At 62.7% G+C, this 41,142-nt stretch carries 47 protein-coding genes; 20 read left to right on the top strand and 27 right to left on the bottom strand.

Features of this window, described 5'->3' with window-relative positions; translation table 11 throughout:
* Positions 1-127: 127 nt before the first annotated feature.
* Entirely contained in the window at positions 128-1,279 is a 1,152-nt protein-coding gene (locus JHC57_RS08080; RefSeq protein WP_011950467.1) for an IS110 family transposase, read from the bottom strand.
* A gap of 35 nt (positions 1,280-1,314) precedes the next feature.
* On the opposite strand from JHC57_RS08080, the gene JHC57_RS08075 reads away from it, so the two are divergent.
* From JHC57_RS08075 to JHC57_RS08060, 4 genes are all read left to right on the top strand, one after another.
* Entirely contained in the window at positions 1,315-1,437 is a 123-nt protein-coding gene (locus JHC57_RS08075) for a DUF3768 domain-containing protein (protein ID WP_366928534.1), read from the top strand.
* Between the two features lie 96 nt (positions 1,438-1,533).
* Positions 1,534-2,049: a hypothetical protein gene (locus JHC57_RS08070; protein WP_294029497.1), complete on the top strand. Its 516-nt coding sequence runs from the start codon at positions 1,534-1,536 to the stop codon at positions 2,047-2,049.
* A 64-nt stretch (positions 2,050-2,113) separates the two neighbouring features.
* Positions 2,114-2,923 (top strand): hypothetical protein, encoded by an 810-nt coding sequence (locus JHC57_RS08065; RefSeq protein WP_294029496.1) that lies wholly within the window; start codon positions 2,114-2,116, stop codon positions 2,921-2,923.
* 359 nt (positions 2,924-3,282) lie between these two features.
* A complete protein-coding gene (locus tag JHC57_RS08060) occupies positions 3,283-4,182 on the top strand; it encodes a hypothetical protein (RefSeq protein WP_294029495.1) in 900 nt (299 codons plus the stop codon).
* A 26-nt stretch (positions 4,183-4,208) separates the two neighbouring features.
* Here JHC57_RS08060 and JHC57_RS08055 read toward each other — a convergent pair whose 3' ends face one another.
* Positions 4,209-4,409: a helix-turn-helix transcriptional regulator gene (locus tag JHC57_RS08055; protein WP_294029494.1), complete on the bottom strand. Its 201-nt coding sequence runs from the start codon at positions 4,407-4,409 to the stop codon at positions 4,209-4,211.
* A gap of 139 nt (positions 4,410-4,548) precedes the next feature.
* On the opposite strand from JHC57_RS08055, the gene JHC57_RS08050 reads away from it, so the two are divergent.
* From JHC57_RS08050 to JHC57_RS08030, 5 genes are all read left to right on the top strand, one after another.
* The gene (locus tag JHC57_RS08050; protein WP_294029493.1) at positions 4,549-5,034 is read left to right on the top strand and encodes a hypothetical protein; all 486 of its coding nucleotides are present in this window, start codon (positions 4,549-4,551) and stop codon (positions 5,032-5,034) included.
* Between the two features lie 177 nt (positions 5,035-5,211).
* A complete protein-coding gene (locus JHC57_RS08045) occupies positions 5,212-5,526 on the top strand; it encodes a hypothetical protein (RefSeq protein ID WP_294029492.1) in 315 nt (104 codons plus the stop codon).
* Positions 5,527-6,334: 808 nt separating this feature from the next.
* Positions 6,335-6,862: a DUF736 domain-containing protein gene (locus tag JHC57_RS08040; protein ID WP_294029491.1), complete on the top strand. Its 528-nt coding sequence runs from the start codon at positions 6,335-6,337 to the stop codon at positions 6,860-6,862.
* 72 nt (positions 6,863-6,934) lie between these two features.
* Positions 6,935-8,002: a DUF2493 domain-containing protein gene (locus JHC57_RS08035; RefSeq protein ID WP_294029490.1), complete on the top strand. Its 1,068-nt coding sequence runs from the start codon at positions 6,935-6,937 to the stop codon at positions 8,000-8,002.
* Between the two features lie 66 nt (positions 8,003-8,068).
* A complete protein-coding gene (locus JHC57_RS08030) occupies positions 8,069-8,293 on the top strand; it encodes a hypothetical protein (RefSeq protein WP_294029489.1) in 225 nt (74 codons plus the stop codon).
* 136 nt (positions 8,294-8,429) lie between these two features.
* Here JHC57_RS08030 and JHC57_RS08025 read toward each other — a convergent pair whose 3' ends face one another.
* Positions 8,430-8,654: a DUF6437 family protein gene (locus JHC57_RS08025; protein ID WP_294029488.1), complete on the bottom strand. Its 225-nt coding sequence runs from the start codon at positions 8,652-8,654 to the stop codon at positions 8,430-8,432.
* Between the two features lie 444 nt (positions 8,655-9,098).
* Between JHC57_RS08025 and JHC57_RS08020 the strand changes: the two genes are divergently transcribed.
* Genes JHC57_RS08020 through JHC57_RS08005 form a run of 4 tightly spaced genes read left to right on the top strand, consistent with a single transcriptional unit; the run spans position 9,099 to position 15,017 of the window.
* A complete protein-coding gene (locus JHC57_RS08020; RefSeq protein ID WP_294029487.1) occupies positions 9,099-9,392 on the top strand; it encodes a ribbon-helix-helix protein, CopG family in 294 nt (97 codons plus the stop codon).
* Complete coding sequence (locus JHC57_RS08015) at positions 9,379-11,697, top strand: type IV secretion system DNA-binding domain-containing protein (protein ID WP_294029486.1); 2,319 nt, start codon at positions 9,379-9,381, stop codon at positions 11,695-11,697. The genes JHC57_RS08020 and JHC57_RS08015 overlap by 14 nt, the downstream gene beginning before the upstream one ends.
* Positions 11,698-11,700: 3 nt before the next feature.
* Entirely contained in the window at positions 11,701-14,772 is a 3,072-nt protein-coding gene (gene mobF, locus JHC57_RS08010) for a MobF family relaxase (protein WP_294029485.1), read from the top strand.
* 44 nt (positions 14,773-14,816) lie between these two features.
* Entirely contained in the window at positions 14,817-15,017 is a 201-nt protein-coding gene (locus JHC57_RS08005) for a hypothetical protein (protein ID WP_294029484.1), read from the top strand.
* 63 nt (positions 15,018-15,080) lie between these two features.
* Here the strand turns inward: JHC57_RS08005 and JHC57_RS08000 are convergent, their stop codons facing one another.
* Positions 15,081-15,644, bottom strand: coding sequence for a MucR family transcriptional regulator (locus JHC57_RS08000; RefSeq protein ID WP_294029483.1), 564 nt, complete (start codon positions 15,642-15,644; stop codon positions 15,081-15,083).
* Between the two features lie 158 nt (positions 15,645-15,802).
* On the opposite strand from JHC57_RS08000, the gene JHC57_RS07995 reads away from it, so the two are divergent.
* The 5 genes from JHC57_RS07995 (at position 15,803) to arsH (ending at position 18,647) form a co-directional block, all read left to right on the top strand.
* Positions 15,803-16,378: a hypothetical protein gene (locus JHC57_RS07995; RefSeq protein ID WP_294029482.1), complete on the top strand. Its 576-nt coding sequence runs from the start codon at positions 15,803-15,805 to the stop codon at positions 16,376-16,378.
* 81 nt (positions 16,379-16,459) lie between these two features.
* On the top strand, positions 16,460-16,789 hold the full coding sequence (locus JHC57_RS07990) for a metalloregulator ArsR/SmtB family transcription factor (protein ID WP_294029481.1): 330 nt from the start codon (positions 16,460-16,462) through the stop codon (positions 16,787-16,789).
* Positions 16,790-16,801: 12 nt separating this feature from the next.
* A complete protein-coding gene (gene arsC, locus JHC57_RS07985; protein ID WP_294029480.1) occupies positions 16,802-17,236 on the top strand; it encodes an arsenate reductase (glutaredoxin) in 435 nt (144 codons plus the stop codon).
* Positions 17,233-17,901: an MIP/aquaporin family protein gene (locus tag JHC57_RS07980; protein WP_294029479.1), complete on the top strand. Its 669-nt coding sequence runs from the start codon at positions 17,233-17,235 to the stop codon at positions 17,899-17,901. Before arsC ends, JHC57_RS07980 begins: the two co-directional genes overlap by 4 nt.
* Positions 17,898-18,647 (top strand): arsenical resistance protein ArsH, encoded by a 750-nt coding sequence (gene arsH / locus JHC57_RS07975; protein ID WP_294029478.1) that lies wholly within the window; start codon positions 17,898-17,900, stop codon positions 18,645-18,647. Before JHC57_RS07980 ends, arsH begins: the two co-directional genes overlap by 4 nt.
* Positions 18,648-18,832: 185 nt before the next feature.
* On the opposite strand, the gene JHC57_RS07970 is transcribed toward arsH, so the two are convergent.
* From JHC57_RS07970 to JHC57_RS07960, 3 genes are all read right to left on the bottom strand, one after another.
* The gene (locus JHC57_RS07970; protein ID WP_294029477.1) at positions 18,833-19,264 is read right to left on the bottom strand and encodes a type II toxin-antitoxin system VapC family toxin; all 432 of its coding nucleotides are present in this window, start codon (positions 19,262-19,264) and stop codon (positions 18,833-18,835) included.
* Positions 19,261-19,503 (bottom strand): type II toxin-antitoxin system Phd/YefM family antitoxin, encoded by a 243-nt coding sequence (locus JHC57_RS07965; RefSeq protein WP_294029476.1) that lies wholly within the window; start codon positions 19,501-19,503, stop codon positions 19,261-19,263. Before JHC57_RS07965 ends, JHC57_RS07970 begins: the two co-directional genes overlap by 4 nt.
* Positions 19,504-19,696: 193 nt before the next feature.
* The gene (locus JHC57_RS07960) at positions 19,697-20,731 is read right to left on the bottom strand and encodes a hypothetical protein (protein WP_294029475.1); all 1,035 of its coding nucleotides are present in this window, start codon (positions 20,729-20,731) and stop codon (positions 19,697-19,699) included.
* A gap of 151 nt (positions 20,732-20,882) precedes the next feature.
* Between JHC57_RS07960 and JHC57_RS07955 the strand changes: the two genes are divergently transcribed.
* Positions 20,883-21,089, top strand: coding sequence for a hypothetical protein (locus tag JHC57_RS07955; RefSeq protein ID WP_294029474.1), 207 nt, complete (start codon positions 20,883-20,885; stop codon positions 21,087-21,089).
* A 3-nt stretch (positions 21,090-21,092) separates the two neighbouring features.
* Here the strand turns inward: JHC57_RS07955 and JHC57_RS07950 are convergent, their stop codons facing one another.
* The 19 genes from JHC57_RS07950 to JHC57_RS07860 form a co-directional block, all read right to left on the bottom strand.
* Positions 21,093-23,885: a conjugal transfer protein TraG N-terminal domain-containing protein gene (locus JHC57_RS07950; RefSeq protein ID WP_294029473.1), complete on the bottom strand. Its 2,793-nt coding sequence runs from the start codon at positions 23,883-23,885 to the stop codon at positions 21,093-21,095.
* 16 nt (positions 23,886-23,901) lie between these two features.
* The gene (locus tag JHC57_RS07945; protein ID WP_294029499.1) at positions 23,902-25,242 is read right to left on the bottom strand and encodes a conjugal transfer protein TraH; all 1,341 of its coding nucleotides are present in this window, start codon (positions 25,240-25,242) and stop codon (positions 23,902-23,904) included.
* Positions 25,243-25,367: 125 nt separating this feature from the next.
* Positions 25,368-26,177 (bottom strand): conjugal transfer protein TraF, encoded by an 810-nt coding sequence (locus tag JHC57_RS07940; RefSeq protein ID WP_294029472.1) that lies wholly within the window; start codon positions 26,175-26,177, stop codon positions 25,368-25,370.
* 46 nt (positions 26,178-26,223) lie between these two features.
* The gene (locus tag JHC57_RS07935) at positions 26,224-28,098 is read right to left on the bottom strand and encodes a conjugal transfer protein TraN (protein ID WP_294029471.1); all 1,875 of its coding nucleotides are present in this window, start codon (positions 28,096-28,098) and stop codon (positions 26,224-26,226) included.
* A complete protein-coding gene (gene trbC / locus JHC57_RS07930; RefSeq protein WP_294029470.1) occupies positions 28,095-28,850 on the bottom strand; it encodes a type-F conjugative transfer system pilin assembly protein TrbC in 756 nt (251 codons plus the stop codon). Before trbC ends, JHC57_RS07935 begins: the two co-directional genes overlap by 4 nt.
* Complete coding sequence (gene traU / locus JHC57_RS07925) at positions 28,850-29,848, bottom strand: conjugal transfer pilus assembly protein TraU (RefSeq protein WP_294029498.1); 999 nt, start codon at positions 29,846-29,848, stop codon at positions 28,850-28,852. Before traU ends, trbC begins: the two co-directional genes overlap by 1 nt.
* A 20-nt stretch (positions 29,849-29,868) precedes the next feature.
* Entirely contained in the window at positions 29,869-30,144 is a 276-nt protein-coding gene (locus JHC57_RS07920; protein ID WP_294029469.1) for a hypothetical protein, read from the bottom strand.
* Positions 30,144-30,788, bottom strand: coding sequence for a type-F conjugative transfer system protein TraW (gene traW, locus JHC57_RS07915; protein ID WP_294029468.1), 645 nt, complete (start codon positions 30,786-30,788; stop codon positions 30,144-30,146). Before traW ends, JHC57_RS07920 begins: the two co-directional genes overlap by 1 nt.
* Complete coding sequence (locus JHC57_RS07910) at positions 30,785-31,309, bottom strand: S26 family signal peptidase (protein WP_294029467.1); 525 nt, start codon at positions 31,307-31,309, stop codon at positions 30,785-30,787. Before JHC57_RS07910 ends, traW begins: the two co-directional genes overlap by 4 nt.
* The gene (locus JHC57_RS07905; protein WP_294029466.1) at positions 31,290-31,838 is read right to left on the bottom strand and encodes a TrbI F-type domain-containing protein; all 549 of its coding nucleotides are present in this window, start codon (positions 31,836-31,838) and stop codon (positions 31,290-31,292) included. Before JHC57_RS07905 ends, JHC57_RS07910 begins: the two co-directional genes overlap by 20 nt.
* Positions 31,835-32,284, bottom strand: a complete 450-nt coding sequence (locus JHC57_RS07900; protein ID WP_294029465.1) for a hypothetical protein — start codon at positions 32,282-32,284, stop codon at positions 31,835-31,837. The genes JHC57_RS07905 and JHC57_RS07900 overlap by 4 nt, the downstream gene beginning before the upstream one ends.
* Positions 32,285-32,308: 24 nt before the next feature.
* On the bottom strand, positions 32,309-34,888 hold the full coding sequence (traC, locus tag JHC57_RS07895) for a type IV secretion system protein TraC (RefSeq protein WP_294029464.1): 2,580 nt from the start codon (positions 34,886-34,888) through the stop codon (positions 32,309-32,311).
* Positions 34,885-35,553, bottom strand: coding sequence for a TraV family lipoprotein (locus tag JHC57_RS07890; RefSeq protein ID WP_294029463.1), 669 nt, complete (start codon positions 35,551-35,553; stop codon positions 34,885-34,887). Before JHC57_RS07890 ends, traC begins: the two co-directional genes overlap by 4 nt.
* On the bottom strand, positions 35,550-36,422 hold the full coding sequence (locus tag JHC57_RS07885) for a DsbC family protein (protein WP_294029462.1): 873 nt from the start codon (positions 36,420-36,422) through the stop codon (positions 35,550-35,552). The genes JHC57_RS07890 and JHC57_RS07885 overlap by 4 nt, the downstream gene beginning before the upstream one ends.
* Positions 36,409-37,725: a TrbI/VirB10 family protein gene (locus tag JHC57_RS07880; protein WP_294029461.1), complete on the bottom strand. Its 1,317-nt coding sequence runs from the start codon at positions 37,723-37,725 to the stop codon at positions 36,409-36,411. The genes JHC57_RS07885 and JHC57_RS07880 overlap by 14 nt, the downstream gene beginning before the upstream one ends.
* The gene (locus tag JHC57_RS07875) at positions 37,722-38,525 is read right to left on the bottom strand and encodes a type-F conjugative transfer system secretin TraK (RefSeq protein ID WP_294029460.1); all 804 of its coding nucleotides are present in this window, start codon (positions 38,523-38,525) and stop codon (positions 37,722-37,724) included. Before JHC57_RS07875 ends, JHC57_RS07880 begins: the two co-directional genes overlap by 4 nt.
* Entirely contained in the window at positions 38,522-39,091 is a 570-nt protein-coding gene (locus JHC57_RS07870; RefSeq protein ID WP_294029459.1) for a type IV conjugative transfer system protein TraE, read from the bottom strand. The genes JHC57_RS07875 and JHC57_RS07870 overlap by 4 nt, the downstream gene beginning before the upstream one ends.
* 3 nt (positions 39,092-39,094) lie before the next feature.
* On the bottom strand, positions 39,095-39,385 hold the full coding sequence (traL, locus tag JHC57_RS07865; RefSeq protein ID WP_294029458.1) for a type IV conjugative transfer system protein TraL: 291 nt from the start codon (positions 39,383-39,385) through the stop codon (positions 39,095-39,097).
* Between the two features lie 53 nt (positions 39,386-39,438).
* Positions 39,439-39,759, bottom strand: a complete 321-nt coding sequence (locus tag JHC57_RS07860; protein WP_294029457.1) for a TrbC/VirB2 family protein — start codon at positions 39,757-39,759, stop codon at positions 39,439-39,441.
* Positions 39,760-40,122: 363 nt separating this feature from the next.
* On the opposite strand from JHC57_RS07860, the gene JHC57_RS07855 reads away from it, so the two are divergent.
* The gene (locus tag JHC57_RS07855; protein WP_294029456.1) at positions 40,123-40,521 is read left to right on the top strand and encodes a hypothetical protein; all 399 of its coding nucleotides are present in this window, start codon (positions 40,123-40,125) and stop codon (positions 40,519-40,521) included.
* A gap of 322 nt (positions 40,522-40,843) precedes the next feature.
* Here JHC57_RS07855 and JHC57_RS07850 read toward each other — a convergent pair.
* The coding region (locus tag JHC57_RS07850; protein ID WP_294029455.1) for a Tn3 family transposase at positions 40,844-41,142 on the bottom strand (299 nt) is incomplete at its 5' end.

Below are 41,142 nucleotides of genomic sequence, written 5' to 3'. Positions count from 1 at the left end.
TTTACGCTACTCCCGCCTACCGCTCAGACACCCCTTGGTGCATAAGAGCGGCTAGGCGCCATCAATCTTCCCGGTCACGCATCGCACCAACCCGCGTCGCCTTATTGAGCCTGTTGCAACATAGGCATCAGACGGCGCGGAGCTCGGCGCCCTGCGGGACCAGTCCGGTTTCCACGAAGCGCCAAAGCGCGATTAGCAATTTTCGGGCGAGCGCCACAATCCCGACCTTGGCCGCGCGCCCGCCGTTTCCCTTGAAGCGGTTGCGATACCAAACCGCCAACTCGCTGCTTGGCTGATATCGTAGCCAACACCACGCAAGCTCCACCATCAGAACGCGCGTTCCGTGGTTGCCAGCCTTGCTAATGCCCTGATCGCGTGAGACGTCTCCACTCGCGTAGGGCGCGGGGGCCAGCCCAAGAAAAGCAGCGACGTGTCGTCGGCTTTCAAACTTGCGGCAAAACACCTCGGCAACAAGCATCACTGCGCTGTTGGCACCGATGCCCTTGAGTTGCTCGAGACGGATCGCTTTTTCGCGGCACGGAAACGTCGAGGCTTCGTCCAGAACCACATCGGCGCGGTCGCGTTCAATGCTTTTGATCTGTTCATTGAGCAGCTCGAGGCGACCGAAGCACCGCTCAATCTGGCGACGAAGGTTTGGCGGCAGCAGCCGTCCATCGCCGGTACGCATATCGTCGAGTTGCTTTGACCAGTCACCGCCGCTGATCGCTTTGACCGACTGGATGCCTTGTAAGGCCAGTAGTCCCCTAATTCGCGAAATAATCCGGGTGCGCTCGTGCACAAGATCGCCACGCTCGCGCATGACTCGGCGCGCATCTTCCTCATCCGGCGTTGGCACATCCACGACACGACACACGCTTTTGTCACCTGCGAGATAGGCTTTGAGGATACCGATCATGGCTTCGGCGTCGATGCGGTCAGTCTTCACGCGCTTGCCGCGGCGCGATACAAGGAAGCTGGCAGGATCAAGAACGTAAGTATCGATGCCATTTGCCCGCAACAGTCGTGCCAGCCAGAAGCCATCATAGCCGATCTCGAAGCATAGGCGAATGGCGGCGGGCTTACCAATACGCTCGCCCGTCTTGCTTTCGAGATTGCGAAGGTGACCGAGTAGGGCTGCGCTGTCGCCCGCGGGAATCGTACGCAGCGAGATCTTAGCCGCACCTGGCGTAAGCGATGCCACAAGCCAAGTGCGTTTGCTGAGTTCGACGCTGACAATGACAGAGGTCTGAACGCAATAATCCGATGACTGGTTCTCCATGAGACGTTCTCCGCGAAAGTTGACGGTTCAACGGAATAGCCGAAACCGATCTGCATAGGATCTATTATGACCCGAGCCTGCAGTACGGTTCGGAAGATCCGACCGACGCGTCGCGCACCGTGCGCGTCATTACCATCATGCTCTACGGCGAAGACTGAGCACGCCGAGTACTGCGCTGCAACCCCAGACTTCGATCATGCGGGCGGCTCGCGAGTCGACCGTCGTCCGTCAGCCAAATCCGAAGGAAACAAACCATGCCCTACTTTGCGGCAAAACCTTGCGCGCGTGCAGAAGACGCGCCCGGCCTCGTCACCGATATCGCCTCGCTGACGCTCGTGCTCAGCGATGTCGAATACGAGGCCGCAGCCATTCTCACCTTTGATCCCGAAGCTACGCTCGCACCCGGCGCACTGCTGGCGAACGGCTGCGGCGACGGCAGCGTCCATATGGTCGCCGGCAACTGCTTCCCAATCCAAATCTGGCGGCAACTTGCACGTGCCTGCACGCGGTGGACGCCGCACCACGACGACACGGCACGCCTTGCTGAATTTCTCGCCGAGCGAACCGCGATGGCGAACCTCGCCACACAAGCTGAAGATCTGTCTACGCTAGCAACCGATGCAGATCTTCGCACCTGCGCAATCTGCGATGGCGGGCCGGGTAACGACTGCGCCTGCTGGTGCGGGGCGAGGAAATTCGATCCCGCGCCAGCAGGCAGTGCGATCCTAGGCTCGTCTCCCGGCGTCAGCTCGAACGGCTCCGCGCTCTGAGTGTCGCTCCCCGCGATGCGAAGCCCGCGAACCTGGCAACCTCCCACATACAGGAGACACGGCGATGCTTGCCTGTTCCATTCCACCAGTCACCGTTTCGACCGACAAAGGCGAAAGAGAAGCTGGCGCCTCGGTCCCACACGCTTCCGTGCCTTCCTGGGTAGCACTGACGAGTGCCGAACTTTCCCTCGCATTCGCGATCGAGCCCTGCGGAACAGACTCGACGATCGATGCCGTCCGCCGGCTCGCCGAGTGCGAGCCACGCATCGCACGGTACGTCATACCGCTCGCGCAATTCTCGGAAAGCACCTGGCTTCGCGTCGCGCAGAGTCTCATCATCTCGGCTACGACAATCAACCCGACCCGCGGGCTTCACGGCCTGATCCAGCGCCGCGGTCTATATTCGGTAACCTTGCCTGTGGAAGAACGCTTCGTTGCGCTCGACTATCGAGATGTCGGCGCGACCCTCATCCGTGCTCCAGGGTCTCGCAACGAAGCACGCCAGCGCCTGTCCTCACAAACCGGCGACGGCTTCGACTGCTATATACCTGTCACCGAAATCGGTCTCCAGGTGCGCGACCAGCTTCGTGCGAACTCAGCTTTGCCGTTCGCTTCGGTCCTCGATCGCAACGATCTCACGACTGGCGCGCCCAAAGCCCACCTGTGGGCGTGGATTGAGGAACTCAAACTCGCCCTAACCGTCCAAACACCAGAATCGAAAGGGGCGCTCGACATGGCGGGTGCGATCATCTCGTTCTTGCTGGATCGCATAATGGCGCAACCAGACGGTCTCGACCTGCTGCGGCAACATTGTCCGATCCGCGATGTCTTTCTTCGCGCGCTGCGCGCCAACAAGCCCGGCGCAATCACCTAGGCCTGCGCGATCCGCCCATCACGTTTCGCCGTCCTCATTTTCCCCGGTGCAGGCGCACTAAACGTCCCAGCACTCATGGCCTCTCATCGGCGCCGTGCGTGACCCGCTCGGCGCACTCGCGGAAAGGCCTTTGCGCCTTCTCTGTTCCACGCCTTGAAGGTCAAACAGCCGAGCAAGAGGAAGTGGAGGGGGGAAGCGCGGGACCATCCTGAAATCGGAGCATCGTTATGACCGTTCTCACGAACGTCCCCCAACATGCGGCAGCGGCAAGCGCTACGGCGACGCCTCTTCCATCCTCCGCCTGCCCCCAACGACCGCCGGTTGTCGTCGCTTGGGGAGCTGGAGTTGATTCGACCGCAATGATCATCGAAATGCACGCGCGCGGCGACCCGATCGATATGGTCCTCATCGCACAGATGCCGGAGCGCCCGGAGACGCTGGCGTTCATCCCAATCTTCCGAGCATGGATGGATCAGCGCGGTATCCCGAACGAGATGGTCCGCTATCAGCCCAAGCGTTTCAAACACTGGCCGCCCTATCACGACCTCCTCGAAAACTGCCTGACCAATGGCACATTGCCGTCGATCGCATTTGGTTCTGGCCGATGCAGTTTGAAGTGGAAAGTCGCGCCTCAGGACGCTTGGACCAAGGTCTGGCCGCCGGCGCAACGCGCCTGGGCGCGCGGCCAAAAGGTTATGCGCCTAATAGGGTTCGACTGCGGTCGCCGCGACAGCCAGCGCTACGCCCATGCTGAAGGCTACTCCGATGAACATTACACTTATCGCTACCCGCTACGCGAATGGGGATGGGACAGGGACGCCTGCAAGGATCGGATCCGGTCCGCCGGCCTTCCCGTGCCGGTCGCAAGCTCCTGCTTCTTCTGCACCGGCATGAAGCCCGACGAAGTGCGATCACTCCCTGCGGAATATCTACGAATGATCGTGCTTATGGAAGCGCGCGCCCGTCCCCGTCTGCGCACGTGTGAAGGGCTCTGGCGATCGACCACCAAGGGATTGCGGGGCAGCGAAGCAAAGCCCGGTTCGATGACGAGCTTCATCCGCACCGAAGGATTGCTCCCGGTCGAGGAAGTCGATCGCATAGCGCGCGAGACGCCAACGCAGCTTATCGCCTTTCTCGACGCTGCGGCGCAGGTTCCTCTGCAGGAGCGACCGACTATGGGTAGTTGGCTCGATCGCTTCCATGCCGTCCCATGCACGCTGCAGGCACTGGACCCGGCCGATCGAGCCGCATCGGCGTAACGCCGGTCGGTGCAGCACAGCCGTTGCTATTCTTCTTTCTCGCTTCGCAGCAAGTCGGCGGGTTCTATCCCAAGGGCAACCGCGATCTGGCCCAATATAGTCACGCTGGCCGAAACCGCCGCTCGCTCGATCGCGCCGATATATCGCGCACTGATGCCCGCCCGATCGGCAAGCTCCTCCTGCGTCAGTTGTTTGTCATGACGTAACCGACGCAGATTCCTCGCCATGATCTCCTTGAGATCCATGAGCGAAGGGGAAACATCATCGGAATGATCGTTCTAGGAACGATCGTTCCGAATCGTCTTGCACGCATCGATAGGTGTCGCAATTGTCACGGTGATGCGAGGCCATCCTCGGGAGCCGCTCATGAACATTGAACTTCGCGCATTGCAGCTCACTATCGATGCCGACAGCCAGTTGCCACGGTTCGCAGCGCAGATCTGGATCGATGGAGAACAGGCATTCGCGGCCGACAATCATGCCTCCGACGGGGCAATCCGTTTGCGGGCAACCGGGGCACTCGACCAGGCGTTGGTCGACGCAAGGATTGCATGCTCCCACCCCGCCATCTGTACCGACGGCCATCGCATCGCAGCTAGTCTCGAACTCGAGGTTGCCAGACTTGTCGACCATGCGGCGATCATGCAAGAAATTCGCTCACGCCTGCGCCACTCCCTGTTGGTCATCGAGAGCGGCCGCGTCATCGCCTATCCCGTGCAAGGCGAAGAGCGCGGTCAACTTGCATCGGCGGTTCTGAAGCGCTCGCCCAATGCCACGTTTCTCGACCCCTCCGACGAGGACGGGATCAATCGGGCAGCCGCACTCATCCTTGGAGACGACGTTCTCGGGTAGCAGCGCGCACTAACCGCGCCGAAAACGCTCCCCGCCACAAATCGAGCACATCGACGCTAAGATCACACATCGATCAATGCGTAGGAAGAAACCGAACCTGTAAAGACGACCCTGATGCTTTCACGCGACTTGGGTGTCGATTGACTCAGGCGCCGGCATGGAGGAGTTCTCATAAAGATGACCGTCATCTCGATGATCCCACCTGAGGCCCGCACTGCCGTGGACAGGTTGTTCGAACTTGCGTCGAGCGACACCGGCCAAGCTCGGCGCGCCGCGAACTTTCTACTCGCCTGGCATAACGGAGCAGACTGGGGCGGATTCGACATCGCAGACCTCTTCGCAATCGATCGCGCTGTCGCTGCCGACATGGCCACCTTGTTCGCCTTCCTCGGACAACATGGCGGCGCAATCTACCCTGAAGCATTCGGCCACCAGTCCTCAATCGAGCGCATACTCTACCAATGGCGGGATCTGGGCTCCGACGAGGAATAGGCGTCCCACATTTGCTATCGGTGTTGGGCTCGGTTGGATCAGGGCCGCCATTTCCATAGTAAGAGAATGAGTGAAGGGAGGGGCGTCTCCCTACGGGACCGCGCTCTATTCCGCTTGACGCCCACGCCCGCTACGCGGCCGCGGGCACCAAGCTCCACCGAGCCGCGCGGAGCGCGTCTCGGCCCTTCGGGTGACGATCGCTGACGCACGAAGGCCAAAGGCCTTCCTAAGGGAAGCGGTCCCGGCGGGACCGCGCGTTACTTGCCGGGCTGGCCGCGTCGGCACGCCGCGGCCAGCATCGTCCTTCGACCCGGTCGTTCATCGCACCCTGCGCCACCCTCGCCAGTGTCGCCGGCGTATCGGGGGCCGGCCGGGGGAGCAAGGGCTGCCTCCGGCCAAGAAAATCTAAGAGAAAATGGGGGCTGCCGACGTTGTTCGCGGGGCGAGGGCCGGCAGCCCCCATTTTCTCCAAGATTTTCTAAAGGCCGCAGCGCGACGTCCCTTGCTCCCCCGTCCGGCCCCCGACACTTGCGCCCCAGGCGAAGGTGGCTCCGGGCGCGATGAACGACAGCCCTCGCCATGTCTTCGGACGATCAGTCAAGAATTGCTTCGCAATGCGTTTTTCCGTGGGTCGCTGACGCTCCCGGTTCAGGCTCAGGTTCACCATGCACGATGAATTTCTGTCAAGAAAACAATATGATAGACCGATTTCTCCGCCTCTTGTAAAAGGAAGGCGTCGGAAGGGGAGACGCCCCGGACGGCACCAACCCCCCGGCGATGGAAGCGCCGGACATTCGGAGTAAGAGCTATGAATATCGGCAATCTCAAGCGCAACGACGATGGCGTCTTTACCGGCCGTCTCGTTCACCCGGACTTTTCCGTCACCATCTATCTGGCCTCCGTCACGCGCACCAAGGAGCGTTCGCCCGTCTGTGACGTCATGGGCATGAACCCTTCGCGCGAATGGGCAAAGCTCGGCTCGTTGTTCGAGCAGGCGGGACGCGAAACCGGCCTGATTTTCTATCAGGGTTCCATCATCCCTCCCAAGACTGACGGGAAACGCTACTATATCAAGCTTTTCCGGCAAGATGACGGCAGCTTCAATGTGTCGTGGGACGAACCGGCACCCGCGCGCCGCGCCACGATCAACAGCGCCGACATGGGCGAGCACGAACCCGGCCAGCAATCCGATGACGGACTTGGCGAAAGCACCGCGCCCAACGGTGGACTGCCCCCCATCCCGGCGGGCGCTCCCGCAGACCTTGGCAGCGCCAATGACGCCGCCAGCCGTCGCGGCAAGGCCACCAAGGCAAATACGGAGGAAGCCGCCATCTGAAAAGCGATCGGGCCGGAGTGATGGAAGCACTCCGGCCCATTTCGCCCCTGCCAGCCATTCGGAGTCGAACCCATGGCACGAACGAAATCACAATCTTTTAGCAGCTTTACCGACTTCGCAGAAGTCTATGCGAGCCTCACCAGCGCCGACAATTTCGAGCACGGCTTTACCGAAACCATCGTCGAATCGCGCCTGTCAATCGCGGCGGAACCCACCGACGCCGAAATGCCAGACCCCGAACAGGCGCGCCTCTGCATCGAAGAAATCATCTCAGCCATCTTCCGCCTCACCCAAGAGTCGCGGCTGGAAGAATACGCCCAATCCCTCGCATGGGGATTCGTCAATTCCTTCCATGTCGTCGCCGGACGGATCGACCGCGCCGAAGATCAGGCAGCGCAGGAACTTGGCGACCTCGCCCGCGCCTTCGACCCAAGCGAAGTCTATCAAAGTCAGGTCGAGGAACAGCAGCAGCTTTGCCAGTCGCTTGCCGAAGCACGCGCCGCCCTCGAAGCGATGCGCGACCACGCGGGCGAAGTCTACCGCATCGAAACCGGACGGCCCTTCAACACTACGCGCGGCAGCCGCACCAGCGGCCCCCTGTCCGCCTCGCAGATCGAGGCAATCGACTGGCTCAAGGCGCGCGAAGCCGAAAAGCATTTCGAGCACAACCCCAAAGGCGTCAACATCCTCGTCTCCGGCGGACCCTGGGAAGATTGCGACATGGTTTTCCAGCGTCTCGACGCCATCCGCGAACGCTATCCCAATATGGCGCTCCACACCGGCGCGCGCTGGACAGGCATCGAACAGATCGCGAGCGACTGGGCCGCCAACAGGGGTATTCCCATCGTCCTTTGGCGCTTGAAGAAGGATATGGGAAGCCGAGCCGCCTTCTATCGCAACGAACAATGGAACCGCACCAAATTCGCCGAAGCCCTTATCGGCGAAAACACCCATGTGCAGGTGGACCTCGCCCGCAAGCTGCGCGCCCGAAACGTCCCTTTGCATATCCTGCGAAAGAACGAACAGAATGGTGGACAAGGCCCGCGCACCGTTACCGAAACGCGCGCCGAAGGACGGCACTTCACCAGTCGCGACCGCGAACCCCTGATCGTCCCCGATCAACCGCGCCAATGGGCCTGACTGGCCCATGCAACCGGGCGGCCAGCCAAAAGGCTGGCCGCTTCCCCGCCGAAGGAGTTCACCACCATGACTGAAGAAACCTCGACCGGTGATGCCGAGCCGTTCAGCCAGCTGGAGATACTACGCGAACTTCTCCGATCAGCCAGCGATGGCAAACCTCTCAGCCAACAGGAAATGCTGCACGAACTTCTCAGCGACGAATGCCCTCTTACCGTCGAAAATCGCGCGGGAGAGGGTTGGCAGGATGCCGATTGGATCGCACACTTTCGCGACCTGGGCTATGCAATTTGACCCCAGCGGCCGGCTTGGGCCGGCCGCGCTTGGGGCGGGGCTTCCAGCATAGGTTTCGTCTCGGTCGTGCCCGGAATTTTGGGCCGGACGGCTTACGCCGTCCGGCCTTTTCTTTTGCGGAAAAACCCCACCGCGATCAGGCAAGACGCCGCGCAGCTTCCGCAACGCCCAGCGCGGCGATCCGCTGTGCGATCGGGGCGAACTCGGCTCGCGTGATATCGGCCAATCCGGCCTCGACTATCACCGTGCCCAACTCTTCACCCACACGCTGTATGATATCCCGTTCCCGCGCTTCCAGCTTCGCCCGCTCGCTCGCAAGACGCGCCAATGCCTCCAGATTGCTCGGTCCTTTTCGGGCCATGCTCGACTCCTTTCACAGTTTCGACCATTCCCGTTTGCCGTCCGCCACCATAGCGCACGCGACTTCAGGCGCAACGTCGCCATGGTCCCGCTTTGGACGGCCTGCGGCCGCATCGCGCCCCGCCGGAAGCCGGAAACCGCCCCGATCGGCCCGGATCGGGCCACGACCATGCACCACCCGCCCACGCACAGCATTTCTTTGCACACCTTATGCACCAAGGTGCATGGTTAACCCGTTGTTTCGCAACGAAATATTTTCGAAGCCGAGCGCATCCCGACGGGATGCGCAGTGGCCAGCCAACATGATTTGGCTGTTATCCGCCGTTTTTGCGGGATGCAGCGGGATGCGCAAGCCGGGATGCGTTTTCGTTGCCGACAAGCGCTAACACGTCTAGTATGGAGGCCTTCTTGAGATCCCCCCAGCCCCAACCGCAAGGGGGCTGTCGTGCGACATACCTTCGTCCAAACTTCTCTCCGCATCGAGGCGGAGCTGCCAGAGCGCTTCGATCGTATCGCGGCCCAGGAAGGGATTACCCGCGCCGCGGCCATGCGCATGGCCCTGCGCGCCTATGCCGACGCGGCCGAGCAAATCGGCTCGAGCCAACGCCGACTGGCGCACATCGCCGAATATATGCAGATGGCGATCGACGTCATCATCCGCGAGCAATTCCCGGAGTACCGCGACCGGCTGGTCGAGGAAACACCGCGCAGGGTGGAGCGCTATCATGGCGCTTCCTGACAAGCGGATCGACATTCGCAGCGACGGGCGGGCTGTCCCTCTCACGCACCATTCCGCGCGCGGGAAAGTGCAACGCAACTCGGGGAACTTCACACGCGGATCACAGCTCCTCACGCACGAAGTCCTGATGTTCCTCGCGGGCGCCAAACTGCCCTTCCTCGTCTGGTTCCTTGTATTTGCACTCGCCTATTCGCTGATCCTGGCTTTCACCTTAGCAGAGCACGAGATCCAGCTCATTCTCATGAAGATTTACGCGTTTCTGTGGGACTGGGTCGAGTTCGATCCGATGAAGCGGGTGAATCTCGAACTGCCGGACGGCAGCATCCGTTACACGGTGATGGCCATCGTACAGTCCGTACCTCAGGTGGAGGCAGCCTGGGCCAAGGCGCTGCGCGGCATCTTGGGTGCAATCCTGGTCGCTACATTCGCGGCAATCCCGCTTGGAATCTGGTTCGTCGACCTATCCCGTCGGCGGGGCAAGACGATCCTTCAGGAACGCCACGAGCGCGGCGCCATGCTGGTCGACTTCGGCCTCCTTCACGCCGAAGTCGTTGCGCACAATCGGGCGCGCTTTGAAACGGAAGCGCGCGAACTCTTTCCCGATCGGACGCCTGCGGATGTCCTCGCGATGCCCTTTGCGGAACGCAAGGCGGGAGGAATCCATCACCCCTATTCGCTGGCCGGCGTTCCTTGGCCGCACCGCCTCGAACAATCGCATGCGATGCTGATCGGAACGACCGGCGCGGGCAAGACCACCGAACTCAGAAATCTCGTGCGGCAGATGCGCCAGCGCGACGACAACGCCGTCATATTCGACCTGACCGGTGCCTATGTCGAAGCGTTCTACGATCCCGAACGGGACACCATCCTGAACCCCATGGACCAGCGCTGCCCCGCATGGTCGATCTTCAACGACTGCTCAAGTTACAGCCACTTCACCTCGGCTGCTGCTGCGCTGATTCCGGCCGATGGCGGCTCCTCAGAACCGTTCTGGGCGCTGGCGGCACGCACCCTCTTCATCGAGATGTGCGTGCGTCTTCAGGAGCGGGGACAGGGGACCAATCTCGCCCTCTCGGAAAATCTGATGACCGCCGATCTCAAGCGTGTCCATCGCTATCTGGTCAACACCATCGCCGACCCCCTGACGGCACCCGAAGCCGCCCGAATGGCGGAGTCGATTCGCGCCGTGTTCAATACCAACGCGCAGGTCCTCCGCTTCCTCCCGGACGAAGGCGAACCATTCTCGATCCGGCGCTGGATGACCGCCGAGAAGCAGCCCGGTGCCATCCTTTTCGTGACGTCCAGCTACGACGACATGGATTTGAACAGACCGCTACTGACGCTGTGGATGAACCTCGCGATCACCAGCTTGATGACGATGCCGCGCACACGCTCGCTGCGCACCTGGTTCATGTTCGATGAGGTCGGCGCGCTGCACCGCCTGCCAGCAATCGAGAAAGGCTTGCAGACAGCGCGCAACTTCGGCGGCGCGATGATCCTCGGGCTGCACAGCTTCCAGAAACTTGTCGAGGTCTATGGCGAGGAAGGCGCCCGAAACCTCGCCTCCCTCGCGCGGACCAAGCTGATCCTGGCAACCGGAGAGATCAAGACCGCCGAAGAATGCTCGCAATATATAGGAAGCCGCGAGGTCAGGCAGATGGATGAGGCTTATAGCTATGGCTATAATCAGACGCGTGACGCCTCGACCCTTACGCCGCGAAAGCAGATCGAGCCGCTGGTCATCGCCGACGACATAACCAACCTTCCCTCGATGTGCGGCTATGTCAAATTCCCTGACGGCTTCCCGGCCGCGCGCATCGAACTCGAATGGCGCAACTACCCGATCGTGGCCGAAGGTTTCCTTGCACGCCCGAACATACAACCAGTGCGCTCGCGTCGCGCTGAAGCCGTCTTCCACGACGAGGGCGATAGCGAGGCCGGCGGCCGCGACGGCGCGGTCCAGATGGCGGATCCAACCGCCGAGCCTCTCAATATCGCCCGCGACCTTGCCGCTAACATCCTCAACAACGAACCGGAAGAGACACGGCACACCGCGAATGCTGCCGGGATCCTGCGTGATGCCGACGGCAATGTCGTAAATCGTGCCACAAGCACGACGCGGGAAGGTCCGGACAACCGCCAGACAGAAGCCGATGGCGCTGCCGTGCGAGGCGATCGGGCGCGCGATGAGCGCATCGCTCCCATGCGTTCAACCGAGGTAGAGGACCAGACACTGCGCGAACTGCGTGAAGATTATGGCAGTGAACGAGAGGCCGACCGCGACGATTTCGATGTGGGTCTGTGAGCCATGCTCTCGATGAGTTCCATCCGCTCGGCGGCTGGCAGCGCCGAGTATTTCACGAAAGATGACTATTATACCGCCGAAGGAGCGGCCGAAGCCAGTGCCTGGGGCGGGGAGGGCGCCGATGCGCTCGGTCTTGACGGACCTGTCGACAAGGATGCGTTCGAGAAGCTGTTGAACGGCGAATTGCCTGATGGCGAAAAGGTTGGACAGGTCGAGAACCGCCAGCCGGGGATGGATCTGACCTTCTCCATGCCGAAGTCGGCCTCGATCATGGCCTATGTCGCGGGAGACCGCCGGATACTGGACGCCAACATGGCTGCGGTGCGCGATACGATGCGCTGGGTCGAGAAGAATCTCGCCGAAGGGCGCAAGGATATTGAAGGCCGTAAGGTGCCGATCCGGACCGGCAACCTCGTCTATGCGCTTTTCGCGCATGACACGAGCCGTGCGCTCGATCCGCAGGGCCATATCCATGCCGTCATCAAGAACCTCACCCGCATGCCCGACGGAAAGTGGCAGGCGTTGCACAATGGCGCCATTTGGCGTCACAACACCGTGATCGGCTCGGTCTACCGCGCCAACTTGCGCGATCGTATCGAGCAGCTGGGCTATCGGATCGAAACCAGCGGCAAGCACGGCATGTTCGAGATCGCCGGCGTCGCGAAGGATGTAATCGCCGCCTTCAGCCAGCGCCGGGCCGTAATACTGGAGAAAGCCGCAGAACTGGGAATTCGGACACCGGAAGGGCGCAACGCGGTGACGATCACGACCCGCGACCCCAAGCTCAACGTCGCCGATCGGCCCGGATTGCACGAGGAATGGAAGGACAAGGCCCGCGCGATGGGATTCACCGGTGCGCAGCTGCTGTCCGCCGCGCTCGAGCGCAGCGCGGAGCGGACCGACCGCGGTATCCTCGCGCGCGGGTTCGAGGCGGTCAACGCCGCCATTTCAGGCGCCATGACCAAAGTTGGCGAACTGTTGCGGCCCGACGATCCCCTCGTGGACCGAGGTCTCGCCCGCCTCGTACAGCTCCCCTCAACCGCGCGCGCGCAAATCGCGGTCGCGTCCGCCGTGCGCATCCTCTCCCAGCGCGAGGCGGCTTTCGACCGCCATCGCCTGTCGAAGGCCGCTCTGGATCTCGGGCTGAAGGGTGTGACCATCGACGCGGTCGAAAGCCGGATAGAGCAGCTCATGGAGCGGGGCACGCTCATTCCCGGCGTCGCGCGTCATGATGGCACGATCGATGCCGTGACGACCGCTGAGGCGCTCGCGACCGAAATGAAGATCCTGTCGGAGATGGAGCGCGGCCGCGGTGAGGGGAGGGTGATCGTGGCCGCCGCTGCGGCGCCCGCACTGCTTCAGGACCAGGCGCAGCCGCCGCTCAACCGGGGGCAGCTCGCGGCCGCCACGATGATCCTGTCCAGCGAGGATCGCATGGTGACGGTGCAGGGGAATGCCGGAGCCGGGAAGTCGACGATGCTTCGCGCGGTGGCCCGGGTCGCGGAAGCCCAAGGTAAGACCGTGCTAGGCCTCGCCTTCCAGAACAAGATGGTCCAGGATTTGAGTAGCGGCGCGGGAATAGAGGCGCGCACCGTCGCCGCCTTTCTGATCGAACATGGCAGGCACCTGCGGCAACCTGCAGGCCCCGCGTTCGACGCAGCGCGAGACGCGATGAAGGACACAGTCCTCGTGCTCGACGAAGGATCGATGGTCTCCAACGATCAGATGCTGCGCCTTCACGAAGTCGCCAACTTGCTTGGCGTCGACCGGCTCGCGCTGGTCGGCGACAGAAAACAGCTTTCCGCGATCGATGCCGGCAAGGCCTTCGCGCTTGTTCAGGCCGGCGGGGCGACGATGGCACGCATGGATCAGAATCTGCGCCAGCAGACGCCGGAACTTCGCACCGTCGCAGCCCTGGCCAATATCGGTCAGCCACGCCGCGCTATGGAAACATTGGGTGACAAGGTGATAGAGGATAAGGAGCACGTCGCAAGGGCGGCGGAGATGTGGCTCACGCTCGACCCGGCGGCAAGGGAGCAAACGGCGGTGTTCGCATCGGGGCGGGAGACCCGCGCCGAGCTCAATCGACTGATCCAGGAAGGGCTTGCCGCCGAGGGAACCCTCTCGGGTCCGGCCGTCAATCTTACGGTTCTCGAAAGGAACAATCTCACGCGCGAAGAGCTGCGCTATGCCGCGAACTATACGCCCGGTCTCATGCTTGAGGTGGCCGCGCGCGTTCCAGAGATCGGGCTCTCGCGCGGCCTCTACACAATCGAACGGCAGCTTGCGAACGGCCGGATCGAAGTGTCGGAGGGCAGGCGCAAACATCGGTTCGATCCTTCCCGGATTCCCGCGCGCCTCAAGGATGACCGGCTGAGCATGGCGCAGAAGAAGGAAATCCGTATCCAGGCGGGCGACAAGATACGCTGGACCGCCAATGACAAGGACCGCGGCTTGCACAACAGCGCACTGGCCCGGATCGTCGCAATCGACGGGAACTCCGTCGTCGTCGAGACGGCGAGCCGTCAGGAGATCAGGCTCGACGCAGGCGACCCGATGCTGGGCCGCATCGACCTTGCCTACAGTCTGAATATGCACATGGCGCAAGGAATCACGGTCGACAATGCGATCGCCGTCATGTCGTCCCACGAGCGCAACCTGTCGAACCAGCGACTGTTCAATGTCGCGGTCACGCGTGTCCGTTTCGAGCTCCATATGGTGGTCGACGACAAGGAGAAGCTCGCCGCAGCGCTAAGCAGAAATACCGGCGACAAAACTTCTGCGCTTGAAACGACGGGACGGCTGTCGGTGGAGAACAGGGGCCTGGGACCGGGCGGCGCCTCGCAAGGAGGCCTTGCGTCCGGTCCCTCGACACCGCCACCAACACTGCCGCCCGAACTGGACCGACCGCCGGGGGGCGGAGAGTGGCCCTCAGATGAGCCTGCCCCGCCGCCTATCCCAAAACCGATGGCATCGGACGGACCCAGCCTTAAAGCGCCCGATCCGGGCAGGGACGGCAAGGCGCCGGCGCCGACCTTGCCGCTGCCCGAGCGCAGCCTTGGGCTGGACCTCTGACATGGACAGATGCGGGCAGCGCCCGCGCGGTGAAGGAGATGAAAATGGGATGGGATTTTGAGCGCTCGGGCAGCTTCGCCAATGAACGTGATGCGCGCGATTTTGCGGAACGTAACGGCATTGCACCGTCGGACATTCGTACCCGAAACGACGGCGGGCGGATCGAACTCGAGATCCGGCGATCGGCCATCGACGGCCGCAGGATCTACGACCGGGGGGAGGGACGAAAGGACGGCTGGACCTGAGTGGAAGAGGGTAGGAAAGATCGCCAGTGACACTTTACCTGCGGAACAGGTCAGGCGTCTGAGCTACTTGATAGCGAGCTTCAGTGTCCGTCGGCTTCGCTTAGCCGGGGATGCTGGAGCGGCCTCGGACGGAGGCACGGCGGCCACCGCTCGCTTGCGGCCCAACCCTATGCTCTTCGCAAGTGCCCGGCGCTGTTCGGAATAGGCCGCGGCAACCATGGGATAGTCGGCCGGCAGCCCAAATGCCTCACGATAGCGCTCCGGCGTATATCCGTTCGTCGTCAAATGGCGCCGGAGCGACTTGTATGGTTTGCCGTCGAGCATGCTCAACAGATGATCGTGCTTGATTGACGCCCTGATCGACATCGGGCGTTTGGGTTGCGGTACTTCGGCGGGTTCGGCTTCGTGACGCGGGGCGTCGAGTGCGGCGTAAACGTTCCGAATGAGCGCGGGGATATCGTCGGCGCCAACACGGTTGCCGGCAAGATATGCCACAACGATATCACCGGTCAGCTCGATCAGTCTTGGCGAACCCGACACGTAACACTCCTCTGGGAACCATTCCCACCACGCCTGGCGGAATGATGGGCGAAATTGCGGCATCGACGAGAGAGTCGACAGTGACACTTTTGCTCGACTGGGGTAAAGTGTCACTACCGACAAAGTGCGGGAATGGAAGGCGAAAAGTACGGTTTGGGATTCACATTGCATCCCGGTTGTGCTTGATTCGTTCCGTTATGGCCGCTGTCAGAAACTTTGCCGACGCTCAATCGCACAGCCTGGACATGCCGGCGCTGCTGGCGCTGATCGCGCGGGCGTCGAAGCGGCCACGCTATACCTTCATGCTGCTCAATCTGATTGCCCAGGCAGCGCGACCGGATGGGAGCGCCGGGCCGCTTGTCGGACAGGGCGGGGGGCTCGTTCCGCTGCGGGACTGGTTGTGCGATGCGCTGTCCCCAATGGGCGACCGTGATCCGCGCCGAGTGAAGCTTGCGGCAAAGGTCAGACGCGACATTGAACGGGCGGGGTTGCTGCCAACAGACCCGGTGGCGGCCGACCGTGCCGTCGAGGACGAGGTTCGCTCGCGCGTCCGTGCGGCAGGGAAGACAAACCTCAGCCGGGCCGTGTCGGAGCTGGTGGCCGCCGGTCTGGTCCGCCGACACTATCAGGGCGTTTGGGTCGACCATCATAATCGCGGGGCAGGGCGTCAGGCGGTCTATACGCTTGCACCGCCCGTACGGCGATTGCTGGTGCAGCCCGTCGTCGTTCCAGCGCGCCGCGCAGGGCAGGGGCGGCAGGGCGAGCTTTTCGCCTATGCGCCGCAACCGGCTCTGCGCTTGGGCGATGCTCGCTCAGCCTAGACGAGGTCCATGCAGCAGACTCACGTATCGGGAATAGTCGATATTTCTTGACTGCTTAAATACATCGGATATTCCCGATGCATGACCACCGACACTGCCCTCGCGGCTTTCGCCGCGCTGTCGCACCCTACGCGGTTACGCGCGTTCCGCTTGCTTATCGAGCATGAGCCCGCCGGACTGACCACGGGGCAGCTCGTCGAGGCTAGCGGCCTGTCCCAGAGCACCTTTTCAACTCACCTTGCCGTGCTGGCGAAGGCGGGCCTTGTGAGGGCCGAGAAGCAGGGACGGCAGCAGATCCAGCGCGCCAGTATAGCGGCTCTCCGCGACCTGATGCTCTTTCTGGCGAAGGACTGTTGCAAGAGACGGCCTGATCTTTGCGAGCCGTTGATCGCCGAACTCGCCTGCTGCTGAAAGGAGCCTGCATTGGCCCACGACATCGTCATCTACCATAACCCCGCGTGCGGCACGTCGCGCAATACGCTGGCGCTTATCCGCAACGCGGGGATCGAGCCGCACGTCATCGAGTATCTGAAATCCCCACCGAGCCGGGCCATGCTGGAGGGCCTGTTGGAGCGCAGCGGCCTGACGCCTCGCGAATTGGCGCGCGAGAAGGGAACTCCCTTCCATGACCTGGGGCTCGGCGAGCCGGACGTGAGCGATGCGCGGATCGTCGATGCGATGATGGAGCATCCAATCCTGATCAATCGCCCCATTGTGGTCTCACCCCTGGGCGTGCGGCTCTGCCGGCCTTCGGAAGCCGTTCTCGATCTTCTGCCGGAGCCGCAGCATGGCGCGTTCGCGAAGGAGGATGGCGAGCAGGTGATCGATGCAGCGGGCAACCGCATTACCCCGGCGTGAGTCGTCAGGCGTTCGCCTCCGAGGCGCTGGGCAGCTTGCTGCTGTTCGCGACCGTGATCGGCTCCGGCATCATGGCCGAGAGGCTGTCTGGCGGCAACGTCGCCGTGGCTCTACTCGGCAACACGCTGGCGACCGGAGCGATGCTGTTCGTGCTGATCACCATATTGGGGCCGGTTTCGGGTGCTCATCTCAACCCGGCCGTCACGCTGGTCATGCGCCTGCGCAGACATATCTCATCCCGCATGGCTGCCACCTATGTCGTTGCGCAACTCGTGGGCGGCATCGCGGGGGTATGGGTGGCGCACCTGATGTTCTCCGTCCCGGTGCTGCAACTTTCCTATAAGGCCCGTAGCGGTCCCGGTCAGTGGCTGGGCGAAGGCATCGCGACCTTCGGCCTGCTGTTGACTATCGTGGGAACCGCCAAGGCCCGACCGCAGTGGATGCCCGCCAGTGTCGCGTCGTACATCGCCGCCGCCTATTGGTTCACCTCATCGACCAGCTTCGCCAATCCCGCGATCACCATCGCCCGGTCGCTGAGCGACAGTTTTGCCGGCATCGCTCCCGCCTCCGTGCCCGCATTCATCGTCGCCCAGTTCGCCGGAGCGCTTGCCGCCCATTTCGTCGGCACTGCAATCTTCACGGACAGATCCAGGGAATTCGCATGAGCCGACTACGGACATTGGCCGATCCCGACCACCTGCCCGCGCTGGATCGCCGCTATGTCATCGACCGGCCAGCGATCGGTATCGGGGTGGACGAGCCGCCGCCGCGCATCCTGCTACTCTATGGCTCGCTGCGCGAGCGGTCGTTCTCGCGCTTTGCGGTCGAGGAGGCCGCGCGCTTGCTGCGATTGTTCGGAGCCGAGACGCGGATATTCGATCCTTCGGACCTGCCGCTTCCCGATCAGTTCGCCGGCGACGATCACCCCGCCGTCCATGAACTGCGCGAGCTGTCGCTATGGTCGGAGGGGCAGGTCTGGTGCAGCCCCGAACGCCACGGCGCGATCACCGGCATCATGAAAGCCCAGATCGATCACCTGCCGTTGGAAATGAAGGGCATGCGGCCGACACAGGGGCGAACCCTTGCGGTCATGCAGGTATCGGGCGGATCGCAGTCATTCAATGCGGTGAACACGCTGCGCCTGCTCGGCCGCTGGATGCGGATGTTCACGATTCCGAACCAGTCTTCGGTCGCCATGGCCTACAAGGAGTTCGACGAAGCTGGCCGCATGCTGCCATCGAGCTATTACGACCGGATCGTCGACGTCATGGAAGAGCTGGTGCGGTTCACGGTGTTGACGCGGCCGCACGCTGCCCAGCTTGTCGATCGGTATTCCGAGCGCAAGGATTCGGGAACGACAATGGACACGTCAGTTGCTCGGACTGGTGCTACGCTTAACGGCGGCGGTTGAGACCGAGTAGCCATGCTGCCCACTCTGATCGCTGGCTCGCTCAATGAATTATGCTTCCGACCTGATTCGAGGCTCGGTGCGAAGTGTCCACATCAGGAGGTGTCATTTCTATCTGGAGCTTACAACGAATAAGACCGATAATAATAGTTATGTTAAATTATGATCCGATTATGTCTATTTGATGGTTATGATCCAGGGATCAGAACCTTGACGTCGAGAGCTGCGGCTGCACCAGCCAACCGGACATCGAGCGTCGCCAGTGTCGCTCCGAGACGCTGACTAACCGCGACGTGAATTGCGTCCGGCATTCGCAGCCCAAGCTCGACCTTCCGCACGAACAGGCCGGCTAACCGAACGTCGGATGCCTCTAGTTCCACGAGATCAGCATCAAGTGTGAGCCAGCGATCAAGACTGGCGAGGCGTTCTCGGACATCTGGTGCAGTGAGCATGTCCATCCGATAAAGACGCGCGAGCGCCGAGCCGGCTTCACCCACCGCAAATGTGCTGACAACCGGCGGTGACTCCAGCCGCTCAATCAGTTGATCTACGGCGTCACTGGAGCCTTCCCGCACCAGCATCGGCACAATCGTACTCGCGTCCAGACAGACCTGTGTCATTCGTCCTCGTACATCTGGCGCAGCAGTTCCACCGATGACACATCCACCGCTTTTCGGGCATCACGATCGCGCTTCAGCAAAGAGTAGTGCGACGGCTTTCCAGAAGTCCTACCGCCAATGGCTCGCAGCTCGGCAACTGGACGACCATGGCGCGTAATAATCACCTGTTCACCGGCGCGGGCTTTATCGATAAGGCCCGGAAGACCGTTTTTAGCCTCGGCAACGCTATGTTCAGGCATTGGACGCTCCTTGGAATATGGACATCATATAGTCATTTATTGCGGGTTGCACAATATAATCCGCCTAGGCCATCGCGGGTATCGCTGCGCCTCGTCACCTCAGCATTCGGCGCTGCGAGCAAGTGTCGTCCGCTCCTGCATACCGATTCAGTGCGCGACCTCCCATGTGACGAATCTCGGCATCTGCTTTCAGTTACGTGGACGATAGATCGTCCGAGCTGCCATATTTTGCCGCAAGGCGATCGAATACGTCTTCCGCCGGTGCCGTACGGCCGTTGTCGGTATCTGCCAGACCGCGGGCAATCGCCGCATCTAGCGCCCCATCTCCTCCACGGTCCAGAACGACCCGTTCGATCCATCTAACGAACGATCCATCCAAGAAACTGCTTGTGGTGACGACATAAACGTCATGCTCATCGGGCGTGTTGGAGAGACTCTCCGGCTGGCCAACGCGGAGTCGCAGGACCTGAATTGTGCCATCCTGTCGTCGGATCGTGAGTTCGATCTCATTGGCCGTACCCGGTTCCGTCTCCGCGACCTTTCGTTCGATCTCCACCTCGATACCAAAGACGTCGAGCTTCTCCTGGAGCTCTATGAGAACAGTCAGAACGTCACGCTGAAGAAGAGAATTCAGGGGAACGAGCCGGCGCACGCTCAGGACTGGCAGGGCCGCTCCGCGCACCGCCTCGGCGTTTCCTTGCCCGTCGAGGCGACAAACCACGAGTGCGATGAACGGGCCAACAGCAAGACCCCGCTGATACAGACGATCCGTCAGTACAAGCGGATTCGCGTGACGGAAGTAGACGGTTCGATCGTCCACGTCTTTCGCATGGAGCAACAGGAAGCCCTGCGCGACCGGACCACCGAGACGACGGTCAATCTCGTGAAGCGTCTGCGCTACCGTCCCATCCCAATATGCGCCGGGCCGCGTCCAGAGTACCTCCGATAGCTCGACACCTGGGACAACATCGAACGCTCCTGCTGCATCGACAATTGCCTGAAACGCGTCGGTGAGTGATGGGTCCGGCACCTGTGACGGCGGAGGGATGATATGGCAGCCGGCCGCCAGGAGAAGCGACCACAGTCGCGACTCGAGCTGATCGGGTCCCGGCTGAGCCGCCCCCACGCCAGGGATGGGAGGCGGCGGCGCAGCGAGAGAAACAGCGAATCCACGCTCGGCTGTCGCAGCACTGCCCTTTGGCAGCGGATCGAATGGCCCAATATCCATGGCGCCTGTTATAACTGCCCGGCGCGCTATCGCACTGCTTCATCGAACCATCATCATCGTCCGCCCGTGCTCGCGGTGACTGGATGCAATGCGGATGAATCCTCGTTGCGAACAACTCGGGAACATAGTAACTTCGTACCCGAGAAGCGCTATGCAGAAGTTCGACTGGAATACATTCAACGCGACACACGACCACGCGGATGGGCCGGTGTCCCGTTACGTCCATGACGCCGACGATTTTGCAGAGACTGCCTCTGAATTTTCGGGCAATGCGTCGGCAACGGAGACAATTGCGAATTTGTTCTGTGGCGTAGTGGTATTGCTCGGCCTGGCAGCGCTGAAGTTGGCTGTTTTCTAAGATTTAGTCGCGAAGTTTGGGATCGTTGAAGAACCCGATATTCTGGCTCTGGTCGACCTCCTGCCGCACCTGCGATCCCGCCTCCACATGAAGGGCGCGGCCTGCGCGCGCCGCGGCGCGGTGTTGCTCCAGCTCCGCTTGCCCTGCCTCGATGATTGCATTTGCATCTGCCACGCCAGAACCAGTTCCCGTCCCTTGATCCCCGCCGACGGAACTCGGCGTATAACGCCTGCGAACATCGCCCGCTGTCGAGACGTCCGGACGCTCCACATTCACCAGATCCGGCCGGCGCAGATCATCCGCGATCTCGGCCCGGATCGCATCGCTGCGCTCGTCCATCCAGCGGGCAATCATCTCCTTCCTGACCGATTGCTGGTGCGGAGACAGGTCCGTTGCCCACAGATCGGGAACATCCATACTCGGATTGCGTGCCTGTTCCCGCCGATACCATTGCGCGAGATCCTGGCTCAGATTCTCCGACAGTTGCATCCCATGGTTCTCGGCGTAGCTCGCATCGCGATTGAGCGTGCGCGCGATCTCCTCGAGCCGCTCGGCCGAACGCGTATAGGAATGCGCGGTCGCGAGGGAATCCTCCCGCACGGTCGCGTCGGAACTGGTGGTCGATGACCGGCTGAACGAGCCGGCACGCGCATAAGTGCCTTCCGACGATGAGGCTCCCGTCCCGCTCGCATGATCGTCGCGCACCGAACTAGACGAACTGCTTTGGCTCTCCGCATTTCGCGCCCGCTGCGTTTGATGACCCAGCGCCGATTGCTGGTCGGAATTGATCCCGACCGAGCCGGAGATTCCGCCGCCTGAGCTCCCGCCCCTGCCCTGACCTCGGCCGCCCCGGGTGCCGGCGCTCACACCGCCGCCGACCGATTCAGAATAGATTGACCGGCGATCGCGACTGTCGGTAATCCCGGTGCGTTCGCTTTCGCTCGACCGCTGCTCGATGCTCTCGCCGCTGGTGCCAGTACGCCGGTCGAACTGTTCAACCGACGTTCCGGACTGGATGCCGCTGCTGGCCTCGCTGCCGGATGTCCGTTCATGCGAGAGCGTGGTCGACACAGCGTCGCGATGCTGCGCAGTCAACACCGACGCGGCCGCATTGCGGAAGCTCTGGGCCTGGCGCTCCGCTTCGCTCGCCAGTTCGCGCCACTCCGCGATCGTGCCCGTCGTCGCGGTCGGCGTGAATTGCAGCCGGGAGATGGCACCGGATGTGTCGATCACGTCATTGCCGTTACCGAAGCCGCCTACGGTTGCACCATTGTCCTGGCGAACGCTTACGCCCGTCGCACCCGACATATAGCTTGCTGCGGTCAGCCACTGGCTGCTCTGGCGCATATTGGACGTCCAGTTGCCAGTGCTAACATTGCCGTAGCTGTAATTGCCGGTGGTCTGTTCAGCCGCGGCCTGCTCGGCAGCGTTCTGCGCCGGCGCGAGCATCGACATGCTATGGCTCGCAATCCCCATCGCACCGCGCGCAAGGCCCGCCGCGAGGAAGGGCACCGACATCAGCATGAAGCCGGCGATCGTTGCAGTCTCCGCGTTGACCGCTCCGATGCCTGCATAAGTGCCGAGCGCGACCCCGCCCCCGGCGACGCCCGCAGCCGCGGTTTCCGCACGCGTCATGCAGATCATATGCAGTATGACGTAAAGCGGACCCCAGGCAGCGAGGTAGAAGAAGCCGGTCGCATAGCCCTTGAGCGCGGGAACCCCTGTCTGAGGCAAGAGAAACAAGGGGAAGATCACCGGGAACATGGCGAAGAACACGACCGTCAGCACGATGTGGAGCACCGGCACCCACGCCATCGCCTGCTGTGCGATCGAGTTGTACGTGTTGCGCGCCTGAATATCTGCCCGCGTCGTCGCGAACGTGTCGATCGCCGCCGCCCCGGCACCACCCGCCATGCTGTTGCGCGCCTGGGCAAAGGCGTTGATCGCGCTGTTCTGACGCAGCACGCTGCCATAGGTCGGCGATCCGCCGGTGAACGCCTGCGCGACGACAGGCACGTCGTTGCGCAGCTTGTCCGCCGCAAGCGTCGTGCTCAGGCGCGGATAGGCCTCCTTGCCCCACACAGGCAGATGGGCCTCGATCATCGGCGCCCATTGCGCGTCGAGCGCCTGGTACGCCGTCCGGCATGTCAGGATCGACGTCGCAACCGACCCGTCGGATTGCCGCTCCAGCCACTTCTGTGATCGCGCTTCCGACCCTGGTCCCACCGCTGCCCACAAATCCGCTGCCTTCGCCAGGTCGGTCAGAGATTTGAAACCGAGCATCAGATCATAGAATGCGCACGACTTGAAATGCTCCTCGAGATTGGTCGCGAACTCGGCATCCCGGATCTCGAAATTACGGGTCGCGTCAAGAAGACGCGATCCATAGATCATCCCGTTCGTACTGTAGTTGAGCTCGCTCGGCATGGCGAACACCGTCTCTGCGGTGCGGGTGAGATAGTCGCCGACCTGGCTGGTGAAGCTTGCCAGCACGCCGAGCCCTAACGGTACATTGGCGACGGTCGCCGGCGCGAGATCGGGGTTCAACCGATCCGTCACCTTGATGTCTACCGTCGGGACCATCAGGCACAGATAGATGACGTTGGCCTGAAGGAACCAGTTGAACCAGCTTCGATAGTTCAGCGTGAAGGCGACGACGAGCAGCGCATAGATCAGCCCGAGTACCATTGCCACGCGGATCAGCGAGCGATAGCCCCCGCCCCCTGACCAAGCCGCCACGGCGTTGAAGACATTGACGAGATACTCGCCGCCGCCAATGGTGAAGACCTCGAGCATCGCCGGGCGCGGCCGTTCAGTTCAGGCCCTGGGCGCTCAGCCCGCGGGAGAAACTGAGCGCCGCCGCCATTGCCGGCGTCATGCTGTTCTGAAGCGTCGATTCCAGCATGATCGACCGGTCGATGATCTGCATGGTGACCGCGAGCTTCTGATCGAGCTTGACGCCGCGCTGCGCGAACTTTGCGCGTGTCGCGGCGATCTGCCGCTGCCATTGCTCGGCGGTCGCCTGATCGAATGTCTGGTAATGGATTTTCGATTGTTCGACCCGGTCGAGCACATTGTCGAGCATGGCGTTCAGAATGTCGACCGCGACGATCTCGGCGAGCGTCTCGATCTCGCCATCAGTCAGCGCATATTTTGCCGCGGCCTGGACCGCGAGAATCTTGAACAAGGGTATCGTCGCCAGGTTGAGCAACTGCTTCTCGGCTGCATCGATCGCGGTATCCGCCCTGATCTTCACGCTGATGCTACGGATCATCGATGCGACACGCGGGCGAAGCGCCGCCGAGGCCGGCACGCTCAAAGTCTGCTCTCCAATATCGAGGCACGCATCGTCGCTGCAACGCAGGATCTTCACCTCAGGCGCGTCGGCGGTGCCATCGAGCAACGCAGTCACTACCGCATCTTCCGCCGGGCCATGGATGACGACAGTGCCGCCGACCGAGGGATCATCCGATGGGCGCGTCACAATCGTCCCGACCAGCGTCATGATATACTCGCTGAAATTCTGGTCGAACGCGCCGAACTTCGCGGACTTGCGCAATGCCTCCCATGTGTAGTTGTGCGGTTCGCCGACCAGTTGGGCCGTCATCGCCGCATCGCTGTTGCCCGAGATGGTGCTATCCCGCTGGTTGCCGTTGTTGCAGCCCTGCCGCGCCGCGGCCCAATCGCTGAACAGGCCTTGGCTGTTGCCGATCGCTTCGCAGATCGTCGCGCGCGTGGTGTCCATCTGCGGCCAGATGCCTCCAACCAATGCCTGAGCGGTCTCGCAGGAATTGATATTCATCTGATTGAGCAGCTGCGCCTTTTGCGAGAACTCGTCCATTACCTTTCCGATTTCGGGGCTCACGCTGTCGATCGCGAGCTTGAAGGCGAAGCCGAGCGCGTTGTTGGCCGTCGCCTTGAGCATAGCCACGATCTCGCTCGCGTTGATGAACGAAAACGAGCCGCTGAACAGGTCGATGCCACCGCAGCCGGCGCGCGCCGACGGGAGCTGGAGATTGAACGGCGACACGCTTTTCTGCGGAAAGCGCGTCCATAGGTTGCCGAGCGAGTAATAGCCCGCTGATTGCCCCTGGAACGCGGTCGGGCCAGTCACATTGGCGGCGCCGCCAGCGTCGTTGAAGAAGCTGTTCATCTGGCTCGCGACGTCGGCATGCGCCGGCGCAGCGGCCAGCGCGAGGTGAAGCGCCGCGCACTGGCCGGCGATCGCAGCCGATCGTGCAAGCCGAGTACGCCAGCGCGGCGAAACGGATCGTGGCATCAATAGTCGCTCCCCACACTGGTGTTGGTCAGGGTGAAAATCCGGTCCATCAGCTCATCGGCGCTCATGATCCCGAAGCCGATCGGGATGGTGCGCCGCGTCGCCGTATCGAACAGCACGAGCGCCGGTGTCTCATTGCCTGGAACGCCCATTCGCGCGCGCTGGCCGCTGTCGACCACGTAATTGGGGAAATGCCGCGATGGGCCGCCGTCCATCGACACCGCCATGATAGCGAGATGATGGCTATCGGCGACTGAGCGCAGGACAGGCGCGAAAATCTCGCACGCCCCGCAGGATTGCGCGAAGAAGTAGAAGATGCCGTAGCGCTCGCCGAGACGGGTCAGGACCGCCGAGCGATCCGCGCTGCGATTGTCGAGCCAGGCCCGCTTGCCAAGCGTCGAGACTGGGCGTTGCAGCGTATAGTCGAGATCGGGGTTCTGCCATAGGGCCCGCTGCCAGACATCGGAAAACGTCGAGGCACGGTCGAGCTGCTCGCGCTGGAAGCGGACATAGGCAATCACATTCGCTTCGCTCGGCTCCAGGATCGCCCGCGCCTTCAGTTCGTCGAGCGTGCGGGTGATCGCCGCGAGCTGTTCGGCTGCCGGCGGTTCCGGGGAAGGGCGCTGCTCGTCGCTCGGCTTCTCCTCTGGCGGGTCGCAATAGAACCAGATGCCGAGCCGGCGCTCCGCGCAGTAAAAGGCGTCGCCCGTGCGTGCCGTTTGCACGCCGGCGTCCGGCACTCTCGCATCCTGCCCGAAAGCGGGCACAAATGACCAGATGGCAAAGCACAGCGCGGCAAAGCTGCTCATGGCACGCAACGGCTTTTCTCCCCGTCCTGACAGGTATCGCGCAGCTTCATGGGCCACCGGGTGCTCCATGAAGTTCGTAGTAATTGGTGATCTTCGCCTGAATGTCGGCGATCGTCTCTACCTCATCAGGCAGCCGCGCCGCGTCGATGAACTCGGCGTACACCTCGGTGAAATCCATCTTCGACAGATCGAGCCGGGCGAACTCGTCGATCGAGAAACCCTGGCACTGTTCCCGTTTCGGCGCTCCCCAGGGCTTCCCGAGCTGTATGCGGCCTTGCTCCTGAAGGATGCGCGAGAGCTTGCTTTCAAAGCAGCAATAAGCGGTTCTGCGTGTCGAACAGATGCCGAGGAAGCTCGACGAACAATAGGTGCCCACCTTGTGGCAGAAGCCCATGCGATCCTTGATATCGAGCATCTTCTCTTCGGTGGAGCACGCGAATAGCGTCAGCAATGGCGTTGCCAGCGCAGCGATCGCAGCCGGTCCGCCGGCAAGCGCCGCGGCGCCGGCCCCGACGGTGAGCAAGCCGCTGACCTTGCCCGCGCAGCAATCGATCAGGCCGAACACGGGCTTGTGGCAGGTTTGCCGCTCGCCCGAGAATACCGTCAGGGTGTCAGGATCGAACTCCTCGCCTGCCTGATCGAGCGCGTGGAGCGCAACCAACGCGTCCTTGAATTCGGTCGAAGCCTCCCTGACGATCGGCTCGCAATCGCCATTGATGCAATAGACATCGTCGCCGCAGATATATTGCTGATCGCTGGATGGTGACGGACCCGGCACCGGACAGCGGTAGATCCTGTCCGTGACCTTGCATGGTCCGCCATCGGGCTCCTCGTCGAGGCATTCCTCGCGCAGATAGGTGCAGGACGCGTTGCTCTCGAGGTCCGCGCAATCATTGTCGTGGCCGATCCGGTTGCACTGGTAGCTGCGCGACCAGGCCCAGCAACCCTGTGTAACCGCAACCCCGTCGATGACCCGCGTAACCGGGTCGTTATCCACGCAGATCTCGCGCTCCACTGCGCACTGACCGTCGCTAGCAGGCACTGCGCAGGCGCTCTCATTGCGTGTGAACGCGGGCTCGCCGGCCTCCTCCTCGTAGGACAGCCAGTATTGGCCGGTCGCCAGTACGATGCCTGAATGATAAACGCCCGGACCGATGCCTTGTGCGGGCTCGGAACATTTTACTTCATAGGCGGTGTGTCCGAGGCTTCGACAGCTGGGAGCCGGCGTATAGCCGAACGGGCCGAAATTGCCGCAATAGTCGATCGCACGCGTTTCCCGGCAGACACCGGCGGCAATTTCGTCATCGAACGCGGCGCGCGCGGGATAAACCCCGCCATCGCTCGGCAACGTGCTCATTCTCCCGGTATAGTATGTATAGACCCTGTCGCGGGGCACAGTGACGTCAAGGGTGACGGTACAGCTGGCCGACTCCTGCGATACCTTGCTGCCGCTGTTGCAACTCGCTTCATAATAGCCTGCGGTAGATGAACCAGGCGGAAGCGGCGTGCAGTTGCCGGCGGCCGACTGGTAATCCTCTCCTTCCAGATAGGTTGATGGATCGCTCTCGATCGCGGTGGCGCGCGCCGTCGTTGCGAGGATCTCGGCGTTGCTGAAGGTCGGCCTCAGCTTGTCGGGATCCGTGACCACGCGATAGCTTTCGTTCGATCCGGCGGCAGCGCCCGCATCGGAAACGAGCCTGTCGGGATCGTCGAAATAGGACGACTGCGGCAGTGTCGTTCCCGCGTAACCCGGCACCGCCTCGGCCTGGCTTTCCTCACTCGGCACGAGCGCTGAGTCGTTGCGCGCATCCTCGGCGAGCTTGCGACCTTCTTCGCGCGCCTGGTCGAGCGTCGTCTGTCCCGCCGCCGGCGATACGGCCAGCATGGTGAGCAGCACGCTCAGGAGTGCTCCGCGCCTCATTCGCTTTTGCCCCGAAGATTGGAGAGAGCGACGGAAGCGACCGCGGCGCCCGGCCCTTGCCCTTGCGCGAAGGACGACAGGGCATAATCGAGGGTCACATTGCCGACGAGCCGATCGAAAGGCGGCACCTGCGTCTTGCAGGCAAAGCCTTCGCAAAGATCGAAATCGCTGGAGACCGCCACATAGGTCGGAACTGCGCGCACATCGAAAGCCCTGAACAGGCGCGGATCGATCCCGACTGATGCCGAATCCGCTTCGTTCTCGACCAGCTTGACGATTGCGCTCGTGAACCGCTTGGCCGAATTGTCGGGAAAACCGCGGAAGACCACGACGCCTCGTGCGCGGGCCGTGTCGGCGATAAGCCGCTTCAGCGATTCCTCCGGCATCGAGAGCGACGCGAAAACGATGAGCTGTGGCGCGGACCCGCGCGGAGCCGCTGCGTTCGCGCCCGCCCCGGCAACGATCTCGTCGAAATCGACAGAGCCCGTGGGCCCTGCAGGCAAGTCGATGCTCGCGATATCCCGCAAGGTCTCGACGCCCTCCCTCCGCACTTGTTCGGCTTCGGCGCGGTGCGCGTCGCCCCGGTCGCGGATATGTTCAGCGAAACGCTCGGCATCGGCCCGCAACTCGGCCGCGCGCCGCTTCACCGCCTCGATGTCGAGACCGTCGACGCTCTGGGCGAACAGAGCGGACAAACCCCCGACTGCCGCGAGAGCGCCAATCGCCGCGAGAAGGATGCGTCTCCTTCGCATCACAGCACACAGCAATTGCGCTTGCGCCAGACGAGATAGCCCATGTCCTCGCCGCCAGCGGGATAGGCCCTGCCGGCGTCGGGCGGCATCGTCGAAGCGCCGATCGCGGAGCAGGCATAGCGCCCGCTAACGGTCGGGATCGGATTGACCATCTGGATGCGGTATTGCTGCTTGCGCATCACCGGCATCAAATACTTCTCGCACAAACCCTTGGAGCCCATGGTGCCCCAGGCGAGACCCTGACGATGCATCTTGTAGGCAAATCGCGACAGGGCGAGGCGCGAGGACTGGACGTGCCCGATGCTGGCAGGAATGTTGCCGTTCAGAGGATACATCGTGCCCTGGCAGCCCGCGCACCAGAATAGGCTATCAAGCGGCAAATGGGCGGTTGCGGCAACACAATCACCCGCACAGGCGGCGACCGCGAGCGGGTTAGCGAAGATGACCGCTTCGGGATTGATCAGCGCGGTGAGCGTGTCGTCCTGCCAGAGCGGGTCGACCTCGGTCATATAGGCGATGTCGAAACTCGCTTGCTCGAAGCACAGGAAGTCGGTGAGGATCTCCATCCAGTAAAGCAGCGGATAGACATACCAGTGGACGTGCCACTTGGCGGTCGACTGGGCCCGGCCGCCGACCATCGACGGGCCGGCGAGATAGCCCTGGCCGATATCGAAGCCCGGGGCGATCCTCATGCCGCCCAGGTTGACGAAGCACCAGGGCTTCATCGTGACATCGGCGAGCCTCGCCGGTTCCCAGAACCCGGCGGCAATGCCGATGCGAGGCAACGGATCCGCGCAAGCGCAGATCGGCGAAGTTGGATTGTTCGTATCGGGCCGCCCGCTGGGCCAGATCTTCAGCCCACCGATCGACAGCGGAAAAAGACAGGACCAGCACACGTCTGTGATAGGATTCACGAACTTGCCGTTGCAGGTCGGTCCCGCCGCCTCGGCGCGCGCCGGCATCAGCGTGAGTCCCGCCAGCACAAACGCCAGCACCATGACAGTAACCCGGGCGCCGCTCACGGTTCGTCTCCGTCGACGAACCGGGCAAGCCAGTCCTGGTCGGCGATGCCTTTGCGGCGGAAATAGATCAGTCCCACCAATATGGTCGCCAGCAGGAGGACTGCGGCCATTGCCGGCGCCCATCGCCCGGCGACCTCGCGCAAGGGACGCTGCGCCGCGATAGTGGCGGCAAGCGAAAGGCAAAGCACGAGCCAGCAAAAGCGCCAGCGCCGCAAAGTCCCCGTTTCCGGTGCGGCCATCGGGGTGCGGAGCATGTCGAGCCAGAGCGGCATCAGCTTGCCCCTTTGCGAGCAAGCGGGACTTCGCTCACACGCATTGCCTTGCCGTCCTGCGTGACGATCGCAGGAACGTGACGGATGCCGAACCGGCCCGTCAATCGTCCTTCCTGATCGAAATAGTAACGGCGCTTGCGCGCGCTCATCGCATCGATCGGAGACCCGGAAACCAGAATGATCTTCGCGGCGGCATCGTCATAGCGCCGCGCCGCCCAATCCATCTGGTCGACATCGTCGCCGTCGACGAAGACGAGATCCTGCCGGACGGTCACGAAATCGAGCGGATTCACACGCGCGCCACGGGCCGCGATGAGGTTACCCTTATGATCGCGGACATCGCGCTCGACCGTGATTGCGGGATCGAATGTCCAGCTTCGTGCTTCGGTGGCCAGTCCGATGCCTGCCACAGCTTTGGGCCGACGAATGCTCTTCTCAGCACGGCGGGCGAACTCGGCATTCGCCTTCGCGATCCCGCCCGTCCGTTCGAGATGGCGCAGTCTCGCCTCGATCGTGGCCAGGAAATCGGGCTCGATGATCGGGAAGCTCTGGCCGAGCACGCCGAAATCCCTGGCCTGGCTCGACGAAAGGCCCGACAGCGCGATCACGGTGCTGGCCGCAAGGAACAACGCGCGCGCGTTCACAAGATCGCCCTCCCGGTTCCGATTATCCGGTCGCGGCACACAAAACCGATTTCGCGATATCGGGAGTCGAAGCCGTCGGGGTGCGGCGTGCCAAGATAATAGCAACCTGGCGGTATGCGTCCGGTGACGCCCGGCGTGAGCGGTTCGCCCAGCTTCGTACGCGATTTCATACGCGCAACCGCCTTGCCCTGGACCAGCACGACGTCGCCGCGATGCTCGACAAGGTCGCCGGGCAACCCGATCGCCTGCTTGCCGAACGGCCCGGCACGATCGCCGAAATGCCGTGCGAGCAACGTCGAGGCGGGCGGATCAAAGAATACGTTGTCCCCGCGGGCGGGCGCCTTGTTGCGGTGGATGAAGAAGGCCCAGTTCGGCAGCGAGTCGCTTGCGTTGACTAGCAGGGCGTGATCCTCGCGCCAGTCCGCAAGCGATCCCAGCACCAGCATCGCGGCGCACAGCGTGCCTCCCGTCGCCCAAAGGCGCCAGCGGATTCCTAGCGGCTCAGTTCGCAGTGCTGGCATCTGCTGGCCTTCCCGCCTCCGGTGGCAGCGAACCGTCAAAGGACGACGCCGAACCCGGCGACGGCGCAAGTGGCGCTGCTTCGGGCTCTGCGCCGCGCTCTGGCAAGCGTATCCCCGTTGCATAAACCGCGCGGCGAATGTCATCGGTCACATCGGGCACGTTGCGGGTGAGGACAGCTTCGCCGACCAGGACGATCTGCCCTTTCGCCCCGCGTTCCTGCACCCGCTCCTCGAGCGTCGCCATGAAACGCTGCATCTCGGCCTCGACCCGTGCGGGTGGCGAGGCGCTGCGCGCCTGGGCCTGCACATACTCCCCGACAATCGCGGAAAGCCGGACGGCTACGATATCTTGTCGCTTCGCGGGCTCGACGATCGCATGGGTCACCCAGATCGCCCAGACCAGAGCCGCAATGGCCAGAACCGCAGCGGCGATCTGGCCCAGGCTCAATCCCGCGACCCGGAGCGGCGGTGGAGGCGGCGTCGGGGTGCGTGGCAATGCGAATTCCAGCTCGGGTTCGCGATCACTCATTGCCCTGCGCTCGTCACGCGAGGGGCCGGCAGCAGCGAGCGATGCCGTAGCAGGATCACGAAGACGCACATCATGATGTCTGCGCCGGCGAACAGCCATTTGAACTGCATCTGACGCTCGAGACCGGCCGCGACATAACGTGTCGAAAGATTGGCGAGCTGGCGCATCATGCCGTCGATCGACGCATCCCCGAGCAGCAGGAACATAAGGAAGAAAACACCCCAGACGATCAGCTGCGTCGAGACCACAACGCCCATGAGATTCAGGGCGAAGTGAACCGCGTCGCCAAGGCCGGGCTTCCCCCCCGGCTCGTTGCCCTTCGGGTCTGACGTCGAGGTCTCGACGGGCGCCCTCGCCTCCTGCGCGTCCGGGAGTTGCGAGAATAGCGCGGCGATACCGCGCGGTCCGTCGAAGCGCGCCGGACGGCGCGAGTTTCGTTCGATCATTCCATGGTGCCGCGTTGCCATGCGCTACTCCGCTGCCTCGCGCGCGGCGTCGTAACCGCGCGTCTCTTTTCCGGGATAAGCGATCCGTTCGATCGCTTCGTCGATGGGGAGGCCCTGCGCGATCAGCGCGTCGATGCCGGCAAATACCTTTGGACTCGACGAGTATAGAGTCGCAGAAAAAGGATCGAGCACCAGTCGGCCGACCGCCAACGTATCCGGACCTTTGACCATGATATCGGAATATTCGGTGCCATGGCGTTTCAGCGACCGCAGTAACGCATCGGCATAGTCGTCGAGCGCGAGGCGATCATGCTTACGCAGATCCGCGATCGTTTCCTCCTTCTGTTCGAGGATGACAAACCAGTCGCTGTTTTCGAGCGCGGCGATCGAGCCGGCTGATTTATAATAATCATTGAGCGACTGCGCGGCTGTCACCAGACTTGCGCCATATTTGCGGCAGGTGCGCGCATAGACCTCCACGAAGTCCGCCATCGCCCCGCCCCGCAGCAACTGCCAAGCTTCATCGATCAGCAGCATCTTGGGAATTGAGCGATCGAGCCGTCGCATCATCTGGCTGGACAGGAACATGATCGCTGTCAGCACGACGCTGCGCAGCTCTTCGCGCGACGACAGGTCCGAAAGCTCGAACACGGTAAGCGCCGAAGAAAGCTCGAACGAGACATCGCCGATAAAGAAGGCGCCATAGGTCCCACCGCTGCCGAACGGACGCATCGCGATCGCCAGGTCCGCACCCAGCATGTTGCCGCTTGCCTCGAGCGCGGCGATCACGTCGTCGATAAGCCCCGCTCTCCCCTTTTCCTGCCACACGCTGTTGACCGCGCCGTCGATCAGCCCGCGCTCGGTGTCATTGAGTCGGTCGATATGGCGCGCCATCTGGCTCACGATCGCCTTAAGCATCGCCATGCAATCGAGCAGATAGTCAGGATCGTCAGCGGCGCGCGCCGGATCGATCATCCCGAAGGGATTGAGGCAAAAGCCCGAGCTCATCGTGAACTCGACAAAGGAGCCGCCCTGGAGCTTGGCGGAGTGTTCGAACGAACGCCCGTCATCGATCACCACCACGCGCGCACCCGCGCCGCACAACGCAGCGCACAGCTCTTGCAGCGACACCGACTTGCCCGAACCTGATTTGCCGAAGACGGCGACATTATGGTTGCCAGCCGCATTCTGGAATGGGGACCAGAAGAAGGGCTGTCCTCGCCGGCCGACCAGCAGCAGGTGCGGCACGGCTCCGCCCAGATACTCGCCTTGCAAGGGCGCCAGATGCGCCGCTGTCGTGGTCAGCATGGTGCGCATCCGCTTCATTCGCTCGAGGTCGCGCGCGAGGCCATTGCCGAGCGTCATCGGCATCGCGCACAACAGGCCCATCATCTGCAGATAGCGGTCGTCGTGCAGATCCCACCCGGCCGCGCGATAGACGGATTTCAGAACCCGTTCATCCGCATCGCCCCGTCCTTTCGGAGAAACCGAGGTGACACCATAGAACACCCGCACCAGCTTGCGACCCTGCCGCAGCTCGTCCTGAACATATTGCCACTCGCGCGACTGCTCGCGCAGCTGCGGGAGAAAGCGCGCCGACGGGGAATCGGAAAGGCTGGTGGTCCGCATGAACTTGTAGCTCGCCCGGCTCGACAGCGCTTCAGGATCAGGAAACTCGAGACACAGGCTGGTCGCGACCGGACAAGGCATCCGCAGCTTGTCGGTGAACATATCACCGATCAGCCGCGCCACATCCCAAGGTGTCCAGCGCGTCGGCAGGTTGCGGACCGAGAAAGAGCGGACGTCGAAGGTATCGGGATAGATCTCGCCTATCTCCGGCGCTCCGTCGATATCTGCCCCGGTCGGCCTGAACCGTTCGGTCCGCAGCAGCAGCCGATCGGGCTCGACCCGCAGCTCGATGTCGCGCCGCACCGCCTGATCCGCGATCGGATCGAGCGCATTGTAGCTCACGGGATCATCGCCCGCGGCCGTCGTAGGCGAGGTCATGTCGTCGACCCAGGCAATGAGCGCGACTGGATCGAGCTCGCGCGCGCCGACATTGACCGACTGCAGCGTCGACATCAGGCTCTCGCGCACCGCGACGATCCCGTCGGTATCGATCGATGCGTTCTCCGGGAAAGACACCGAGATCAGGACGCGATGATTGCGAAGCGAGAAAGGGGCATCGGCGGAGAGCGAGGCCCAAACGCCGTCCGACAGAAACTCCGTTCGATGCCGAGCCATGCGCTCATAGACGCCCCGCGCAGCATATCGCGGGAGATACCATTGCGACAGCCGCTCGCCGATCCTTGGACTCATCCACTGGCAGAACTGGATGCAGCCCTGGGCGGGGACGCCCTCGGAAAGGAACTGCGTCAGGATTTCACCGGTCCGCTCTGTCGATCCGACCATGGGCGCCGCCTCGATCACGAAGCCGCGGGACGCCGAATTGTAGAACAAGGCGTTCTTCTGGTCATAGCTCCGATACGGCAACCAATGCGCAAGCATCGGCACAGCGATCTGCGGACGACTGCGGTCCGGCGGCCGCACCTCGCCGAACAGCCTTGCGAGCCACCCGTCGAGAAATCCTGCTTCGCCACTCATTGTTCGTCCACCGGCGGGGCGAAGGGTTCAGCGCGCTGAACAGGCTGTGCGCCCGCTCCACTTGCCGGAACGGCAGTCGGCACTGACGGAGCCTCAGGTGCCGCCTTGTGCGCGGCAATCCGCGCCTCGACTTCGGTCCTGATCGCTTCGACACTCGCGGGTGCGCGCGCCCGAGCAGCGGCGACGGCCGCCTCCGAGGGGGGATCGGAGACGGCCGCCACCGGCGCTTCGGCGTCCGCTCGCTGGCCGTCCGCCTCCGCGAAACTTGGCCCGTCATGCGCTGCGACCGCCGGAAGCTGCCAGTCGCCATGTTCGACGACCGCATGGATCGCGCTTGCTTCGTGCAATCGGCCCTGCTCATCGATGAACGACGGAAAGACGATCCGCAGAACCTTCTCGCGCGAGCGAGCTGCCAGCGCGATGCCGTGCGTGACGCGCGCCGGACGCCGCTCTGCTGTCGCTGCCGCCGATGCCACCTCGTCCGTAGGAGTCAGAATAGCGCCGATGGCCTGATCGTCGATTTTTGCGCTCGGGGCGCATGTTCCGCCTGGAGCCCGGCATTGGAAATCGCCGCGGACATTGCCTCCCAGCAGTGATGCGCAGCCCGAAAGCGAGGCCAGGGCCAGAAGCGCGATCGGCGCCCGCGCGGGATCGAAGACGCTCATGAGCGACCCTCCGCGAGCCAGCGCAGGAGAAACTCCTTCGGACGGAAGCCTTCAAGAATGGCGCCGTCGGAACGAACGATGACCGGGGTTCCGCCAAGGCCGTTCTGTGTCGCGAAGCGTTCATTGGCGTCTAGCCCTGACGTGTCGCACTTGCCCGCAGCCGGAAGATCGCGCCCACCATAGACCGCGTGCAGCGCCGTCTTCGCATCGCGCGCGCAATATACACGTTCCGACAGGTCGCGGCTGCCGAGGATCGAAATCGGTCGTTCGACGACACGCACGTCCATCGTCGACAGCGCGGCATGGAGCGCCCGGCAATAGCTACAGCGAAAATCCGTGAATATGGTCACAGTATCGCGCGCGGTCGGATTGCCCCAGATGATCGCACCCTTCTCGCCAAGGTCAGCGAGTGACAGGAGTCGCGGCCTGGAAGGTGCCGCCGACGGCGCTGGGGGACCGCCCTCCGCCGTGTTGGCGAAACCCGCCGACGCGGAACCGCCGAGCAGCATGTCGGGATTGATCTCGAGCAGACGCGCGGCAGTGAGGTCCTGGCGCGTCTCCATGTCGTAAACGCGGCCGATCACCAGGTAGCGGCCACCGCGATCGACGTAGAACAAGTTGCTGCCGGCCGTGACTTCACACAGTCCCGCCAGCTTGGCGCAGTCGATTTTGCCGATCTCCGTCTTGGGCAAGCGGATTTTCAAGCGCGCCATCAGCTCCGCATCTGCGCCGGACAATCCACTCGCCAGCGCGATACCCGCCGCGCTGAGCGTTGCGAGTCCCCCGCCGAGCGTCAGCAGGCGCGGCGGCGTCAGGCGAAATGGGGGCACGAGGCGGCGCAGCGCTGCCCATCGGCTAGTTGCGGACATAGACACCCTCCAGGAAGACGATTTCGACGTCGATGCCGGTCGGCATCTCGATCACCGGCTGATATTGTTCGGCGCGCTCGATCAGATATTTCGAGACCATGTCGCCGGTCTGCGAGACACCCTCGCCGAGCCCGCCTTGCAGAATGTCGGCGGTCGACAGCTGCTCGCGGCGGCCATCGGTGGAAATATTGGTGCCAGAGAAGAAGCTGTTCGCATTGGCCGAGAAGCCCCGACCGAATCCGCCCACAAGCCCGGCAAGGAACGCCTGGGTGACGAGCGAGCCCTCGCGGCTCACCACACGCCCGCGCACGCCGGTCTTGCCGGCGAAGGCGATGAACCCCTTCACCTCGCTCACCGCAAAGCGACCGCCCGGCTGCGGGCAGGTCATGCGCTGAAGCTTCACGTAGACCTTCTCGCTCGAAAGATCCCCGTGAGCCGCGCCATTGATCAGGCAGCCCTCGATGCTGGTTGTCAGCAGCCGGCCCCGATCAACGACCGACCGGGCAGGGCCGGTGACGCGCAGTACGACCGGCAGCGGATCGGTCTGGCCGCGTACGCCCGCACTGGCGTCGACACCGACGATCACGCGCGCGGTCGCGAAACTGTTGGGCGGCAGATAGTTGGGGCTATCCGAATAGACCGTGTTGCCGACCGGTGCGCGCGTCGCCTGACCGCCCGCGCTGGGAGTGAATGACACCAACTTGACCTCGCTCGCACGCGTCGCGGCCGGCGCCTGCCCGCCCGCGCCCGGGGCTCCATCGGCGGGACGCTGGTAGGTCGGCGGCGAGCCGGGCCCATAAAGGGCGGTGGGACCTGGCGAGGGCGCCGAGCGCGCCTGCGCCACCTCGCGCCGCAGCTGCTCGTTTTCGGCCTCATAGGCGGCCAGCACCCGCTGGCCATCGGCCGCCATCGACTGATTAGCGCCGCGCAGCTGCTCGACCTGCTGGGCAAGCTGATCGACGCGCTGTTGCTGCGCGTTCACCGCGCGCAGCTGATTCTCGGTCGACTGGAAGCGGTTTTCTGAGAGTGCCATCCATTCCCGATCGGAAAGATTGCGGTTGACCATGTCCGAGGTCGAGACCTTGATCTCGGCGCTCTGCTCTTTCCCTCCGGTCTCGGCCTCCTCGCCGTCGCTAAAAATCCAGAAACTCGACAGCGCGATCCCGACCACGCCCGCTCCGGCGAGAAGCAGGCGCTGGCGGCGCTGAACCGCATCGTTCGATCCAAGCTCGGCCGCGACCGGGCTCACCTCGTCGGTTGCCGTCGGTGCACGGCGCCGGCCCAGAAAGTCTTTCCAGCTCATTGGCCGCTCCCATTCTGCCACACGAGGTAGGCGGTGGTGACGCTGCCGGGCGCGAGTTGCGGCTCCGCGATCGCGACCGCGAGCGCGCTCGCCGGTGCGATCGTCCCCTGGTCGAGCGCGATCGTCTCCCGGCCCTTGTTCTCGATCCTCAAAACCCGGCCACTCAGCGTGTCGCCGCGATATTCGGCGACGAGCTGGACCTTGAGGGCACCCACCATGGCTGGGGTCAGCGCACGTTGGCGCATCTCATAGCCGTCGAGGATACGGCCGCCATACATCGCCTGAACGAGATCAACGGCAGCCTCCTGAGCCGTGGTGCGGCCGCGCGGGGCGCTCTCGCCGCCTTGGCGCGCAATCGCCGGATTACTGACGAAAAGCTGGCGTGCCTCGTCTCCCGAGACGCGGCAAACGAACTTGTAGACATAGCCGCGCCGCGTGGTGCCGAAGAAGGAGAGTGCGGGCCGACCATATCCCTCGGGCACGCTGATATAGATGTCACCACGCACCGGTTCGTTTACGACCGTGAAATCGTCATACGCCGATCCGGTCGACACCTTCGAGACCGAGGCGAACTGGTCCTCGACAAGGCTGATGCGGGTGAGATCACGTGCGGATGCGGTGCAATCGACCTGCGCGCTGTCCGCGGCCATCACTGTCTGGTCCGCCCAGGCTGGCGAGGCGAACAGAAGCACACCGCCCGCGATCAAACTCACGCCGCCCGCGCGGCTCACGTGACATTGCTGGCGCGAGGCAAGCACACAGCCCACGGCGAGACCCGCGGCGAGACAAGCCGTAATCATGATTTCTTGTCCTGCTTGTCGCCGGCAACCATGCCGAAGCCGATCAGCTTCAGGCTCAGCCCGGTATATTCCCAGGTGTAGCGAAAGGTTCGCGCTTCCCTTGAGACGAGCTTGTTGCCGACGATGGTGATGAGTTCGCCCGTGACCTCGGAAACGAGGGCTTCAGTGTCGATGCGCATAGAGCGAATGCTGAAGACCTGGACGATGCTCGAGCCACGCTGCTCATCGACGATCTTGAGCAGATCGGCCTTGAGCGCGCCGTGAACCCTCGGGTGTGCGATCGCGAGTACCGATTCCAGCCAATATTCGAGATTTTGCGGCGTACGGTTGAGCGTCAGCACCGCCGCATCGCGTGTGATCATCTCGAGATAATCCTTGGAGACCCCGGAACTCGAGATCGTCAGCGGCGAAGTCAGCAGCGGTTGCAATACAACCTCGCGGTCCCGCGTTCCGGCGACCAGGAGCAGCACGAGGCTGAGCGCGCCGAGCATCGCGGCCAGAAGGGCAAGCAGATTGCGCTGGCGCAGGACGCGCTGGCCAATGGCATGGCTATGAGCAAGATCCATCGCTCAGCCCGCCATCAGCCGTAGATGGGACGGCGGCGTGGCCCGAAGGCCCGTGAAACCGGCCGGCAGATGCCAGTAGGCCAGATGGTGCAGCCAGGATACCGTCCGCCCCGACTTCGCTTTCTTGAGACCCCACCAGCCGGCAAACGAGAAAATGATGCCAATGAGGATATGCTGGGTCAGGATACCCCAGACGAATGGTATGATCATCGCCAGGGCTTCATCGAGCGTCCAGAGCCCGATCAGCTCGGGATCGTCCAGATGCTGCGGAACGACATAACGGTCGCTTGCCATACGCCACCCCCTTCTCCGGCCCCGCCGCAAGACGGTGCCGGAAAGCTTCCGGTTCAGATGGTTGCCGTCACCGTCGAGGTGACGATCGGAATGCCGGTGCCCGCGCCGACGCCGACGCCAACCGGTATGGCGACCTGGCTCAGCGAGAAGCGGCCCGACGCCAGCGCGACAATTCCGCCGGCAAGGCTCAGCACGGTGATGATTTTGCCGCCCGAACCCTGAAGAAAATCGGTGAACTTGGTGAGCGCGGTGTCGAACGTCGTGTCGGCGCCAGCGTGCGCCACACCAGTAAACACCACTAGCATGAAGGCGATCATGAGACAGGCGAACAGAGCGAGTTCGAGCCGCTGGCGCCTTTCCTGGACGAGTTGCATGAAATTCCCTTTCACATCTTCCAAAAAGGGTCCGCGTGGCGGCACCCATCAGAACGGTGCGAAACTGAACTGGCGTCAGCAACGGCTGGAGCGGCGTGAAGCGCGCGGTGGCGCCGAAATTCAAAATAATTGTGGCGAATTCACGCCGCCGCCCCTAGTGCGCGGACCGCACGTCCCGGTTCCGGGCCAGCGTGTCCCGGATTTCCGGACAGGATGGTTGCGTTCCAAGGACGCAATGTCCCCATACTGGGACGCCGCGAATCAGTATTTTGCGTCTGTTAACCCGATTCGGCATAATAGAGTGGAGTCGTGACTGGCGGAGCGCCCCAAGCTTGGGGATTATTTGCGGACGGGAAGGATTCGATGACCGGACCATCGCGCGGCTATGCGCTCATGATATCGGCGCCGCTGTTCCAGCTCGCCACTGAGGCTCTGCGGGTCCACTCCAACGCGACCGGTCGCTTTCAGTCGCTGGCGCAACTTGTCATTGAGCGCGCCGGCTCGGCTCCAATTCTCGAAGATCATGATCCTGCGATACTACTTGATCACCTGCGCTTGATTCCGACCAAGGGAGACAGGCGAATCTATCTCAGTATCCCCCGGGCTGCGGCTGACCAGCTGATAGATATAAAGAAGCAACTGTCCCGCAAAACCGGACGAACGCTTACAGTGGGTGACGCGCTTTCGCTCTTGCTGTTCGATACGCTTGCCGAGGATCGCGCTTCGGAAATCTTAAAAAAGATCACGATTACCGGTGCTTGATCGATAAAATCGCCTGTCGCGGTACTCCATATACATGTCTTGGTCCATATCGGTGTGAAATCTTTGAATCTGTAATTGCAGAATCCGATAGCTTGCGTCTCTGGTCGGCTTGTGATTGATTGTTAAGTCCCGAGTTTGCCTTGGGGGCGATAATATGGCTTGGCACGAAGAAGACGCCGAAACGGCGGAGCCGCCATCGATTGAGAGCGGGTCTTCGCCTGAAGATGACCGGGATTACATCCCTCTGATCCAGCGCGTTATGGGCGTCACCTCAAGGTTTGTGCGCCAGACAACGATTTGGCGGACATAGTGAGAACATCCGCTATGCCACGAGTTTGAGGCGGGCCATAGGATCGTTGAGGGTGCGGAACTCGCCAGGGGAAAGCTGGTTTGCCCTTTGCCAGAGATAGTCGCCGGTCAAGCTGATATGCGCCCAGCCCATCGGCGAGAGATGGGCAAGCAGCGTATCATCGAAGGTGCCGCCGGATGATTGGAGATGCTGGGCCGCCCTGTCCATATAGACGGTGTTCCAGTAAGAAATCGCCGCGATCAACAGATTGAGGCCTGATGCCCGATATTCCTGATTCTCGATCGAGCGATCGGTGAACCGCCCCTGTCGGT

This window comes from Sphingopyxis sp. (assembly GCF_016463645.1).
Lineage (GTDB): Bacteria > Pseudomonadota > Alphaproteobacteria > Sphingomonadales > Sphingomonadaceae > Sphingopyxis.
The sequence above is the reverse complement of the archived record's forward strand: the minus strand, read 5'-3'. Positions and strand labels throughout refer to the sequence as shown.

Bases quoted from the DNA above. Each gene is read 5' to 3' on its own strand.
- JHC57_RS07880 (WP_294029461.1), bottom strand. From the start codon at position 37,725: ATGAGCTGGAAAGACTTTCTGGGCCGGCGCCGTGCACCGACGGCAACC.
- JHC57_RS07905 (WP_294029466.1), bottom strand. From the start codon at position 31,838: ATGAGTGATCGCGAACCCGAGCTGGAATTCGCATTGCCACGCACCCCG.
- JHC57_RS08005 (WP_294029484.1), top strand. From the start codon at position 14,817: ATGGGATGGGATTTTGAGCGCTCGGGCAGCTTCGCCAATGAACGTGAT.
- JHC57_RS08065 (WP_294029496.1), top strand. From the start codon at position 2,114: ATGCTTGCCTGTTCCATTCCACCAGTCACCGTTTCGACCGACAAAGGC.
- JHC57_RS08055 (WP_294029494.1), bottom strand. From the start codon at position 4,409: ATGGCGAGGAATCTGCGTCGGTTACGTCATGACAAACAACTGACGCAG.
- JHC57_RS08035 (WP_294029490.1), top strand. From the start codon at position 6,935: ATGGCACGAACGAAATCACAATCTTTTAGCAGCTTTACCGACTTCGCA.
- JHC57_RS08080 (WP_011950467.1), bottom strand. From the start codon at position 1,279: ATGGAGAACCAGTCATCGGATTATTGCGTTCAGACCTCTGTCATTGTC.
- JHC57_RS07920 (WP_294029469.1), bottom strand. From the start codon at position 30,144: ATGCCGCTCTGGCTCGACATGCTCCGCACCCCGATGGCCGCACCGGAA.
- JHC57_RS07875 (WP_294029460.1), bottom strand. From the start codon at position 38,525: ATGATTACGGCTTGTCTCGCCGCGGGTCTCGCCGTGGGCTGTGTGCTT.
- mobF (WP_294029485.1), top strand. From the start codon at position 11,701: ATGCTCTCGATGAGTTCCATCCGCTCGGCGGCTGGCAGCGCCGAGTAT.
- JHC57_RS08060 (WP_294029495.1), top strand. From the start codon at position 3,283: ATGATCATCGAAATGCACGCGCGCGGCGACCCGATCGATATGGTCCTC.
- JHC57_RS07870 (WP_294029459.1), bottom strand. From the start codon at position 39,091: ATGGATCTTGCTCATAGCCATGCCATTGGCCAGCGCGTCCTGCGCCAG.
- JHC57_RS07995 (WP_294029482.1), top strand. From the start codon at position 15,803: ATGCCGGCGCTGCTGGCGCTGATCGCGCGGGCGTCGAAGCGGCCACGC.
- JHC57_RS08050 (WP_294029493.1), top strand. From the start codon at position 4,549: ATGAACATTGAACTTCGCGCATTGCAGCTCACTATCGATGCCGACAGC.
- JHC57_RS08070 (WP_294029497.1), top strand. From the start codon at position 1,534: ATGCCCTACTTTGCGGCAAAACCTTGCGCGCGTGCAGAAGACGCGCCC.
- arsH (WP_294029478.1), top strand. From the start codon at position 17,898: ATGAGCCGACTACGGACATTGGCCGATCCCGACCACCTGCCCGCGCTG.
- JHC57_RS07855 (WP_294029456.1), top strand. From the start codon at position 40,123: ATGACCGGACCATCGCGCGGCTATGCGCTCATGATATCGGCGCCGCTG.
- JHC57_RS08015 (WP_294029486.1), top strand. From the start codon at position 9,379: ATGGCGCTTCCTGACAAGCGGATCGACATTCGCAGCGACGGGCGGGCT.
- JHC57_RS07900 (WP_294029465.1), bottom strand. From the start codon at position 32,284: ATGATCGAACGAAACTCGCGCCGTCCGGCGCGCTTCGACGGACCGCGC.
- JHC57_RS07955 (WP_294029474.1), top strand. From the start codon at position 20,883: ATGCAGAAGTTCGACTGGAATACATTCAACGCGACACACGACCACGCG.
- JHC57_RS07965 (WP_294029476.1), bottom strand. From the start codon at position 19,503: ATGCCTGAACATAGCGTTGCCGAGGCTAAAAACGGTCTTCCGGGCCTT.
- JHC57_RS07885 (WP_294029462.1), bottom strand. From the start codon at position 36,422: ATGTCCGCAACTAGCCGATGGGCAGCGCTGCGCCGCCTCGTGCCCCCA.
- JHC57_RS07990 (WP_294029481.1), top strand. From the start codon at position 16,460: ATGACCACCGACACTGCCCTCGCGGCTTTCGCCGCGCTGTCGCACCCT.
- JHC57_RS07935 (WP_294029471.1), bottom strand. From the start codon at position 28,098: ATGAGGCGCGGAGCACTCCTGAGCGTGCTGCTCACCATGCTGGCCGTA.
- JHC57_RS07960 (WP_294029475.1), bottom strand. From the start codon at position 20,731: ATGGATATTGGGCCATTCGATCCGCTGCCAAAGGGCAGTGCTGCGACA.
- JHC57_RS08045 (WP_294029492.1), top strand. From the start codon at position 5,212: ATGACCGTCATCTCGATGATCCCACCTGAGGCCCGCACTGCCGTGGAC.
- traL (WP_294029458.1), bottom strand. From the start codon at position 39,385: ATGGCAAGCGACCGTTATGTCGTTCCGCAGCATCTGGACGATCCCGAG.
- traC (WP_294029464.1), bottom strand. From the start codon at position 34,888: ATGAGTGGCGAAGCAGGATTTCTCGACGGGTGGCTCGCAAGGCTGTTC.
- JHC57_RS07950 (WP_294029473.1), bottom strand. From the start codon at position 23,885: ATGCTCGAGGTCTTCACCATTGGCGGCGGCGAGTATCTCGTCAATGTC.
- JHC57_RS08030 (WP_294029489.1), top strand. From the start codon at position 8,069: ATGACTGAAGAAACCTCGACCGGTGATGCCGAGCCGTTCAGCCAGCTG.
- JHC57_RS07890 (WP_294029463.1), bottom strand. From the start codon at position 35,553: ATGAGCGTCTTCGATCCCGCGCGGGCGCCGATCGCGCTTCTGGCCCTG.
- JHC57_RS08040 (WP_294029491.1), top strand. From the start codon at position 6,335: ATGAATATCGGCAATCTCAAGCGCAACGACGATGGCGTCTTTACCGGC.
- JHC57_RS07910 (WP_294029467.1), bottom strand. From the start codon at position 31,309: ATGCCAGCACTGCGAACTGAGCCGCTAGGAATCCGCTGGCGCCTTTGG.
- traU (WP_294029498.1), bottom strand. From the start codon at position 29,848: ATGGTGCTGGCGTTTGTGCTGGCGGGACTCACGCTGATGCCGGCGCGC.
- JHC57_RS07860 (WP_294029457.1), bottom strand. From the start codon at position 39,759: ATGCAACTCGTCCAGGAAAGGCGCCAGCGGCTCGAACTCGCTCTGTTC.
- JHC57_RS08025 (WP_294029488.1), bottom strand. From the start codon at position 8,654: ATGGCCCGAAAAGGACCGAGCAATCTGGAGGCATTGGCGCGTCTTGCG.
- JHC57_RS07945 (WP_294029499.1), bottom strand. From the start codon at position 25,242: ATGAACAGCTTCTTCAACGACGCTGGCGGCGCCGCCAATGTGACTGGC.
- JHC57_RS07940 (WP_294029472.1), bottom strand. From the start codon at position 26,177: ATGAGCAGCTTTGCCGCGCTGTGCTTTGCCATCTGGTCATTTGTGCCC.
- trbC (WP_294029470.1), bottom strand. From the start codon at position 28,850: ATGCGAAGGAGACGCATCCTTCTCGCGGCGATTGGCGCTCTCGCGGCA.
- JHC57_RS07970 (WP_294029477.1), bottom strand. From the start codon at position 19,264: ATGACACAGGTCTGTCTGGACGCGAGTACGATTGTGCCGATGCTGGTG.